Here is a 57,095-nt window from a genome sequence, read left to right as displayed (position 1 = left end):
CAAAAGGAGCACGTGCTGCTGTACCGTCAGCTTCTTGCTGATGCTGCGGAAAGTGGTGATCTGCTGGCGCGCTTGCGTCAACGCGGCCGCGCGTTTACGCCGGAGACGCAGGCGGCATTGCCGGATGATGCGGACACCCTCATCGACGACGCACTGGCTTCCGACGATCCGCGCGCATTGTATGAGCTGTCGATGATCTACTTACCGACAGTGCAGAGGGCGCCTCCCCGCTTTGGTATTGGCAGCACCCCGTACGACCACACGGCGCTGATCCTGCTGGCCTGCGAACGTGGAATGGACTGCGGGATGGAATCGGTTCGCCACGATGAAACGTGCCTCATAGGCTTGATGTGCGGTGAGACGTTTGAAGGCATGGTGCGCAAGCGGGCACAGGGGGATGGTGAAATGGAGCGGGTGAATGAGCGCCTTGAGTGGCTGCGCAGACTGCTTGATGAGATGCATTCGGGGCGCTGATGCGGAGCGCGCGCTGCCGCCGAGCATGGCGCGGCGCTACCGGTGTCCGACCGTCTTCAGTTGGATATCCATGGACAGTGAGGTGGGAGTGTCAGCGCCGGTCAGGGCAGTGAGACGTCGGCGATCGATCTCAAGATTGCAGGAAGCCTGATAGCGGGAAGCGGCGGCGGCTGTGCACGATGACGGGGCTGGGGCCTTCGCTCCAGTCGGAATTGACGTTCCGCTCAGAAATGTGACGCGCTCTGTTGTAGCCCTCCGGGCACGGCGGAGAATGTACTGCCATGCCGGTTCTGCGGCAGGCGGTGCGCGGGGATCTCTCGATCCGCCGGTTTTGCGCGTCATGTTTCCCGGTACGTCAACCCGCATCGCCTGCCACCCTGCGCTTCGGCGCGGGTGGCGCTTCCGTGCTGCGAGAGCCTGCCATGTCACGTCACTATCCGCCCGCCCACCGCCTGCATGCGCTGATCGGCGACGCCGTACTCGACCTGCCTGCGCGTGCCGTCGAAAAACTTGAGGCGCTGCTTGCCGATCACCCGGTGCTGGCGTGTCTGTGCGATCCGGCGGCGCGCGCTGCGTGGCTGCTTGCCGCATCAAACAGGCGTGTGAACCCGACAGTAGAACAGCGCCGGCTGCATGGGCTGTCGGCCATTCTCGAAATACTCCACGCCGAACACCTGAGTCTGTACGACGGCGGCAGTGAGCCGATTCTTGGACAGGAGCTGGTGGAAGGACTGCTGGTGGCGAGTCGCGAGCTGGTCAAGCCGGTCGATGGGCGGGCAGGTGCTTGAAGGCTGCCGCCGGTCGCGGATGGCGTCATGCAGAAACTGACGGCCAGCGGCCGTCACTACCCGATGCAGCCGTGCGGGCTCGTTCGGAGTTACTGCGGGTTGTCGTCAGTGGGCGTACGCGGTGGCAACTGACTCACCGGCGAGCGCTTGTTCGAGATGCGCACGATGAACCAGACGACCAGCGCGATACCGACCGGAATCAAAAGCAGGATCAACAGGATCAGGATGTGCCAGACGCTGAAACTTCCCATGGTGATCGTCCTTGAGGATGAGCGCCCGATGCTAGCATCCGGTGGTGAACGTACTTGATGACGGATCGGATGTGGCAATGCGCAGACGACGTGCGCGAAGAAGCAGCGTGATCGCCTGGTGTGCCGCCTTGGTAATCGTGATTCTGCTGATCATGGGGAGGCAGGAGCGGACAGGCATGGACGTTGTCGGCTCGCCGGAGACAAGTCGGCCGGACAGAACACCAATCCCTGCATCTGTGCCATCTGTGGACCCGGCCGTGCATCAGGTGCCGATGCCGGAAGCCCAGGCACAGGTTCACACGGTCAGCGCCCTGAAGCGCTCAGCGCAAGCCGGTGATGCTGCGGCCATGCGGCAGCTGGCGGGGATCGGTGTGCGCTGCGTGGGAATGGGCTACGCACGGTCGAGGTTCGACAGCACGGTGGATGCGGTGTCGGCGAACCTTGCACGTGGTGATCAGGTCACCGCAGCGCAGTACCGCGCCGCCGCCGGGCGTCTGAAGCTGCAGTGCGACGCGTTGCGGCTCGCCCCGGATCAGATGCAGGCCACCGCGCATCAGTGGCGTAGGCAGGCAGCAGACGCCGGCGACCTTTCTGCACGCATCATCGAGCGGAATGCCACAGGGAGCGGTGAGGCGGTGACCGGGCTACTCGACGAGGCGCTGGCGGGTGGGGACGGTGAAGCCCTGAAGGAGATGGGGGTGCTGTTGTCCAGTCTGCTTGTGAAAGAGATTGATCCCGATGTGGGCATGAAACTGTCCGAGCAGGATGCCTATGCGGTCAGCTTGCTCGCTTGCGAGCGTGGGCTGGAGTGCGGGCCGGAATCTGCCATGGCGGACGAGATGTGTCTTTCCGGGCTGATGTGCAACGGCAGGGGCTACGATGAAGAGGTGCGCGAGAACCTGCGGATGCGTGGCGAGATGCAGCGCACCGAGGCGCGCATGGATATGTTTCGAGGGCTGTGAGAAGAGCGCCGCCGAGCATGGCTCGGCGCTACCGCAGGCGCATGCCTTCGATGCCCGGAATGCTCTCGCGGATGGCATCCAGGAACAGCTGCAGGCGCGCCGGACGATGGCGACCTGCGGGAAACACCAGATGCACCGGCAGCGGTGCGGCTTCCCAGCCGGGCAGTAACTGCTGCAGGCGGCCGCTGCGCAGATCGTCGGCCATCAGCCAAGCCGAGCCGATGCCCACGCCCAGTCCTTCGCGAACGGCCTGATGCAGGACGAACAGGTTGTCGGTCAGCAGGCGGGGCTGGATGGCGATGCGTTCGCTGGTCTTGCCGGTGCCTGCTCCCTGGCAGCGCTGCAGTTGCACGCTCTCGCGATAGAAACTGGTGAGTGATACCCACGGCAGGGCGGCAAGGGCGGCGGGGTGCGTTGGCAGCGGGTCCGGCATCTGCGATGCAGCGCAGACCACGATGCGCGGTACATCGGCCACATGGACGGCCACCACGTCCTGCTGCTCGAGGGGGCCTACGCGGATGGCGCAGTCCATGCCTTCGGCAACGAGATCGGACGGACCATCGTGCAGCCGCCATTCCAGGCTGATCTGCGGGTACCGGCGCAGGAAGGCCAGCATCGGCGGCATCAACTGGGCCTGGCCGAATGCATGCGGGACCATCACCCGCAGGCGTCCGCTGGGCTGCTGGGCCGCGCCACGCAGGTCCTGCTCGATGCCCTCCCAGCTGTCCAGCAATTGGCGCGCGTGCTGCAGGCAACGCTCGCCGTCATGGGTCAGCTGCATGCCATGGGTGGAGCGCTGCAGCAGGCGCAGGCCGAAATGCCGCTCCAGTGCCTGCAGGCGGCGGCTGATGGTCGGCTGGGTGGTGCCGAGTTGGCTGGCCGCTGCGGAAAGGCTGCCGGCATCGACGATGCGCACGAAGGTGCGCAGCAGATCGATGCGGTCGGCATTGAGGGCGGTTACCGGCTTGGTCATGCGTCTGGCGTATGGGGCTGATGCGGCAAAGCCTACTACACGTCGCATCCAGGCAGGAGGAGACTGCGCGGCATTCCCTCCAAGGCATCTTCCCATGTCCATTGCGCATGACATCCCTGCTCCCACCCTGGGCTCCGTTGCACCGGCTGCCTTGCCTGCCATGCTGGTCCCGGTGATGGCCGCCGGCGCCGGTTTCAGCGTGGCGTCGCTGTACTACGCGCAGCCGATGTTGGGCGCGATGGGGGCCTCCCTGGGCGCAGGGGATGCGGCTATCGGCCTGGTGCCCACGGTGACCCAGCTCGGCTACGCCGCAGGTATTGCGTTGCTGGCGCCGCTGGGGGATCGCTTCGAACGGCGGCGGATCATCTTGGTGAAGTCGCTGCTGCTGGGTGCCGCGCTGCTGGCGGCGGGCCTGTCCGGCCACCTGCCGGGTGTGTTGATCGCCAGTCTGCTGGTCGGCTTGATGGCCACAGTGGCGCAGGACGTGGTGCCGGCAGCCGCTACGCTGGCCGCGCCGGAACATCGCGGCGCGCTGGTGGGCAAGGTGATGACCGGCCTGCTGCTGGGCATCCTGCTGTCGCGCGTGGTCAGCGGCGTGGTCGCCGAACAATGGGGCTGGCGGGTGATGTTCCTCGCTGCCGCCGTGTCGGTGGTTCTGATGGGGGTGCTGTTGCGCATCACCCTGCCACGTTTCGCGCCGACCACCACCTTGGGCTACGGCGCGCTGCTGCGATCGATGGGCGCACTGTGGATGCAGCTGCCGCCGCTGCGCCGTGCGGTCTTGGCGCAGGCGCTGCTGGCGATGGGCTTCAGCGCGTTCTGGTCCACCTTGGCGCTGATGCTGCATGCCCGGTTTGGTATCGGCAGTGCGGGGGCAGGGGCGTTCGGTATCGCCGGTGCGGCCGGCGCATTGGCAGCGCCGTTTGCAGGTCGCTTCGCTGATCGCCTGGGTACCCAGCGCGTGGCACGCCTGGCCATTGGCATCGCGTTGATCGGCTTTGCCAGCCTGCTGCTGGACGGCGTGCTGCCCACGTCGCTGCGCCTGGTGCTGCTGGCAGTGAGTGCGGTGATTTTCGACTTCGGCTTCCAGGCAGCGCTGGTTTCGCACCAGACGCTGGTCTACGGCCTGCAGGCGGAAGCGCGCAGCCGCTTGAACGCCCTGTTGTTCACCGGCGTGTTCGTGGGCATGGCGGCGGGTGGTGGCCTGGGCGCGGTGGCCTTGGCGCAGGGCGGATGGCATGCGGTGGTGTTGCTGGCCTGCGGCACCAGCGCGCTGGCATTGTGGGTGCGGCGGTAAGTGGTCTCCGGCTGCTTCAGGTTGCCGTGTGGGGGTGCTTCATCAGCGGGCGAATTCGCCGCGTTGCAGCTGCTCTGCACTGTTGCCGGCGGCATCCTTGAGATCCAGGTTGGCACCGTGGGCAGCCAACTGCTGCAGGATGTCGCGGCGCTGGAACAGGGCCGCATACATGGCGGCGGTCTGGCCGGCATGGTTGCGCTGGTCGGGTGAGCAGGCGGCACGCATCAGGCGCTGGGCGATGCGCAGCTCCCCTTTGAAGATGGCCCCCATCAGCGCGGTGTTGCCGCGTTTGTCCTGGGCGCAGGGATCCGCACCGGCGGCCAGCAGTTGATCCACCGCTTCGGCATGACCGTGGTAGGCGGCGAGGATCAAGGCGGTATAGCCCTTTTCATCGCGGGTCTGCAGGTCGTAGCCGGCGCGGATGAACTCGGCCAGCATCGCTTGCTGTCCGCTGCGTGCGGCATCGAAGTAATAGGTGCGCAGTTGCGCCTGCGCGTCGGCGGCCGACGGTGGGGCCGTGGGTGGAACGGCCCAGGTGGGTGTTGCCAGCAGAAGGGTCAGCAGACCGGTCAGGTAGTAGCGCATTGTGGCTGTCCTTGTGGCCGGGCCCTTTGATGAAAGGGCCCGGCCTTGGCGTTGACGGTCAGTCCTGCAACTCGCTGGCGAGCTGCATCACGCGGTCCAGGTCACCGCCGGCCACGCGGGCTACCCGTGTGCCGTACTCCGGGTCTGCCTTGTACAGGAAGGACAGCATGATGTGCTTGCTTTCATTGTCCGCGCCGGCCAGCGACTGGCCAAAGCTGTGCACCAGGTCCAATTGCTCGCGTCGGCTGTAGGACCGGTACAGATCACCGGCCTGCTTGAAATTCTGCTCACGCGCGATGCCTTTCTGCTGGGTAGTGCCTGACAGCGGCAGGTTGCTGTACAGCGCATGCGCGCTCTGCGGACGCGGCTGCAGCCGGCTGGGCTCGTAGTTCACGCCGCTGTTGCTGTGGCCGGCATTCAGGGCGCCGTCCTGGTTGACGTCGTTGACGGCCACACGGGGCCGATTTACCGGCAACTGCAGGGCATTGGCGCCGATGCGGTACATCTGCGTATCGGCATAGGAAAACACGCGGCCCTGCAGCAGACGATCTTCAGACGGTTCGATGCCGGGCACCAGGTTCGACGGCGCCATGGCCACCTGTTCGGTTTCCTGGAAGACGTTGTCGACGTTCTGGTTCAGCACCATCTGGCCGATCTTCTGTTCCGGCACGTCAGGCCAGATCTTGGTGGCGTCCAGCGGATCGAAATCGAAGGTGGCCAGCTGTTCCGGTGCCAGCACCTGGATGTACAGGTCCCAGCGTGGGTAGTCGCCCCGTTTGATGGCGTCCACCAGGTCACGGGTCATGTGGCTGTAGTCCTTGCCCTGCACGTCCTCTACCTGTGTCGGATCGAGGTTGCGGGTGCCCTGCAGGCTTTTCCAGTTGAACTTGACGTAGTGCACCTCACCGGCGGCATTGACCAGCTTGTACGCATGCACGCCGTTGCCGTCCATGAAGCGGTAGCCCGCCGGTGTGCCCTCGTTGGAATACAACTGGGTCAGCGTGCGGGTGGCTTCAGGCACGTGCGAGAAGAAATCGAAACGACGGGCGTCGTCATCCAGGTTGGTACGCGGATCGGGCTTGAAGGAATGCACCATGTCCGGGAACTTGATGGCGTCGCGGATGAAGAAGGTCGGGAAGTTGTTGCCGACCAGGTCCCAGTTGCCTTCGCGGGTATAGAACTTGGTAGCGAAGCCGCGCGGGTCGCGCAGGGTTTCCGGCGAGTGGTTGCCGTGCACCACCGAGGAAAAACGGACGAACACCGGGGTGGTTTCGCCCGGGGTGAACAGCAGGGCGCGGGTCAATGCGGACACATCGGCACTGGCGGTGAACTCGCCACGCACGCCCGTGCCACGTGCATGCACCACGCGCTCCGGAATGCGCTCACGATCAAAGCGCTGCAGCTTCTGGATCAGCTGCACGTCCTGCAGCAATGCCGGGCCGGTGGCACCGGCGGTCTGGGAGTTCTGGTTGTCGCCCACCGGGGCGCCGTTGTCGCGGGTCAGCGTGGTCTGTGCGAGTAACGGGGCAGCGGGGATGAGCAGGGCAGCTACCAGCAGGCAGGCATGGCGCATAGGGAAAGACTCCGGGAAACGAGTCAGGATCATCCCTGTTGGAATGCGCCGAGGAACAATTGTTTTTTATAATTCAATCAATAGCTTGCTTTGATAATCTGACGCAGGCGTCGCGATTCATGTCGTAAGCGACAGCAGTTGTCAGGCTGAACAATCGGGCTGTCGCTTTTCTGAAAGCGAGGGTGTACAAATGTACACCATGGACCTCAACGACCTCCCTCCCCAACGTGCCGCCGTGCTGGCCTGGTTGCGACAGGCGCTGGCTTCCGGCCAGTCGCCGTCATTGGCCGATATCGCCCATGCCTTCGGTTTTGCCTCGCGCAATGCCGCGCAGAAACACGTGCAGGCGCTGGTCGAGGCCGGGTTGCTGGCGCAGGCGGCGGGTCGCAAGCGTGGCCTGGCCTTGCCCGGCGAGCCGGCCGAGCTGCTTCCGCTGGCGGTGCTGGGGCGGGTGGCCGCGGGCCAACCCATCGGCGCGGATATCGGCCTGGACCAGCAGCTCTGGCTGGACCGGCGGATGTTCTCGCCGCGTCCGGACTACCTGCTGAAAGTGCAGGGCGATTCGATGATCGATGACGGCATCCTGGATGGCGACCTGGTCGGTGTGCACCGCACGCCGAGCGCCCGCGATGGGCAGACAGTGGTCGCGCGCATCGATGGCGAGCTCACCATCAAGCGTCTGCAACAGGATGCAGATGGCGTGCGCCTGCTGCCGCGCAATCCTGCACATGCGCCGATCGTGATCGAAGCCGGGCAGGATTTCGCCGTGGAAGGCGTTTACTGCGGCCTGGTCCGGCAGGGCTGAGATGAACACCGCGCCCGACCTGCAGCAGATGCTGTCCAGCCAGACCCTGTGGCATGCAGGGCGAGGCAGTGCAAAGGAGGGCGTGGAAGGCGAGTCCACCGGGCATGCGGCACTGGATGCGTTGCTGCCGCAGCGCGGCTGGCCACGCCGCGCGCTGACTGAACTGCTGTTGCCGGCCGATGGGGTGGGGGAGCTGCAGTTGCTGCTGCCTACCTTGGCGCGGCTGAGCCAGACCGGCGCGGCGGTGGCGGTGATTGCACCGCCCTACCTGCCCTATGCCCCGGCGTGGCAGGCCGCAGGCGTTTCATTGCAGCACCTGCAGTTGATCGAGGCTTCGCCACGCGATGCCCTGTGGGCATTCGAACAATGCCTGCGCAGCGGTGCCTGCGGCGCGGTGCTGGGCTGGCCGAAGCAGGCCGATGCGCAGGCACTGCGCCGCCTGCAGGTGGCCGCCGATACCGGCCAGTGCCTGGGCTTCGCGCTGCGCGACCGCAAGCACGCAGCCAATCCATCGCCGGCGGCCTTGCGGCTGGAAGCGGTGCGCGAAGGCCACGCCACGCAGTGGCAGGTGCGCAAGTGCCGGGGTGGCCCTGCGCCATCGCAGGCCTTTGCCCTGAGGGCCGGGTGAGGTACGCCGATGCTCTGGGCCTGTATCGTGCTGCCGCAGCTGGCGCTGGATGCCGTCCTTCGCCGTCACCCTGATCCGGACACGCCGCTGGCGTTGATCGGTGGATCGGCGCAGCTACGCACCCTGCACGCGGTCAACGTCGCCGCCGTCCAGGCCGGGCTGCAGGTCGGCATGCGGCTGACCGCCGCGTTGGCGTTGCTGCCGGATTTCCAGATGGTGGAACACGATGCGCAGGCGGATGCGCGCTGGCAGCGCTTCCTCGCCGGCTGGGCGTATCGGCACAGTTCCCTGGTGAGTGCCCAGTGGCCGGGCTGCATCGTGCTGGAAGTGCGCGCCAGCTTCCAGCTGCTGGGGCCGTGGCCGGTATTGCAGGCGCGCCTGCGCGAGGAACTGCAGGCGCTGGGTTTCCAGCACCGCATCGCGATGGCGCCCACCGCACGGGCGGCGATGGTATTGGCTGGTATCCGCGATGGCATGGCCGTGGAAGACATCGCGGCCATGCATGCCCTGCTGGATCGCGTGCCGGTGCGCCGCGCGCGGCTGCCCGATGACCACGGTGCACGGCTGCAGCACATGGGCGTGCCTACGTTGCGCGCCCTGCGTGCGCTGCCCCGCGATGGCCTGCGCCGGCGCTTCGGCCTGCCGCTGCTGGACCATCTGGACCGGCTGTACGGGCAGGCCGATGAAGCCCTGGCCTGGTATGCGCCGCCGGATCATTTCGATTCGCGCGTGGAGCTCGGCTATGAGGTGGAAAACCACATGGCGTTGCTGTTCCCGTTGCGGCGCTTGATCGGCGATCTGTGCACCAGCCTGTCCATCCGCGATGGGGGCGTGCAGCGCTTCGTGCTGCGGCTGGAGCATGAGGAAGGCCATACCGACGTGGAGGTTGGCCTGTTGGCTGCCGAGCGCGATGCGACCTTGTTGTTCGAGCTCACCCGCAACCGGCTGGAACGCGCCAGCATCGACCGGCCGGTGGTCGCGGTGCGCCTGTTGGCGCGTGAACTGCCGACTTTCGTACCGGCCAGCCGTGATCTGTTCGATACCCGCAACCAGCAGCAGTTGCCCTGGCCGCAGCTGCGCGAGCGCCTGCGTGCCCGGTTGGGCGATGCATCGGTCTTCCGCGTGGGCCCGGCCGGTGACCCGCGCCCGGAACGGGCCTGGCAGCGCGTGGAAGGGGATGGCATGGCCATCGCCCAAGCGCCTGCGCGGCCGCCACGTCCGTGTTGGCTGCTGCCCACGCCGGTACCGCTGCGTGATGCGCGTGCGCGCATCGTGTCGGGCCCGGAGCGGCTGGAAAGCGGCTGGTGGGATGGGCAGGAGGCACGCCGCGACTATTACGTGCTGGAGACCTCGCAGGGCCAGCAGGCCTGGGCCTTCGCCTTGCCGGGCCAGCAGGGTGACTGGATGCTGCACGGCTGGTTCGCATGAGCCGCATCGAACAACACGACGATGCGCCGTGCAAACGCATGCCGCGTGCGTGGGAAACCCGCGAGCGCCTGGCCGCGGCCAATGATGACCTGCCGCGCGAACAGGATCTGCCGGCCTATGCCGAGCTGCATTGCCTGTCCGATTTCTCGTTCCTGCGTGGCGCGGCCAGTGCCGAAGCCCTGTTCGTGCGCGCGAAGCAGTGTGGTTATGAAGCACTGGCCATCACCGACGAGTGCTCGCTGGCCGGCATCGTGCGCGGGCTGGAGGCCTCACGCGCCACCGGCGTGGCGTTGATCGTCGGTAGTGAGTTCGTGCTGGCGTGTGGGCTGAAGCTGGTGCTGCTGGTGGAAAATCAACGTGGCTATGTGCACCTGTGCGAGCTGATCACCGCCGGACGGCGTGCGGCAGGGAAGGGCAGTTATCGGTTGGCGCGGCAGGATGTGGAGCGGGTGTTGGGCGGTGCAGCCGATGCCGAACTGGGGCTGTTCGCGCTGTGGGTGCCGGGCGCGCAGCCCGATGCCGAACAGGCACTATGGATGCAGCAGGTGTTCGTGCAGCGCACGTGGTTGGCCGTGCACCTGCACCGCGAACGCGACGATGCAGCGCGGCTTGCGCAGCTGCTGGTGCTTTCCGCGCAGCTCGGGATGGAGGCGCTGGCCTGCGGTGATGTGCACATGGACGTGCGGCGTCGCCGTGTACTGCAGGACACCATGACGGCGATCCGCCACGTGCTGCCGTTGTCCGAGTGCGGTGGCTTCCTGTTCCGCAATGGCGAACATCACCTGCGCACGCGGCGCGCGCTGGGCAACATCCATCCCCCTGCCTTGCTGCATGCGGCCGTGGCGCTGGCACGGCGCTGCCAGTTCCGCCTGGACGAGGTGCGCTACCAGTACCCCGCTGAACTGGTGCCCGCAGGCCATACGCCCAGCAGCTGGCTGCGCGCGCTGACGCTGCGTGGCATGCACGAGCGCTGGCCGGATGGCGTGCCCGCAGCGGTGGCCACGCAGATCGACAGCGAACTGCTGCTGATCGCCGACATGAAGTACGAGGCCTTCTTCCTCACCGTGGAAGACATCGTGCGTTTCGCCCGCTCCCGCGACATCCTGTGCCAGGGGCGCGGCTCGTCGGCGAATTCGGCGGTGTGCTTCGCGCTGGGCATCACCGTGGTGAACCCCGCCGAGAGTCGCCTGCTGATGGCGCGTTTCCTGTCGCGCGAACGCGATGAGCCGCCGGATATCGACGTGGATTTCGAGCACGAGCGGCGCGAGGAAGTGCTGCAGTACGTGTACGGGAAATACGGGCGCGAACGCGCGGCACTTGCTGCGACCGTCATCCGTTACCGGGGCAAGAGTGCGGTGCGCGATGTGGCCAAGGCGTTTGGCCTGCCGCCGGACCAGGTGGCCCTGCTGGCGGAATGCTTCGGCTGGGGCAACGGCGAGACGCCGATGGAGCAGCGGCTGGCCGAGGCCGGTTTCGATGCGGCCAATCCGCTGCTGCAGCAGGTGATGGCGGTGACTGAACAGCTGCGCGACCACCCGCGGCATCTGTCCCAGCATGTGGGTGGATTCGTCATCAGCGACGCGTCGTTGAGCACGGTGGTGCCCGTGGAAAACGCGGCGATGGCCGACCGCACCATCATCCAGTGGGACAAGGACGATCTGGAAACGATGAGGATGCTGAAGGTGGACTGCCTGGCGCTGGGCATGCTGACCTGCATCCGCAAGGCAGTGCAGCTGGTGGCGCAGCACCGGGGCCATCGCATCGACCTGGCCCGCCTGCCGGTGGATGACCCGCCCACGTTCGCGATGATCAAGGCTGCCGATACCGTCGGCGTGTTCCAGATCGAGTCGCGCGCGCAGATGAGCATGCTGCCGCGGCTGAAACCGCGGTGTTTCTACGACCTGGTGATCCAGGTCGCGATCGTGCGCCCCGGGCCTATCCAAGGCGGCATGGTGCATCCCTTCCTGCGCCGTCGGCAGGGCCACGAGGCGGTGACGTACCCGTCCGAAGGCATCGAGGAGATCCTGGGCATGACGCTGGGAATTCCATTGTTCCAGGAACAGGTGATGGAGCTGGTGATCCATGCCGGCTACAAGCCGCATGAGGCGGACCAGCTGCGCCGTTCGATGGCGGCATGGCGCAGCGGGGGCGACATGGATTCCCATCGGGAACGCATCCGCGGCCTGATGGAAAAGAAGAATTACAGCTCGGAATTCATCGACCAGATCTTCGAGCAGATCAAGGGCTTCGGTGCCTACGGATTCCCGCAGAGCCACGCCGCTTCGTTTGCCAAGCTGGTGTACATCAGCTGTTTCCTGAAACGGCACGAGCCGGCCGCGTTCGCCTGTGCCCTGCTCAACGCACAGCCGATGGGCTTCTATTCGGCCAGCCAGATCGTGCAGGACGCCCGCCGTGGCAGTGCCGAGCGGGCGGGCGTGCAGGTGCTGCCGGTGGACGTCTGCATCAGCGACTGGGACAACACCCTGGAGGGCGGTGATGCCTGCACGCAGCCGGCGATACGGCTGGGGTTGCGGCAGCTGACCGGCTGCAGCGAAGCGGCGGCGCAGGCGGTGATGGCGGCCCGTGCACAGGCCCCGTTCGCCGATGTGGCCGACCTGTGCCGCCGCGCGCGGCTGGATGGCAAGGCGCGCCAGGTGCTGGCCGATGGCGGGGCGCTGGCCGCGCTGGCGGGCAACCGCAATGCCGCGCGCTGGGCCGTGGCCGGCATCGAGCGGGCCATGCCGCTGCTGCAGGGCAGCCCGGATGAGCAGGACATCGTGTTGCCGGCCCCGAACGTGGCCGAAGAGATGCTGTCCGATTACCGCAGCAGCGGGCTGACCTTGGGCGAACATCCGCTGGCCTTGCTGCGTACCCGCCTGCAGCAGGAACGCGCGCTGGACTCGCGCCAGTTGCGCGGGCTGGCGCACGGGCGCGGCGTGCATACCATCGGGCTGGTCACCCAGCGGCAGAAGCCGGGCACGGCCAACGGGACGGTGTTCGTCACGCTGGAAGACGAGCACGGCATGGTCAACGTGGTGGTGTGGTCCCACCTGGCCCTACGGCGCCGCAAGGCGTTGCTGGGATCACGGCTGCTGGGCGTGCGCGGACGCTGGGAATGCGTGGACGGTGTCCGCCATCTGATTGCCGGCGACCTGCGCGATTACAGCCATCTGCTGGCAGGGCTGAACGCCCCCTCGCGCGATTTCCGGTAATACCGGCCACTGGCCGTCAACCCGCCAATGACGGCCAGCCGCGGTCACTACTCCCTACACACAGTTGACATGGTTTTAAGGTAGGGTGCGCAATCCGCCGGCCCCAGCCCCCTCAGGCCAGGCCCGGCGGATTGTCCTTGGAGGGATGCATGAGCAAGTCCGCTACAGTGGAAACCACTCCCGGTCCGGTGCTGTTGTCCACCCCGGAAGTACAACAGGCACAGCACCTGCTCGCCCGCCAGCAGATCGCGGTGGCGATGGAGCGTGCACGTCATGCCGCCGACGCCGATATCGCCCAGCGCGAAGGCGTCCTGTCGCGCTGAGGCCGGGACGACCCCCGGGTCGTCGCCCCCACCCGCATGCCTTGCCCCCGTCCGCGCACCACCGCGCGGTGAACGGATCTGCACGCTTGGTTCCGCCTCACCCGGCGCATGAACCCGGCGGGCTGTACGCCGCATGCGTGCGCGACGCATCCTGCGGGAGTATCCTGAATGGGGGGAAACGCTATCTCACCCGGCGCATGAACCCGGCGGGCTGTACGCCGCATGCGTGCGCGACGCATCCTGCGGGAGTATCCTGAATGGGGGGAAACGCTATTGCCCCCCTTTCGCGCTCGACTTACACGCATCGTCCTAGACTGAGGTGCAATTTTTGAATCGACCGGGTGAGCGTTCGTGGGTTCCTGTAAAGAGAGCAAGCATCTGCGGGCCCTGGGCAATGTCGTGCGCGACGCTGACGTGTACGGTGCTGCGCCCTGCGCTGACCGTGCACCTGGACTGCGCGTTGACGCGAGGTAACCTGGATGAGTGAGACCCTTGATAGCGTCAGGCTGGATGCAGGCCTGGCGACGCTGCCGGGTGGTTCGCCCTTGCCGATGCCTGAGCAGGAACTGCATCAGGGCGAGTTGAAGATCCGTCGTCACCGCACATCGCCCCGGCTGATCGGCCTGCGCCGTGCCTACCTGTTCGGTGGCACCGCGCTGATGACCTCAGCGGCCACGATCATGATGTGGCGGGTGCTCTCCCCGAACGGGGTGAGCGTGCTGGAGGCCTGCCTGTTGGTCCTGTTCGTCGGCTTGTTCGGTTGGATCGCGCTGGCGTTCGCCAGTGCCGTCGCCGGGTTCCTGACCGCCGTGTTCGATCGGGGCTACCGGCTCGGCATTGATCCGGACGAGCCGCTGCCTGAGCTGCACACGCGCACCGCGCTGCTGATGCCCACCTACAACGAAGATCCGCGCCGCCTGCTGGCTGGCCTGCAGGCGATCTACGAATCGGTGGAAGCGACCGGCCAGATCGCCAACTTCGATTTCTTCGTGCTCAGTGATACCCGTCGCGAAGACATTTCGCATGCCGAAGAGCAGGTGTTCGCTGAACTGCGGGAGGCGCTGGGCGCGCACGACCACCTGTTCTACCGCCGTCGTGCCGACAACAGCGGACGCAAGGCCGGCAATATCGCCGACTGGGTACGCCGCTTCGGCGGCAACTATCCGCAGATGCTGATCCTGGATGCGGACAGCCTGATGACCGGTGACACCATCGTGCGCCTGGCCGCCGGCATGGAGCACAACCCGGACGTGGGCATCATCCAGACCCTGCCCGTAGTGGTCGGTGGCCGGACCCTGTTTTCGCGGATGCAGCAGTTCGGTGGCCGCGTGTACGGCCCGGTTATCGCGCGTGGCGTGGCGTGGTGGCACGGCGCGGAAAGCAATTACTGGGGCCACAACGCGATCATCCGCACCGTGGCCTTCGCCGAGAACGCCGGCCTGCCCGCCCTGCCGGGTCACGAACCGTTTGGCGGCCACGTTCTCAGCCATGACTTCGTCGAGGCGGCGCTGATGCGTCGCGGTGGCTGGGCGGCGCACATGGTGCCGTATCTGAAAGGCAGCTACGAAGAAGGCCCGCCCACCCTGACCGACATGATGGTGCGCGACCGTCGCTGGTGCCAGGGCAACCTGCAGCACGGCAAGATCGTCGGCAGCCGCGGCCTGCACTGGATCAGCCGCGTGCACATGCTGATCGGCATCGGCCACTATTTCACCGCCCCGATGTGGGGGATGCTGATGCTGATCGGCATCGCCATCCCGTTGTTCCAGGAAGGCATCGATCTCAACGGGGTGCTGCATCTTTCCCCCAGCACCTATTGGCGCACGCAGGACGAGATCCATGTCGTGCGGCTGTTCGCCGCCACCATGGCGGTGCTGTTGATGCCCAAGGTGCTCGGCTACCTGGCCACCTTGTTGGAACCGGGCGATCGCCGTGGCTGCGGTGGCACGGTCCGCATGTTCATCGCGATGCTGCTGGAAACCGTGCTGGCCGCCCTGATGGCGCCGGTGGTGATGTACGTGCAGTCCCGCGGTGTCGCCGAAGTGCTGTCAGGCCGGGATTCCGGCTGGGACGCGCAACAGCGTGACGATGGCGGCGTGGACTGGTTCGCGCTGATCAAGGCCTACGGTGGCCTCAGCCTGTTTGGTGCGTTCATGGGCCTGCTGGCCTGGGCCGTGTCGCCGGCACTGGCCGCGTGGATGGCCCCCGTGGTGATCGGCATGATGCTGTCCATCCCGGTGGTGGCGTTGACGTCCTCCCGTGGGCCGGGCAGCTGGCTGCGCCGGCTGCGGCTGATGGACATCCCCGAAGAGCGCGATCCGCCGCAGGTGCTGGTGCGCGCCGCGCAGCTGCGTCGCGAGGCGATGGAAAAGCCGCGGCTGTACTGAGTCGCGCATAATGCGGCCTCGTATTGAAGGAGCCGCAACATGCTGCAGACGGTGGAACAGGAAACCGGCGCATCACCCCAGTGGTCGATCATCTGGCTGCACGGGCTGGGCGCAGATGGCCATGATTTCGCGCCGATCGTGCCCGAGCTGGTACGTCCGGGCTGGCCCGCGCTGCGCTTTGTGTTCCCGCATGCCCCGGTGCGCCCGATCACCATCAACAACGGCGTGCCGATGCGCGGGTGGTATGACATCGTCGGCATGGATTTCCGCTCGCGGGCGGACATGGACGGCGTACGCGCATCGGTGGTTGAACTCGATGCGCTGATCGATCGGGAGATCGAGCGCGGCGTACCGGCCGAGCACATCTTCCTGGCGGGTTTCTCGCAGGGCGGCGCCGTGATCCTGACCGCGGCCCTGCAGCGTACCGCGCCGCTGGCCGGCTTGATCGCGCTGTCGACGTACCTGCCTGAAGCCGAGACGGCCCGTCGTGCTGACAATGCGGTCCAGGTGCCGGTATTCATGGCCCATGGCACGCAGGACCCGGTTATCCCCCTGCAGATCGCCGAACACAGCGCCGCCGCCGTGCGCGCGATGGGGCTGGAGCTGCAATGGCAGTCTTACGCGATGGCCCACCAGGTCTGCGCGGAAGAACTCACTGCCTTGGGCGACTGGCTGCAAGTACGGCTGCAGGCCGCCTGAGTCATGAACGCGCCCGCCGCCACGCCCTGGATGCCCGAGCTGTGCCGGCTGCCGCGGCTGGCGGCGATGTGTGGGCTGGCGCTGCTGGTGGTGGTGGTGTTGGCGCTGGCACCCGACGGCAGCCGCCACTGGAGCATGGCGCGGCTGGTGTCCGCCAGTGGTTTTGCGCTGTGGCTGGCATTGGCGGTCAGTGGGGCGTTGTGCGTGCTGCGCCGCGTGCTTTCGCGGTTGCCTCCGGTGGCCGGATCGTTAGCCGCCATCGGCCTGACGGCGGTGATTGCCGTGCTCGGCGCGGGCATCATCCATGCGTTGTACGCCGTACTCGGCGACAGCTTTACCCGCGGCATCGGGTTCTGGCGTTTCACCTTGGGCAGTGCGGCCACCACGGCGCTGATCAGCGCCGTGGCGCTGCGCTATTTCTACGTCAGTGATCGCTGGGCGGCGCAGGTGCAGGCCAAGGCCCGCGCCGAGGCCGATGCGTTGCAGGCACGGATCCGCCCGCATTTCCTGTTCAACAGCATGAACCTGATCGCCAGCCTGGTGCGCCGCGACCCGGTGGTCGCCGAGCGTGCTGTGCTTGATCTATCCGACCTGTTCCGCGCTGCCCTGGGTGCCGGCGACGGCGATTCCACGCTGCAGGGCGAGTGCGAGCTGGCCGAACGCTACCTCTCCATCGAAACGCTGCGCCTGGGGGATCGGCTGCAGGTACGCTGGCAGCGTCCGGACGACCTGCCCTGGCAGCATCCTATGCCGCGTCTGGTGCTGCAGCCCCTGGTGGAAAACGCCGTATTGCACGGCATCTCGCGGCTGCCGGAAGGGGGCGCGATTGAACTGGACATTGCCTGCGCGGAGGGGCTGCTGCAGATACTGATCCGCAACCCGGCGCCGGACCCGGATGCGCCGTCGCTGGCACTGACCCAGGGCGCCGGCCATGCCCTGCACAACATCGCCCACCGGCTGGCCTGGCGCTTCGGTGCCGGGGCGCGGATGACGGCGGGTTGGAGCGGGGGCTACTATGAATGCCGCATCACCATACCGGTCCGTTGATTCCGGTCCACCAGAGGGGAGCCACGTGAGGGTAGTGATCGCCGATGACGAGCCGCTGGCGCGTGAGCGCCTGCAGTCGCTGCTGGCCGAGCTTCCCGGTGTTTCGGTGGTGGCCGAGGCGGCCAACGGTGAGCAGGCCCTGCATGCCTGCGCGGAACTACAGCCGGACCTGGTGCTGTTGGATATCGCCATGCCCGGCCTGGACGGGCTGGAGACGGCGCGCCACCTGGCCACCTTCGAGCCACGACCGGCCGTAGTGTTCTGCACGGCCTACGACGCGCATGCGCTGTCCGCCTTCGAGGCCGCGGCAATTGATTACCTGATGAAGCCGGTGCGGCCCGAACGGCTGGCGTCGGCGGTGGAGCGTGCGCGTGTCTTCCTGGCCGGCCGGGGCGAGTCGCAGGGCAACGGCGATGGCCGCGCCCGCACCGTGCTCTGTGCACGGCTGCGCGGCGGCCTGCGGTTGATTCCGGTGGAAGACATCCACTACCTGCAGGCGGAAGAAAAGTACGTCGTGGTGCATCACGCGCGGGGCGAAGACCTGATCGAGGAATCGCTCAAATCGCTGGAGGAAGAGTTCGCCAGCCGCTTCATCCGCATCCACCGCAACTGCCTGGTCGCCCGCCACGAGTTGATCGAGCTGCGCCGCGGCGTAGCCGGCCAGGTGCAGGCGGTGCTGCGGCATGGCAAGCAACCGCTGGAAGTGAGCCGACGCTGCGTGGCGACCCTGCGCCAGGACCTGCGTCACCTGTAAGAACGTCAACGTCAACGTCAAGGTCAAAAGCGAAGGCTGCAGGGCTGCTTGTTGGCAGGGCGGGGTGGCTTCGCGGGGGACGGCAAAATCCGCATCCTGCGTGCCTCGTTTCGCGCCATCCATGGCGCTCAACGCCCCCGCCAACCCACCCCGCCCCGCCTTCGACAGGTCCATGGTGGCTGCGGAACCTGTCGGGGCATGTGGAACGGTAGCGCCGACCCATGGTCGGCGGAATGTTTCCGCCAACCCCCCGCTGCGCTCGCCGACCATGGGTCGGCGCTACCGCTTTTCTTCTTTTTTTCATACGCGGCGGGCGGCCACGGAATCTGTCAGGGGGCCGGGCGGTGGGACGGGGCGGGGGCGTCGAGCGCCATGGATGGCGCGAAACGAGGCACGCAGGACGCAGTTTTTGCCGTCCCCCGCGCCGCCCCACCGCCCGGCCCCAAGCACGTAACCTGCTGTCAGAGCCAGCCGCGAGGGGGTCACACCCGTTCGCCCCATTTCCCGATGCGCGATAATGACGGCATGGAAACCCTTCGCATCGCTACCCGCAAAAGCCCGCTCGCCCTGTGGCAGAGCGAACACGTCGCCGAGCGCCTGCAGGCCGCCCATCCCGGCCTGCACGTCGAACTGATACCCATGAGTACCCGCGGCGATGAAGTGCTGGATCGCTCGCTGGCGGCCATCGGCGGCAAGGGCCTGTTCCTGAAAGAACTGGAGTTGGCCATCCTGCGCGGTGAAGCCGACTGCGCGGTGCACTCGCTGAAGGATGTGCCGATGGAACTCGATGCGCCGTTCGTGCTGCCGGCGATCCTGCCACGGCATGATCCCGCCGATGGCTTCGTCTCCAATCTGTACGCATCGCTGGATGCGCTGCCGCTGGGCGCACGCGTCGGCACGTCGTCGCTGCGCCGCCAGGCCCAGTTGCGCGCATTGCGCCCGGATCTGGAGCTGCTGGACCTGCGCGGCAACGTCAATACGCGGTTGGCCAAGCTCGACAACGGCGGCTACGACGCAATCGTGCTGGCGGTAGCAGGGCTGGAACGGCTGGGGCTGGGGCAGCGCATCATGGCGCGGCTGACGGCACCGCAGTGGTTGCCTGCGCCTGCGCAGGGCGCGGTGGCGGTGGAGTGTGATGGCGGCAAGCCGGCGGTGATGCAGCTGTTCGCAGCGCTGGACGATGCCACCACGCGCAGCTGCGTCGAGGCCGAGCGGGCGATGAACCGCGCGCTGCACGGCAGTTGCCATGTGCCGGTGGCGGCCATTGCCGTGTGGCAGGGCGACGATCTGCATCTGCAGGGGCTGGTCGGCGGTGTGGCCGATGGCCGCGCAGTGCGCGCCGAGGCCGTGGGCCCGGGCGCCGACCCCGAGGCGTTGGGACAGCAGGTAGCGCAGATGCTGCTCGATGGCGGCGCAGGCGAACTGCTAGCGGTGTGATGTGGCGGGTCGCGCGATGTGCCCGGGTCGTGTGATGCCCTCGGGTCGCGCGATGTGCCCGGGTCATGTGATGCCCCGGCCGCGCAATGCGCCGGTAGAGCCGACTTCAGTCGGCTGCTTCTGCCGCGCTGGAAATACCGATCCGCACGCATGCCGCGCTTCGCGCTCGCCGAGCATGGCTCGGCGCTACCGGGAACACCGATCCGCACGCAGGCCGCGCTTCGCGCTCGCCGAGCATGGCTCGGCGCTACCGGGAACACCGGTCCGCACGCAGCCCGCGCTTCGCGCTCGCCGAGCGTGGCTCGGCGCTACCGGGAACACCGATCTGCACGCATGCCGCGCTTCGCGCTCGCCGAGCATGGCTCGGCGCTACCCGAAATCGCAGGCGGGGCTTACTTGAACTTGTAGACCACGTTCATCGTGGTCAGCGTGTCGGTCTTCTGCTTGTCGATGCCGACGTCGCTGTTGTGGCGCGCCTGCCATGCTGCCTTCAGCGCCAAGTGTTCGTTCATGCTGACCGACACGCCGAAATCGTTCTGCGCGAAGGTGTTGTACGAACCCGATTCCACCAGCAGCGTGTTGACCAGGTCGGTATTCGGGGTCAGCGAATACTTGATGTCGAAGAAGCCGCGGCCGATCAGGCCCGTGCGGGTTTCATCGTCTTCGGTGCTGTGGGTGCGACGCACACCGGGGCCGATCTGTGCATCCAGCGAGAAGCGGTCGTTGCCCCACAGACGGGTGCCGTAACCCAGACCGAACGAGCTCTGCCGGTCGTAGGTGGCGAAGTCGTCGCGCTCGTAACGCACCGTCGCGGTGATCTGCCGGTGTTCGCCCAGCTGCAACGCGCTGCCGGCACTGCCGGTATAGCGGTTGGCGGTGGTGTTGCTCACCTTGGTTTCGGTGCCATCGTCACTGGTCTGGATCGACTCGGAGCGCGAACGCAGGCCGAACAGGTCCATGCTGTGCACCCAGTCGTCGTCGGTGTAACGCAGGCGCAGCCGGCCATTGGCGCTTTCGGTGGTGCTGTTGCCACGTGCGGACGCGAAGCCCAGTTCGCCGCCACTGCCGCTCCACGGGGAGGTCATCGCCGCCAGTTCGGCGGGATCCTGGGCGAATGCCGCAGGGGCGACCAGCAACAGGGGAAACAGCAGGTAAACACGCAGGGACATCAGGATTCTCCGGGGGGCGGGCGTGGAACGCAGGGCGTGATGATAACGTCAACCCGCGCGCGTCTCGACCGCAGTCCAACGCGTGCTTCAGTCAGCGTTTCTGCTGTCGCCCATTCAGTGCTTGAACCCACCCGACGTCAGGGCAGGGGCACCTGCAGCGTGGAATCGTCCAGGCGCGAATAGCGCAGCGTGATCCGGTAGGGCTGGTCCTTGTTGAAACCATCGCGCTGCACCTGCCGCGGCAGGCCATCGGCGCCGATCCAGTACTGCAGGGTCTCGCCGCTACCCGTCGGCCCCTCCACCCGGTACAGGCGCGTGGCCGTGCCGTCGATATCGGCCGTACCGCCCGCTTCGACCGTCAGCCCCTGCAGGCCCGCCTCGGAAGGCAGCGGACTGCGCCACTGCTGCAGCAGGCCGTCGGGAACCGGCACCTGTTCGATGCGGCCCTCGGACTGCAGGAAGAAGGTGTTGCCGATGATCGTCTGCACGCCGCCGGGCCCTTCCAGCCGGTAGCGATCCGGGGCGACGAAGTCCATGGTGGTATGCACCACCTGGCCGGCCTGCGCGCCGTGCAGACGCATCTCAGCGTGGAAGCTGCGCAGCGCAGCAAACCGCTGGCTCGCCCGCAGCACGGCCTGTGCCGGGTCCGCATCCACCGCAGGCGCCTGGGCCGGCGCGGCGGGCACGGCGCCCGGGAGCGCAGCATCGGCAGGCGGCGAGCGCTGCTCACAGCCACTGAGCAGCAGCAGGGCGGCTGCCAAGGACGCGATGAGGGGGAGCGGAGCGCGCATACGGGGCCGACCGGGGCGTGGGGGACCGACACGATAGCCGATCATGGCCGCCACAACGGCCGCGACTCGGACATAATCGGAGCCATGGACCGATACGAACGCATCACTGCCCTGCATCGTCTGCTGAAGTCTGCCCGCTACCCGGTGACGGTGGCCACGCTGCAGGACAAGCTTGGCTGTTCCCGCGCGACTGTTTACCGCGACCTGGCGTTCCTGCGCGACGCCTTGATGGCGCCGATCGAAGGTGACGGCGAAGCGGGCTTCCGCTACATGGCCGATGAAAGCGACCGGTTCGAGCTGCCCGGGTTGTGGCTCAGTTCGGAAGAACTGCATGCGCTGCTGGCCTCGCAGCACCTGCTGGCGCGTACCGGCGGCGGCGTCCTGTCGTCGGTGCTGGCCCCGCTGCAGCAGCGGATAGAGGGCCTGCTTGCCGCCCAGGCCGGCGTATCCACGTGGCCGGTGGACCGGGTGCGGGTGATTCCGCACCGGGTACGCAAGTTCGATGAAGGCAGCTTCCGCAGCGTGGCCTCGGCGGTACTGGAACGCAGGCAGCTGGCCTTTGAGTACCGCGCCCGCTCCACGGACCAGCCGACTCGCCGCATCGTATCGCCGCAGCGGCTGACCCACTATCGCGACAACTGGTACCTGGATGCCTGGGACCACGACCGCGAGGCGCTGCGCAGCTTCGCCGTGGACCGCATCAACAAGGCGCGGGTCGTGGATGCACCGGCCACCGATGTCGACGACGACGAGCTGGACGCCCAGCTGGGTGCCAGTTATGGCATCTTTTCCGGCGCGCCGAAGGGCTGGGCGACGATCCTTTTCAGCGCCAAGGCCGCCCGCTGGGTGGCCGACGAGCATTGGCACGCCAACCAGCAGGGCCGTTACCTGGCCGACGGACGCTATGAGCTGAAAGTGCCGTACAGCGTTTCCCGCGAATTGTTGATGGATGTGCTGCACTATGGGTCCGATGCCGAGATCATCGAACCGGTGATGTTGCGCGAACAGGCCAAGAGCCTGTTGGCGCTGGCACTCAGCAACTACGAATGACCCTCCCCCCGAGATACCGCATACGATGAAGAAGACCCTGTTGTTGTCCCTTGTCGCCGCGTTGGCCCTGAGTGCCTGTGGCAAATCCGGCGATGCGTCGCAGAAGCTGGTGGTGGCCGCGACGGCCGTGCCGCACGCGGAAATTCTGGACGTAGTGAAGCCGATGCTGAAAGAGCAGGGCGTGGAGCTGGACGTGCGGGTGTTCAACGACTACGTGCAGCCGAACGACCAGCTGGTGCAGAAGCAGGTGGACGTCAATTACTTCCAGACCGAGCCCTACCTCGATGCCTACAACCGCGACCGCAAGACCGACCTGGTCACCGTGGTCGGCGTGCACATCGAGCCGTTCGGTGCCTATTCGCGCAAGGTGAAGTCGCTGGACGAACTGCGTGATGGTGCCGACGTGGTGATTCCGAACGACCCCAGCAACAACAGCCGTGCGCTGATCCTGCTGCACAACGCCGGCGTTATCCAGTTGAAGGATCCGAAAAACGCGCTGGCGACCCAGCGTGACATCACCGCGAACCCGAAGCACCTCAAGTTCCGCGAGCTCGATTCGGCGATGTTGCCGCGGGTGCTGGACCAGGTGGATCTGGCGTTGATCAACACCAACTACGCGCTGGATGCGGGTCTGAACCCGACCCAGGATGCGTTGGCGATCGAGAGCAAGGATTCGCCCTACGTGAACTTCCTTGTCGCGCGCGCCGACAACAAGGACGACGCCCGCGTGCAGAAGCTGGCAGCGGCGCTGACCAGCCCGCAGGTGAAGGAATTCATCGCGCAGAAGTACAAGGGCGCCGTCCTGCCGGCGTTCTGATCGCACCATCGCCGCTGCGTGCGCCGAGCAGGGCTCGGCGCATGCGCGGCATCCGCCGTTACCAGGCCAGGGTCGCGTTGACGGCCCGCTGCCAACCGGCATACAGCGCTTCACGGCGCTGCGGATCCAGCGTCGGTTCGAAGCGCCGGTCCACCCCCCACAGCGCGGCGATCTGCTCTCTGCTTTCCCAGAATCCGGTGGCAAGGCCTGCCAGGTAGGCCGCACCCAGTGCCGTCGTCTCTGCCACCTGGGGCCGCAGCACGGGCACACCGAGCATGTCGCTCTGGAACTGCGCCATGAAGTCATTGGCGATGGCACCCCCATCGGCGCGCAGCTCCTTCAGCTCGATGCCGGCATCGGCCTGCATCGCAGCCAGTACGTCACGTGTCTGGTAGGCCATCGATTCCACCGCAGCACGGATGAAATGTTCCTTGGTGGTGCCGCGGGTAACGCCGAACATGGCGCCGCGTACGTCGCTTCGCCAGTACGGTGCACCGAGGCCGACGAACGCGGGCACCAGATACACCCCACCCGTGTCTGGCACGCGTTCGGCATACGCTTGGCAATCACCGGACTTGCCGAACATGCGCAGCCCGTCGCGCAGCCACTGCACCACTGATCCGGCGACGAAGATAGACCCTTCGAGCGCGTATTCGACCTGGCCATCGACGTTCCAGGCGATGGTCGTCAGCAGGCCATTGCGCGATGCCACCGCCTTGTTGCCGGTGTGCATCAGCATGAAACAGCCGGTGCCGTAGGTGTTCTTGGCCATGCCCGGTTCGAAGCAGGCCTGGCCGAACAGGGCGGCCTGCTGGTCGCCCGCGATGCCGGCGATGGGGATCTGCCGATCAAAGAAGAACTGCGCACGGCTGTGGCCGTAGATTTCGCTGCTGCCGCGCACCTCCGGCAGCATGGCCCGCGGGATGTCCAGCAGCGCCAGCAGTTCGTCATCCCAGCACAGTGCGTGGATGTCGAACAACAGTGTGCGGGCGGCGTTGGTCATGTCGGTCACGTGCACCGCGCCGCCGGTGAGGTTCCAGATCAGCCAGCTGTCGATGGTGCCGAACAACAGTTCACCGCGTTCGGCACGTGCCTGGGCGCCCTCTACATGGTCCAGGATCCAGCGGATCTTGGTCGCTGAAAAATAGGCATCCACCAGCAGCCCCGTTTTCGCGCGGATCATCGGCTCGTGGCCTTCGGCTTTCAGGCGCTCGCAGATCGCCTCACTCTGGCGCGACTGCCAGACCACCGCATTGTGGATCGGTTGCCCCGTTGCCTTGTCCCATACGACGGTGGTTTCGCGCTGGTTGGTGATGCCGATGCCGGCGATGCGGCGCGGGTCGATCTGCTGGCGATTGAGCAGCTCGGTGATGGTGGTATAGACACTGGTGAGGATCTCGCGCGGATCGTGTTCGACCCATCCCGGCTGCGGGAAAATCTGCGCGAATTCGCGCTGTGCCGAACCGGCGATGCGCCCTTGGCGGTCGAACAGAATGGCACGCGAGCTGGTGGTGCCCTGATCGATGGCGAGGATGAAATCAGCTTCCATGGCAGGCTTCCTGGTCGAGGCGCGGGAATGGGCGAGGGTGTGCTGGTTTCATTGTGCGCTGCTGTCCGTGCCGACGCCGTGCGCGTCGCTGGCGCGCTGGCGCGCGGGCAGGAACGGCAGGATCAGGCACTGGTAAGCCGCCCCACCGACCGCGCCGCCGGCCAGCGGGCCCAGGATCGGGATCCACCAGTAGTGATCTTCGGCAGGCAACGCGGCGGCGCCCCAGCCGTTCAACCACGCGAACACACGCGGGCCGAAATCGCGCGCGGGGTTGATGGCCCAGCCCTCCAGATAGCCCATTGAGGCCCCGATGCAGGCGACCAGCAGGCCGATCATCAGCGCACCGCTGTTGGCGCCCGGAGCGGCCTCGTTGTAACGCTCGGTGATGGCGAAGATGGCGAACACGAGCAGGGCGGTGAGGATGACCTGGTTGCTCAGCGCATGCAGGGGCGTGACGGCCAGTCCGGGTGCGGTGAAGAAGACGCCGGCCGCGCCCCCCTCCGCACGAGTGAGGCCGTGCAGCGCGTTGTAATGGTCGATCACCGGCGCGTACAGCAGGTAGACGATCGCCGCGCCGACCATCGCGCCCAGCACCTGCGCTGCCCAGTACGGCAGCACGCGCGACCAGGGAAAACCGCGGTAGAGGGCCAATGCGAGGGTGACCGCGGGATTGGCGTGGGTGCCGGAAATGGACGCGGTGGTGTAGATCGCCAGGCTCACGGCAAGCCCCCAGGTGATGCACAGCCCCCAGTAGGCGTTCTGATACGGGCTGGGATCGTACAGCAGGTACATCGCGGCGGCCGAACAGCCGATGCTGATGATGATCGCCACCGCAACGGCTTCGGAAATCAGTTCGCCGATCAACGGTTGTCGGGTCATGGTGTGCTCCTTGTCGTCGGGCTGGGGACGTCGAAGCGAGGGGCGGGTGTGGGGTCGCGCGCCACGCGGGCGGCCAGCCACTGCGCCACGTCGTGCTGCTGCACGGCATCCAGCGACAGCCCGAGCAGCGTGCGTCGCCACAGCAGATCGTCCACGTGGCGGACCCACTCATGCAGATACAGGTACTCGACCTCGGCTTCATGCAGATCCGCACCAAAGTGCGTGCCGAGCGCTTCCAGTGATTCCGCGTTGCCGAGGATGCGTGCCGCGCGGCTGCCATAGCTGCGCGCCCAGCGTGCAGCCAAAGGCGCAGGCAGCCACGGCCAGCGGGTGGCCAACCAGTGCCTCACCTGGGCCGGTGTGCCAAGGTCGCCGCCAGGCAGCACGGGCCCCTCTGCGGTCCATGCCGGCGCATTCGAACCGGCTTCGTGCACCAGCAGGTCCACCGCCTCTTCGGCCAAGCGGCGGAACGTGGTCAGCTTGCCGCCCAGCACGTTGAGCAGGGGAGCGCCCTCGACATCCAGGTCCAGGCGATAGTCACGCGTCACTGCACTGGCAGCGGCATGCGCATCATCCAGCAGGGGCCGCACACCGCTGAAACTCCACAGGACATCGTCTGCACCGATCTGCCGCCGGAAGCTGCGGTTGACCGCCGCGCACAGGTAGTCACGCTGCGCCGGGTCTATCCGCACACGCGCCGGATCTTCGTCGAAATCGACGTCGGTGGTGCCGATAAGGCTGAAGCGGTCTTCGAACGGAACGACGAACACGATGCGCCCGTCCGGCTGCTGCAGCAGGTACGCATGGCCATGGTCATGCAGCGCAGGCACCACGATATGGCTGCCCTGCACCAGCCGTAGCGGCGTGCTGCGACTGAGGCTGATGTCCTCGGTGAAGCGCGAGGCCCAAGGGCCGGTGGCATTGACCAGCATGCGGGCCTGCACGCTATGCAGCTGACCGCGCTCGTCGCGAAGATCGACGCACCATCCACTGGGTTCGCGCCAGGCCTGCAGGCAGGTGGTGCGGGTCCAGATGCACGCCCCGCGTTCGTGGGCATCCAGCGCGTTCAGTACGACAAGCCGTGCGTCGGCGACCTGCGCGTCGGCATACAGGAAGCCCCGGGTGACGCTGTCGCGAAGCGGCGCGCCGAGGGCAGTGCCGCGCAGAGGGACGCGCCGCGACCGTGGCAACGTCTCCCCGCGCGGAGCCAGACGGTCATACACCATCAACCCCAGGCGGATCATCCACGCAGGACGCAGGTGCGGCTCGTGGGGCAGCACGAAGGGCAGGGGATGGACCAGATGCGGCGCGAGCCGCATCAGCACCTGGCGTTCGGCCAGCGCCTTGCGGACCATGCCGAATGCGCGGTGTTCGAGGTAACGCAGGCCGCCATGGATCAGCTTCGAGCTGGCACTGGAGGTGTGGGCCGCCAGATCGTGCTGTTCGCACAGCGCCACCTTCAGTCCGCGGCCGGCAGCGTCACGGGCAATGCCCACGCCATTTATGCCACCGCCCACCACCAGCACATCGAACATGATCGGGTGACCTTGCCTGCGCTCCGCCTTGGTGGTGCGAGCCTAACGCACCGGCGGTGGCAGAAACCTCCCATCCGATGGCCAAGGCCTGTACGCGGTGCGCATACGCGTGAGCGTGGCGCATGTGGTCCGGTGCCCTTGACGCGTCATGCCGCAGAAACGACAACGGGCCCCGAAAGGCCCGTTGCGTTGCGACGCTGTCTGGCAGGGAGGCTTAGAAGCGTGCGCCGATGCCGAAGCCGACGGTCCACGGATCCATCTTGGCCTTGCGGCCGCTGTCCACGCCGCTCTCGGTGACCTTCGATCGGGCATTCAGGTAGCGCGCATCAGCGCGGGCGAACCAGGTGGAGTTGATGTTCATGTCGACGCCGACGGTGCCCATCGCACCCTTGGCGGTCTCCAGGCCGACGTGGCCGACAGCACCCGGCACGGCGAGCTTTTCATTGCTGTAGTTCGATTCGAAGTAGCCCACGCCCACGAATGGACGGAACACGTTGTCGGCCTGACCGAAGTGGTACTGGCCGCTCAATGCGATCGGCTGCTGCTGCAGCGTACCGATGCGCGTGCCGGCCGGACCCTTCACGGTGTTGTCGAACTTGTCGGCAGCACCCCACAGTTCAACGGCCCAATTGTCATTGACGTAATAGCTGAGGCTGATGGTCGGCGCCGAGCCGCCATCCGTCTTCTGCGAAACGCCCTTGACGGCGTCATTCTTCGGCTGCAGCAGCGCAATGCCACCGACGACGGCGAAGTGCTTGCCGGACGCGGTTTCATTGGCGGCGACAGCGTCGGTGCCGGCCGGGCGCTCCACCGTGGTCGACGGGCTCTGGGCAAACGCCGCAGGGGCCAGAGCGGCGCTGATCAGCAGGGACAGCGGCAGGGTGGTAATGGATCGCATGGGGTAGCTCCTGAATCTGGAAGTGGGTGAGCCCCCTTCTGCGGGGCGCGGCGAAAACGGTAAGCCGCGCAACATGAATCGATTCCAAGGAGGATTAAATTTTCGTTCCCCGTGCCCCATGCAGGGGTCAAAGCCGTTGCGCTGCAGGGCTTTTGATATATGACGTATATGGCTATGCGTCGTGGGCCACATCTCAGAAACGACAACGGACCCCGAAGGGTCCGTTGCGTTGTGACGCTTTACTACCGGAGGTGCTTAGAAGCGTGCGCCGATGCCGAAGCCGACGGTCCACGGATCCAGCTTGGCGTCCGCGCCGGTGCCCTGACCGCCCACCTTCACTTCCGGACGGGAGTGCATGTAACGCGCATCCGCACGGGCAAACCAAGTGGAATTGATGTTCATGTCAACGCCGACGGTGCCGATGGCGCCCTTGGCGGTTTCCAGCCCGATGTGCTGGGTGACGCCCGGTGCGACCAGGTCTTCATTGCTGAAGTTCGACTCGTAGTAACCCACGCCCACGAACGGACGGAACACGTTGTCCGCCAGGCCGAAGTGGTACTGGCCGCTCAGCGCGATCGGCTGCTGTTCGACCGTGCCCAGGCGTTCGTTGCCGACGCCGCGCACGCGGTGGTTGAACTTGTCGGCTGCGCCCCACAGTTCAACGGCCCAGTTATCGTTGATGTAGTAGCTCAGGCTCAGGGTCGGCGCCGGGCCACCATCGAACTTGCGGATGCCGTCGATCGGGTCATTCTTCGGCTGCAGCAGGGCGACACCGCCGACGACGGCGAAATGCTTGCCCGACGCAGTGTCGGTGCCCGTGGTGTAGCTGCTGTCTGCCGGTGCAGCCGTGGTGGTGTAGTCCTGCGCGAACGCGGCCGGTGCAAAAGCGGCGCTGGTCAGCAGGGACAGGGTCAGGATATTGATCTTACGCATGGGGGTATCTCCTTCGATTACTGTTACAAGGCCCCCGTGGCGGGGTGGGCATCAACGTATTCCTCCGCACATGAATCAATTCCTACGGACGTTAAAAAATAGTTGGATGCGTTCAGCCAAGTCGCGTACAGCCTTGCAAACTCCGTGTTTTCGGCAGTCAAGTCAGTTCATGCAGATGGTGGAAATGTGATTGAAATCGACGTCTGTACCGGCCTGTCCGCGCAGATCGGGGCGGATTGCCGGGTGCTGGTGCTCGGCTCGATGCCCGGTGTAGCGTCCCTGCGCCAGGCGCAGTACTACGCCCATCCACGCAACCGTTTCTGGCCCTTGATGGCGCTGTTGGCGGGTGTCGAGCCCTCCGCGCCCTACCCGCAGAGGCTGCAGCAGCTGCACAAAGCTGGCATCGGCGTGTGGGATGTGATCGGGGAGTGTCGACGCCGGGGCAGCCTGGATGCGGACATCGTGCGCGGCAGTGAAGTGCCCAACGCGCTGGGGCCGGCGGTGGCGGCACTGCGCGATCTGCGGTTGATCGCGTGCAACGGCGCTGCGGCCCATCGCGCGTTCCTGCGCTTCATCGTGCCGGTCGGTGGGAATCCGCAGGTGCCGGTGTTGGCCTTGCCATCGACCAGTCCCGCCAATGCGGGCGCCTCGCTGGGCGCACTGCAGCAGGCCTGGCAGCCCGTGGCCGACGCTCTGCGGTAGCGCGGCTTGGCCCAGGCGAGCATCGAAAACGACGACGTCAGGGCATTGGTCGACTGGCTCGATGCGGACAATACGCCACCGACTGGTGGCGCCGTGCGGCGCGTCGCTGCAACACAACGGCGCAGGCACAACAGCGTGTCCCGGGACAGTGCGGACTGAAAACGCCATCAACGGTTGGCGAGGGGGGCGTGCTGGCCGCACAATAGAGGATTCCCTACACCAGATTGCCGGAGTTATCCCCATGGCCGAAATCAAGGAAGCCCTCGTCCCCGATATCGGTGACTACAGCGATATCCCGGTAATCGAGGTGCTGGTCGCCGTCGGCGACACGGTCAAGAAGGACCAGGGACTGGTCACGCTCGAAAGTGACAAGGCCACGATGGAAGTCCCCTCGTCGGTGGCCGGTGTCGTCAAGGAAATCAAGGTGAAGGTCGGCGACAACCTGTCCGAGGGCAAGGTCGTGGCGCTGATCGAAGTGGCGGAAGGCGATACCGCCCCGGCTGCCAAGGCCGCCCCTGCACAGGCCGCTGCCGCGCCGGCGCCGGCCAAGAGCGCTGCCCCGGCCGCTGCTGAAAGCGCGCAGGCCGCTGCGCCCGCACCCGCTGCCAGCGGTGGTGCCGTTGAAGCGCTGGTGCCGGACATTGGTGATTATTCGGATATCCCGGTCATCGAGATCCTGGTGGCCGTGGGCGATACGGTGAAGAAGGACCAGGGCCTGGTGACGCTGGAAAGCGACAAGGCGACGATGGAAGTCCCGTCGTCGGTCGCCGGTGTGGTCAAGGAAATCAAGGTCAAGGTCGGCGACAACCTGTCGCAGGGCAAGGTCGTGGCGATCATCGAAGCCGAAGGCGCTGCCAGCGCTGCACCGGCTCCGACCCAGGCCAATGCCGCCGCCAACGAAGCCGCCGAAACCGCCACCAAGGTGGAGCCGGTGGCTGTGCAGGCAGAGCCGGACAAGCTGGCCCAGCGGGAAATGGCCAGCGCGCCGTCTGCCGGTGCGCCGACCAGCCCGCCGGTGCAGTTCAATGCCGACAGTGTGCTGCCGGCCAAGGTGCCTTATGCCACCCCGGCGGTACGCGTGTTCGCCCGTGAACTGGGTGTGGACCTGCTGCAGATCAGCGGCACCGAGAAGGGTGGGCGCATCACCAAGGGCGACGTGCAGAAGTTCGTCAAGGCCGCGTTGACCGGCGGTACTGCTGCCGGCGCCACTGCACCGGCCGCCGCCGGTGGTGGGCTGAACCTGCTGCCCTGGCCGAAGGTCGACTTCAGCAAGTTCGGCGAGGTTGAAGTCCAGCCGCTGTCGCGCATCAAGAAGATCTCCGGCGCGAACCTGGCCCGCAACTGGGCGATGATCCCGCATGTCACCCAGTTCGAGCAGGCCGACATCACCGATCTGGAAGCTCTGCGCGTGGCCCTGAACAAGGAAAACGAGAAGGCCGGCATCAAGCTGACCATGCTCGCCTTCCTGGTCAAGGCCAGTGCTGCGGCGCTGAAGAAATTCCCGGAGTTCAACGCCTCGCTGGATGCCAGCGGCGAGAACCTGACCCTGAAGAAGTACTTCAACATCGGTTTCGCCGCTGACACCCCGAACGGCCTGGTCGTGCCGGTGGTGCGTGACGTCGACAAGAAGGGTGTGGTGCAGATCGCGCAGGAATCCGGCGAACTGGCCAAGAAGGCCCGCGACGGCAAGCTCGGCCCGGCCGACATGAGCGGTGGCTGCTTCTCGATCAGCTCGCTGGGCGGCATCGGTGGCACGGCGTTCACCCCGATCGTCAACGCGCCGGAAGTGGCCATCCTGGGCGTGTCCAAGTCGTCGATCCAGCCGGTCTGGAACGGCAAGGAGTTCGCGCCCAAGCTGATGCTGCCGCTGTCGCTGAGCTACGACCACCGCGTCATCGATGGCGCACTGGCCGCACGCTTCACCACGTACCTGTCGCAGGTGCTGGCCGACATGCGCCGCGTGCTGCTCTGATCGAGCCCGCAAGCCCCCTCCGTGTGGCCGCCGCGATGCGCGCGGCCGCGTGACGAACTGCAGCAGACGCCCGCCGGCCTTCCCGCGCGGGCATGAAGGAAACCACCATGGCCACGATTGAAGTCAAGGTTCCCGACATCGGCGATTACAGCGATGTGCCGGTGATCGAAATACTGGTCGCCGTTGGCGACACGGTGAAGAAAGACCAGGGCCTGCTTACCCTGGAGTCGGACAAGGCGACGCTGGAAGTGCCGTCCTCGGCCGCTGGCGTAGTCAAGGACATCAAGGTCAAGCTGGGCGACACGCTGTCTGAAGGCGCGATCGTGGTCGTGCTGGACGCCGAAGGCGAGGGCGCAGCCCCCGCTGCACCGGCCAAGGCCGCCGCACCCGCCGCCGTCGCCGCACCGAACAGCAAGCCGCCGGTGACGCCGTCGCATCGTGCGCCGGCCGAGCCGACTGCACCGAAGCCGGCCCTGTCCTCGGGCAAGGCCGCCGACATCGAATGCGCCATGGTCGTGCTGGGCTCCGGCCCCGGCGGCTACACGGCCGCCTTCCGCGCGGCCGATGTCGGCCTGGATACGGTGCTGGTCGAGCGCTACACCAGCCTGGGCGGTGTCTGCCTCAACGTGGGCTGCATTCCGTCGAAGGCGCTGCTGCACGCGGCTGCGGTGATCGATGAAGTCGCCCACGCCGGTGATTTCGGTGTCGAGTTCGGCGCCCCGAAGATCACCCTCGACAAGCTGCGCCAGTACAAGGAAAAGGTCGTCGGCCAGCTGACCAAGGGCCTGGCCGGCATGGCCAAGCAGCGCAAGGTGCGCACCGTGCAGGGCGTGGGCCGCTTCGTGTCGGCCAACGAGCTGCTGATCACTGCCGAAGACGGCAGCACGCAGTTGCTGCGTTTCCAGCAGTGCATCATCGCGGCCGGCTCGCAGGCAGTGAAGCTGCCGAACTTCCCGTGGGACGACCCGCGCGTGATGGACTCCACCGACGCGCTGGAACTGGCCGAGGTGCCGGGCTCGCTGCTGGTCGTGGGCGGCGGCATCATCGGCCTGGAAATGGCCACGGTGTATGCCGCACTGGGCAGCAAGGTCACCGTGGTCGAGTTCATGGACCAGCTGATGCCGGGTGCCGACAAGGATCTGGTGAAGCCGCTGGCCGACCGCTTGAAGAAGCAGGGTGTCGAGGTCCATCTGAAGACCAAGGCGTCTGGCGTCAGCGCCGACAAGACCGGCATCACCGTGACCTTCGATGCGGCCGCAGAGGGTGAGACGCCCGCGCTGCAGAAGGGCACCTTCGACCGCGTACTGGTGGCCGTGGGTCGTTCGCCGAATGGCGGCAAGATCGATGCCGACAAGGCCGGTGTGCAGGTGTCTGACCGGGGCTTCATTCCGGTGGACCGGCAGATGCGCACCAATGTGCCGCACATCTTCGCCATCGGCGACATCGTCGGCAACCCGATGCTGGCGCACAAGGCCACGCACGAAGGCAAGCTGGCGGCGGAAGTGGCTGCCGGCCACAAGAAGGAATGGGTCGCGCGGGTGATTCCGTCGGTGGCTTACACCAATCCGGAAATCGCGTGGGTGGGTGTGACCGAGACCGAAGCCAAGGCCAAGGGCCTGAAGGTCGGCGTAGCGAAATTCCCGTGGGCCGCCAGCGGGCGGGCCATCGGCATCGGCCGCACCGAGGGCTTCACCAAGCTGATCTTCGACGAAGAGACCCATCGGATCATCGGCGGCGCCATCGTCGGCGTGCATGCGGGCGACCTGCTGGCGGAAATCGGCCTGGCCATCGAGATGGGTGCGGAAGCCGAGGACATCGGCCACACCATCCATGCGCATCCGACGCTCAGCGAATCGGTCGCGATGGCATCGGAAATCTACGACGGCACGATCACCGATCTGTACATGCCGAAGAAGAAGTAACGTTCGTTGCTGCGCGAACGGCAATGAAGAAGGCCCCGGCACTGCCGGGGCCTTTTCGTTCAACGGTCTCCGCAGCCCCGGCAGGCGGAAAGCAGAAAGCCCCGCACAAGGCGGGGCGTCCTGGTGATTCAATGCGTTCCGGCAAGGCCGGCGCGCTGGATCAGAACGAAAGGCTGACGCCCGCGACCGGACCCTTGAACTCCTGCTTCAGGCCGATCACGCCGTCGCTGCCGCGCTGATCGACGTCCAGCTTGAACCAGTCATAGCCAGCGAAGATGCCGAACGTATCGGTCAGGCGGTACTCGACGATCGCGTTGGCGCGGCTCAGGTCGCCCTTGTAGTCGTCGAAGTTGCCCCAGCTGGTGTTGAGGTACTGGCCCTGCAGATTGATCATCCAACGATCCGCCGGATTGAAGGTCATGCGCGCGCCGACCACCGGAGCCACGCCGTTTTCCTTTTCATCCAGGAAGCGGCCGTTGTAGACGGTGCCCAGGTCCGCGAAGCCCTTGGCGCTGATCTGTGCCCACTCGGCACCGATCTGCAGGCCCAGGTCGAAGCGGTCGGTGTCGACGACGGAGTAGTCATACACCAGGGTGGCGACCTGATACTTCAGTTCGGCCTTGACGAAGCTGCCTTCCGGCACGTTGATGTCGCCGAACGCGATGCCGTCGTTCAGGGTCTCGCGACGGTCTTTGTCCCACTTGAAGTAGTCGAAGATCAGGCGCTGGCGGTCGCTGAAGCGGAACACGCCATCCACGCGCGGCTCCCATTCCTTGCCGCCCATGCCGAAATCTTCGTTCAGATTCACGTCCTGGCCGGCAATGGTGGTGCTGCCGCGGATCGTGTTATCGGTATCGATATTCATCGCACCCAGGCGCAGCGTGAAGCGGTCGTCGCCTTCAGCAGCGTGCGCGGTAGATGCGAAGCCGGCGCAGACGGCGACCAGCGAGAGAGCAAGCAGGGTGGGAGCGGAGCGCATCGGCGAAATCCTTGCAGTGGTTCAACGAAAGTTGCGCCACTATCGCTATCGCCGCGTCCACCATTCGTGAAGGTATGGTGGAGAACGCGTCAGAAAAGGCTTAATGCACAGCGCGCCAAGGGGCGCCGGCAGGCACCGATGAAGAGAAAAAAAGTCCCGCCAGGCAGTGGCGGGACTCGGTTACCGACCTGCAAACTGCGCCGACGAGGATGAGAGAGGGCAGGTCGAGGGGTTGGACCCCGGTCCGCGACCAAAGTTCAATGCTGCACTGCGACATGGCCACGACCCCCGCTGGGCCTGATTGTCCCGCCCCCGGATGGAAAAATCCCGGCCATCCCGTAACTTGCACCGATCCGGTATGAACACGCAGCGGTTGTCTCGCAAATTGTCCCATTGCTATAATTTGGCGGCTCGACGAGGCACCACGCTGCTGCCTCACGCCTTTCCACTCCAATGTGCGGGACGTCTCTGTGCTGAATTCCGTTGATCCGGGTCGGCGACTGATGCTGCGCGCCGCGGTCTATCCGCTGGCGGCAGTGATTGTCCTGGCCCTTGGCTTCCTGCTGGTGAGTCCGAAGCATGCGCTGGGCGCACTGCTGTCCGGGCTTGCGGTTTCAGCCGGTGGCTGGGTGGCGGCACGGATGGCGCTGGGGGGCGGTGTACAGGCGGCAGGCTCGGCAATGGCACGGCTGATCATCGCGGTGGTGGCCAAGTGGGCGGTGGTGTTTGGTGTGCTGATCGTTGGATTTCTGGTATTCAGGCTGCCCGCGTTGGCACTCCTGGCCGGTATCGCGGTTGGCTTGATGTTTCAGGTCCTGGCTCTGGCCAGGCGTTGATCGAATTTCTAAATAACTAAGGTTCCGGACACATGGCAGGCGAGGCGTTGACACCCACCTCCTACATCCAGCATCACCTGCACAACCTCACCGTTGGGCATGGCAGCCCGTGGGCGCTGCACCTGGATACCATCGCCACGTCGGTCCTGATGGGTCTGGTGATGGTTTTCGCTTTCTGGATGGCGACCCGCAATGCCACGGCCGGCGTGCCGGGCAAGTGGCAGGCCTTCGTGGAAATCTGCCTGGAGTTCGTTGACCGGCAGGCCAAGGACACCTACCACGGCACCAGCAAGCTGGTGACGCCGATCGCGATCACGATCTTCTTCTGGATCCTGTTGATGAATCTCATCAAGATGATCCCGGCCGATTTCATCGCCATGCCGCTGGAAGCCCTCGGTGTGCCGTACTGGAAGCCGGTCCCGACCGCTGACGTCAATGCCACCCTTGGCATGTCGATCAGCGTGTTCTTCCTGATGCTGTTCTTCGCACTGCGTTCCAAGGGCATTGGTGGATTCACCAAGGAGTTCCTGACCGCGCCGTTCGGCAAGTGGATGCTGCCGTTCAACCTGATCCTGAACATCGTCGAGTGGCTGAGCAAGCCGATTTCGCTGGCGATGCGACTGTTCGGCAACATGTTCGGCGGGGAAATCGTCTTCCTGCTGATCTGGGTGCTGGGCGGTGCAGGTATCGCCGGCATGTTCGCAGGCGCCTTCGCCGGCTTCGGCTGGATGCTGTTCCACCTGTTGGTGATTCCGCTGCAGGCTTTCATCTTCATGATGCTGTCCATCGTGTACCTGAGCCTGTCCGAAGACAGTCACTGAGTTTCGCTGCACCCTTCATCCGTTAGTTTCCATATCCCTTAGCAATCACGTTCCCGGAGAAAACCATGTACTTCGCCGTCCTGACCAATCTCGCCCAGGTCCAGAGCTCCACCGTCCTCGCCGTCGGCATCATGATCGGCCTGGCCGCGCTGGGCGCAGGCCTGGGTCTGGCCATCATGTCCGGTAAGTTCCTGGAATCGGCCGCGCGCCAGCCGGAACTGATCCCGGTGCTGCAGGTCCGTATGTTCATCACCGCCGGCCTGATCGACGCCGCGTTCATCATCTCGGTCGCCGTGGGCCTGCTGTTCGCCTTCGCCAACCCGCTGGTCGGCGAGTTCGTCTCGCGCCTGCCGGCAGTGGCTGGCTGATCCAGCCTCTGTGAAACGACCGGGCACCGCTGGTGCCTGGTATCGGATGAAGGTTCGGGGGTGCCGCCCACCGGGCGGCACTTCCACCCCGTCACCACCGACTGAGCGAATAAAATGGAAATCGGTTTTACACTCATCGCCCAGGCCCTGGCCTTTGCAGCCCTGATCTGGATCATCGCGACCAAGATCTGGCCGCCGCTGATGAATGCGATCGAAGAGCGCCAGCAGAAGATCGCTGAAGGTCTCGCCGCTGCCGATCGCAGCCAGAAAGATCTCGCCCAGGCCCAGGACAAGGTCAACGAAGCCCTGAAGGATGCACGCGGCAAGGCCAATGAAATCATTGACCAGGCCCACGCGCGCGCCAACCAGATCGTTGAAGCCGCCAAGAATGAAGCGATCGCCGAAGCCAACCGCCAGAAAGAACTGGCCCAGGCTGAAATCGACCTCGCCGCCAACCGTGCCCGCGAGGAGCTGCGCAAGCAGGTGTCCGCGCTGGCCGTAAGCGGTGCGGAGAAGCTGCTCAAGCGCGAAATCGATGCCAACGCCCACAAGGCGCTGCTCGACGAGCTGGCTTCGGAGATCTGATATGAGCCAGGCCCTCACGCTTGCCCGCCCTTACGCCCGCGCCGCCTTTGCGACCGCGCGTGACGAAGGCGCGTTCGCGCCGTGGACGGATGCGCTTGCGTTCTCCGCCCATGTCGCCGCCGACCCTCGCGTGTCGGCCCTGCTCGCCAACCCGGAGCTGGGCCGCGACGACGCCGTCGCGCTGCTCGCCCCGGACCAGCGCAGCGAGACCTTCTCGCGGTTCCTGTCCATCCTCGCCGATGCCCGCCGCTTGCCGCTGCTGCCGGAAATCGCCGGCATGTACGACCAGCTGCGCGCCGAAGCCGAACACGTGGTGAAGGCCACGGTGACCTCGGCCAACGAACTGTCGCCCGGTGAACTGGAGGCGATCAAGGCTGCGCTGCGCAAACGCTTCGGCCGCGAAGTGGATGTGTCCACCGCGGTGGATGCGTCGCTGATCGGCGGCGCCGTGATCGACGCCGGTGACGTGGTCATCGACGGTTCGCTGAAGGGCAAGCTTGCCCGTCTGCAGACCGCACTCGCTAACTGAATTCAATTAAACGTCCGGCGTTACCGCCGGCACTAGGACTCGACGATGGCAACCACGCTCAATCCCTCCGAAATCAGCGAACTGATCAAGAACCGCATCGAGAAGGTCAAGCTGGCCGCGGAATCGCGCAACGAAGGCACCGTGACCAGCGTGTCCGACGGCATCGTGCGCATCTTCGGCCTGGCCGACGTGATGCAGGGCGAAATGATCGAACTGCCCAACAACACCTTCGCCCTCGCCCTGAACCTGGAGCGCGACTCGGTCGGCGCCGTGGTGCTGGGTGATTACCAGAACCTTCGCGAAGGCGACGTGGCCAAGACCACCGGCCGCATCCTCGAAGTGCCGGTTGGTCCGGAGCTGCTCGGCCGCGTGGTGAACGCGCTGGGCGAGCCGATCGACGGCAAGGGCCCGCTGGGCACCGAACTGACCGCTCCGGTGGAGCGTGTGGCCCCGGGCGTGATCTGGCGCAAGTCGGTCGATCAGCCGGTGCAGACCGGTTACAAGTCGGTCGACTCCATGATCCCGATCGGCCGTGGCCAGCGCGAGCTGGTCATCGGTGACCGCCAGACCGGCAAGACCGCCCTGGCCATCGATGCGGTGATCAACCAGAAAGACACCGGCATCAAGTGCGTGTACGTCGCGATCGGCCAGAAGGCATCGACCGTGGCCAACATCGTGCGCAAGCTGGAAGAGAACGGCGCGCTGGCCCACACCGTGGTCGTCGCCGCCACCGCCTCTGAATCGGCTGCGATGCAGTACATCAGCGCCTACGCGGGCTGCACCATGGGCGAGTACTTCATGGATCGCGGCGAAGACGCCCTGATCGTGTACGACGATCTGTCCAAGCAGGCTGTCGCCTACCGCCAGATCTCGCTGCTGCTGAAGCGTCCGCCGGGCCGCGAAGCCTACCCGGGCGACGTGTTCTACCTGCATTCCCGCCTGCTCGAGCGCGCCGCCCGCGTGTCTGAAGAGTATGTGGAAAAGTTCACCAACGGCGCCGTGACCGGCAAGACCGGTTCGCTGACCGCACTGCCGATCATCGAAACGCAGGCCGGCGACGTATCTGCGTTCGTGCCGACCAACGTGATCTCGATCACCGACGGTCAGATCTTCCTGGAAACCGATCTGTTCAACGCCGGTATCCGTCCGGCCGTCAACGCCGGTATCTCGGTGTCGCGCGTGGGTGGTTCGGCCCAGACCAAGATCATCAAGAAGCTGTCAGGCGGCATCCGTATCTCGCTGGCCCAGTACCGTGAACTGGCTGCGTTCGCGCAGTTCGCCTCGGACCTGGACGAAGCCACGCGCAAGCAGCTGGAGCGCGGTCAGCGCGTCACCGAGCTGATGAAGCAGAAGCAGTACGCGCCGATGTCGATCGCCAACCAGGCGCTGTCGATCTACGCCGTCAACGAGGGTTACCTCGACGACGTGCCGGTCAACAAGCTGCTGGCGTTCGAAGAAGGCCTGCACGCCCATTTCGCCAACACCCAGGGCGAGCTGATCGGCAAGGTCAACGCCACCGGCGGTTGGGACAAGGACATCGAAGAGGCCTTCAAGAAGGGCATCACCGAGTTCAAGACCACCGGCAGCTGGTAACAGCGCACGTGGAGCGGGGACAGTCCCCGCTCTACCGTTGAACATACGGGAATAAGAGATGGCAAGCGGACGCGAAATCAAAACCAAGATCAAGAGCGTGCAGAACACCCGCAAGGTGACGCGCGCGCTCGAGATGGTCTCGGCCTCCAAGATCCGCAAGGCGCAGGAGCGGATGAAGACCTCGCGTCCGTACGCGCAGGCGATGAAGCAGGTGATCGGTCACCTGGCCCAGGCCAGCACCGACTACCAGCACCCGTTCCTGGCCGAGCGCGAGCAGGTCAAGCGCGTGGGCTACATCGTGATCTCGTCTGATCGCGGGCTGGCGGGTGGCCTGAACAACAACCTGTTCCGCAAGACGCTGGGCGAAGCCCGTGCGTGGCAGGAAAAGGGCGCTGAAGTCGACATGGTGACCATCGGCCAGAAGGCATCCACCTTCTTCCGCCGGATCAAGGTCAACATGGTCGGCAGCGTGACCCATCTGGGTGACGTGCCGCGGCTGGAATCGCTGATCGGCGTGATCAAGGTGATGCTTGATGCATTCACCGAGGGCAAGGTCGACCGCGTGTACCTGGTGTACAACCGCTTCGTCAACACCATGACCCAGACCGCCAGCTTCGACCAGCTTCTGCCGTTGCCGGCGGCTGAGAAGCAGGTCGCTCACCACGACTGGGACTACCTGTACGAACCCGATGCCGCGACCGTGCTGGAGCACGTGATGACGCGTTACATCGAGTCGCTGGTGTACCAGGCCGTGCTGGAGAACGTCGCTTCCGAGCATGCGGCACGCATGGTGGCGATGAAGGCGGCCAGCGACAACGCGAACAAGCTGATCGGAACCCTGCAGTTGGTCTACAACAAGGCCCGCCAGGCAGCGATCACCCAGGAAATCTCCGAAATCGTCGGCGGCGCAGCAGCAGTCTGACGCGCACGTCCAAAGCACACATTTAGAGGATGCAGCAATGAGTCAGGGCAAGATCGTTCAGATCATCGGCGCGGTCGTCGACGTCGAGTTCCCCCGTGAGTCGGTGCCGAAGGTGTATCACGCACTGAAGGTCGACAACACCGAAATCACCCTCGAAGTCCAGCAGCAGCTGGGCGACGGTGTGGTCCGCTGCATCGCCCTCGGTTCCACCGATGGCCTGAAGCGCAACCTGGTCGCCACCAACACCAACCGCGGCATCTCCGTGCCGGTCGGCGCGGGCACGCTGGGCCGCATCATGGACGTGCTGGGTCGCCCGATCGACGAAGCCGGTCCGGTCACCGCCAGCGACACGTGGGAAATCCACCGTGCCGCGCCGTCGTACGAAGACCAGTCCCCGGCCACCGAGCTGCTGGAAACCGGCATCAAGGTGATCGACCTGATGTGCCCGTTCGCCAAGGGCGGCAAGGTCGGCCTGTTCGGCGGCGCCGGCGTCGGCAAGACCGTCAACATGATGGAACTGATCAACAACATCGCCAAGGCGCACAGCGGTCTGTCCGTGTTCGCCGGCGTGGGTGAGCGTACCCGTGAGGGCAACGACTTCTACCACGAGATGAAGGACTCCAACGTCCTGGACAAGGTCGCGATGGTGTACGGCCAGATGAACGAGCCGCCGGGCAACCGTCTGCGCGTTGCGCTGACCGGCCTGACCATGGCCGAGTACTTCCGCGACGAGAAGGACGCGTCGGGCAAGGGCAAGGACGTGCTGCTGTTCGTCGACAACATCTACCGCTACACGCTGGCCGGTACCGAAGTGTCGGCACTGCTGGGCCGCATGCCGTCGGCCGTGGGCTACCAGCCCACCCTGGCCGAGGAGATGGGCGTCCTGCAGGAGCGCATCACCTCCACCAAGAACGGCTCGATCACCTCGATCCAGGCGGTCTACGTGCCGGCCGATGACTTGACCGATCCGTCGCCGGCGACCACCTTCGCCCATCTGGATTCGACCGTGACCCTGTCGCGTTCGATCGCCTCGCTGGGTATCTACCCGGCCGTGGATCCGCTGGATTCGACCAGCCGCCAGATGGATCCGCTGGTCATCGGCCACGAGCATTACGACACCGCCCAGCGCGTCCAGCAGACCTTGCAGAAGTACAAGGAACTGAAGGACATCATCGCGATCCTGGGCATGGACGAACTGTCCGAAGAAGACAAGCAGGCCGTGACCCGCGCCCGCAAGATCGAGCGCTTCTTCAGCCAGCCGTTCCACGTGGCCGAAGTGTTCACCGGCTCGCCGGGCAAGTACGTGTCGCTGAAGGACACCATCCGTGGCTTCAAGGCCATCGTCGATGGCGAGTTCGACCACCTGCCGGAGCAGGCGTTCTACATGGTCGGCAGCATCGAAGAAGCGGTCGAGAAGGCCAAGAAGATGGCCGAGAAGGCCTGATCCGGGACGGGCGGGAGCGATCCTGCCCGACCTGACACCGGCGCCGGGCACCCGCCCGCGCCGTGGCTCCTCCCCGGTGGCATCGTGCCGCCGCGAACAGTGAAGAGATTTGCATGAGCACGATCCGTTGCGACATCGTCAGCGCCGAGCAGGAAATCTTCCGGGGTGAAGCGACCCTGGTCGTGGCCACCGGTGAGCTGGGCGAGCTGGGCATCGCGCCCAAGCACGCACCGCTGATCACCCGCCTGAAGCCGGGCAAGGTCGTGGTCACCCAGGCCAATGGCGAGCAGCTGGACTTCTTCATCACCGGCGGCATCCTGGAAGTACAGCCGCAGGTGGTAACCGTGCTGGCCGATACGGCCATCCGCGCGCAGGACATCGATGAAGCCGCCGTACGCAAGGCCAAGGAAGAAGCCGAGCGCATGCTGGCCAATCGCGGCGAAGGCATGGAGATCGCCGAAGCCCAGCAGAAGCTGGCCGAAGTGACCGCCCAGCTGCAGGCGCTTGAACGCCTGCGCAAGAACTTGAAGCACTGACCGCTGCCGGGCGGCGGCGACCCGATTGGGCGCCGCGCTTGCACGCGACCGCTTCACCTGCGCCGGCCCTGTGCCGGCGTTTGTATTTTCCGTGCGTCGTCCATGATGCCGGCGCGAACTGTGCGCCGGTTCCTCGTGCTGGACACCCACGGGGTCCACCCTGTGTGCTTCTTCTTCCGGAAGGTGCGCCATGCCTGTTCTCCATTGCTGCCGGGCAGTGCTGCTCGCGACGTTGCTGCCTGCTGCCGCGCAGGCGACTCCGATGGATCGCTTCGTTGCCGTCGCCGCCGAGCGCAATGCCATCGCGCATGAGGTGGCCGCGTTCAAGTACCCCGCCGCGCGGCCGGTGGAAGATCCCATCCGCGAAGCACAGGTGCTGCAGGACAAGCGTGTCCAGGCGACCCAGCTGGGCCTGGACGCGGAGGCCGTCGTGCACTTCTACCGCCAGCTGATCGAGGCCAACAAGCTGATCCAGCATGTCGCGTTCCATCGCTATGCGGCAGGCGAGGTGCCACCGCCCGCGCCTTCGCTGGAGGCGTTGCGTCGCCTCATCGACGCGGCAGACGAAAAGCTGCTGGCGCTATGGCCCGACATCGCCCCGGAGCGCGGCCAGCCGGGCTGCACGAAGACGGTTGCCGAGGCGGTGGATCGCAGCATGCAGGAGCCCCTCGGGCATGTCGCGTTGGTGCGGGCTATGATTGATCTTTGTCGCCCCGAAACGGGCGGCGCGCGCTGACAAAGCAAGGAAAGCACGGGTGCAGCAGATGATCAGCACGACGGCGGCGACGAGCCGCTGGACCCGACTACGGCAGACGCTGGGATTCGCATGGAGCGCCCTTTGGCTGATTCTCTGCCTGCCCTGGCTGCTTGGCGTATGGACGATTCCCTTCGATGCGGTCCAGCAGTTCTTTCCGGCAGTGAGCTTCACCGCGCAGCAGCTGCTGCAGCTCGAGCTACCCTGGTGGAATCCCTACCTGCACGGTGGATACCCGCAGTTGGCCGATCCGCAGATGATGACCCTGCAGCCGACCGTGGTGCTGCCGATGCTGCTGGCACCGACGTCCTTGCACTGGTTCACGGTGGTGATCCTGCTGCATGTGCTGGTGGCGGGGATGGGGGCGTTGAAACTGGCGGCGCATCACGGCATGCAGCGCTTGCCGCAGCTGATGTTCGCTCTGGTCTTCCTGTTCGGAGGGGTCGCGGCGGCGCGCCTGCAGCACACCCCGATGATCGTCAGTTACTGCATGCTGCCCTGGCTGTGGCTGGCGCTGGACCAGCTGCGCCGCCATCTGCAGTGGCGGCATGCCGTGCTGGCCGGCGTGGTCGGCGGGCTGTGCGCGCTGCAGCTGACCCAGGTCACGTATCTGATCGTGCTCGCGTGCGCGCTTTATTCGGTGGGCGCGCTCGTCGTCGCTGATCGCCAGCGCGTGCGCCTGTTCCTTCAGTTGGCCGTGGTGGGGGCAGTGGCTGCGCTGATCAGCGCACCGCAGTGGCTGTCGACATTCGCGTGGCTGGCGCAGACCAATCGCGATGGCGTGACGCTCGACACCGCGCTGCCCGGGGCCATCCAGTGGCAGTCCCTTGCCACCCTGCTTTCAGGCAACATCTTCTCGCAGGGCCGTGGTGACAGCTGGGCATTCGGCGATATCACGACCGACTATCTCTACGTGGGTGCCGTCCCGCTGGCGGTCTGGCTGGCGTGGGGCGGCGAGGTCATTCGTCGCACGCCCACGCAGGCGCGCATCGCGTTGGCGGTCTTCGTTTTTGCGGTCCTGTTCGCCTTGGGGGGCGCGACGCCGGTGTTCCCGCTGCTGTTCGAGTGGCTGCCCGGGCTGGACCTGTTCCGTCGACCGTCCGATGCGCTGTTCCTCGCGGTGCCCGCAGCGGCATGGTTGGGTGCGTCCGCCTTGCAGGTTGCACTCGCCCATCACGGGCTGCGACCGCATTGGCCATCGGTGCTGGTGACGGGTCTGCTGGCGGTGGCCAGCGGCTGGCTGATCGTCAGCACTGGCCGGTTACCAGGGTTTGCCTGGATGGCGCTGAGTGCGGTGCTGGGGACGCTGGCCGTCCACCAGCTGCGTCGGCATCGTGCGCCCGCACGCTGGGTGCTCGGGCTGGTTCTGCTCGATCTGCTGGTGTTCAACGTCAGCACCTCATTCAACGCACGCAGTGCGACCCGTCCCGTGCTCACCGCCAGCCGCGCTGGTGCGGCGCAGAGTGCGTACCAGCTGTTGTCCGCGCAGCGCACCGCCTCCGGGCCGCAGCGTGCCCTGGTCTTCGGCATCGGTCCGTTGACGAACGGTGCGGCCGTGCACGCGCTGCCGTTGGCCAATGGCTATAACCCGCTGCTGGATGCGCGCTACCTGCGGATGGTCGGCATGCCCGGCGATCCGTTGGAGAACGTGCAGGACAAACCGGACACCCCGTGGACCGCGGACTTCAACGCGCCCCTGTATGACCTGCTGGGTGTGCGGTGGGTGCTCGCGCCGGGTGCCTTCCCCGGCTCGCGCGCCCACGATGATCAACTGCAGTATCTGCGTCGTGACAGCGTGTTGCCGCGCCTGCTCAACCCGCGCCAGGTGCGCTGGCATGAAGAGGACCTGCCGCCCGCGGCGGCCTTCAACGAGACCGACTTCGGTGCCGCGCTGTGGTTGCCGCAAGGCACGCAGCGGGGCCTCTGCCCGGAGGCCGGAGGCGGTGCGCTGCAGGTGCTGGAACAGCACCATGCGGCGAGCACGATGACGGTGCGGGTGCACGCTGACGCGCCCGCGTGGCTGGTGGTTAACGATGTGATCGCCCCGGGCTGGAGGGCGGAGATCAACGGGGAGGCGACAGACGTGCTGCGCGCCAACGGGTTGTTCCGTGCCGTCTGCGTACCCGCGGGCACGCACGAGGTGACACTACGATTCAGCCCCTTGCAGCTGTGGCGCGAGGGCCTGGCGGCGCGCCTGGGCCGGTAGCAGTCCCGTCTCGGCGTACCGGGCGGGTCTGCGCGTGGGCCTCGCCTTGGTAGCGCCGAGCCATGCTCGGCGAGCGCACCGCGCGGAGCCGGAAGCACGCTTGCTTCAGCGAAACACCAGCCAACGCATCAACAGGAACGACAGCGCCGCCAGCAGGCCTTCCACCAGCGGCTTGGCCAACCAGGCGTACTGCAGTCCCAATGCGTCGTGGGCGGCGGCGACCAGCACGGTGCTCACTGCAGTGACCGCCGCCCACAGGCCGATGAAGCGCACGAAGCGCCGCCACCCCAGCCGCTGCCTGCCCTGATCGGCGAACGTGTAACGCCCGTTGAGCCAGAAGCCCAGCAGCATGCCGCTGGCGCGACCGATGACATTGCCCGGCACCACCGGCATGCCCATTGCGGTCACCGCCACGAACACACACCAGTCCAGCAGAAGCTGGACCAGGCCGACGATGAGGTAGGAACCACCTTGGCGGAGCAGGGACATGGACACGGGATGCAGGGCGCGTGACGCATGTTAACGGGCTGCGTTCTAGAATGTCGGCACACCATTGCGGACACCGTTATTCCATGAGCCAAGCCCTGCACGTGATCATCCTGGCCGCCGGCGCGGGCAAGCGCATGAGGTCGGTATTGCCGAAGGTGCTGCAGCCGGTCGCGGGCCAGCCCATGCTGGCGCACGTGATCGCGACGGCACGCCAACTGCAGCCCGCTGCGATCCACATCGTCCACGGTCATGGCGGGGACGCCGTGCGTGCGCGGTTCGCCGACCAGCCCGACCTGTTGTGGGCGGAGCAGGCGCAGCAGCTCGGGACCGGCCATGCGGTCGCGCAGGCCATGCCGGACGTGCCTGACGCCGCGCAGGTGCTGGTGCTGTACGGCGACGTGCCGCTGATCCGTGCGCAGACCCTGCGCGACCTGCTGGCGCAGCCAGGCAGGCTGGCCGTGCTGGCAGCGGAGATGGAGAATCCCACCGGCTACGGTCGCATCGTGCGCGACGCGGAGGGCAAGGTCGGCTCCATCGTGGAGCAGAAAGATGCGAGCGAGGAGCAGCGCAGGATCCGTACGATCAACACCGGCATCATCACCGCCGAATCCACCGCCTTGCGGCGCTGGCTTTCACAGTTGTCCAACGCCAATGCGCAGGGTGAGTACTACCTCACCGACGTGTTCGCGTTCGCTGCCAATGAATACACCGCGGCCGACATGTCCCTGGTGGCTGATCCGCAGGATGCCGAAGGCGCCAATGATCCGTGGCAGCTGTCCCAGCTTGAGCGCGCCTGGCAGCAGCGTGCGGTGCGTGCGCTGTGCGAGCAGGGTGCCCGCGTGTTGGACCCGGCAAGGCTGGACATCCGCGGCGATGTGACCGTCGGCCGTGATGTGCAGATCGACGTCAACGTGATCCTCGAAGGACGCGTCGAGCTGGCCGATGGCGTGGTCATCGGACCGTTCACGCGGTTGAAGAACGTGAAGCTGGGCCCGGGTACCGAGGTACGCGCGCACTGTGACATCGAAGGCGTGGTGACCGAGGGCGCGGCGCAGATCGGACCCTTCGCACGGCTGCGTCCGGGCACCGTGCTGGCCGACGGGGCACACGTGGGGAACTTCGTGGAAACCAAGAACGTCCGCATGGGCGTAGGCAGCAAGGCCAACCATCTGACCTATCTGGGCGATGCGGTGATCGGCAGCAAGGTGAACATCGGCGCGGGCACCATCACGTGCAACTACGATGGGGTGAACAAGTCACAGACGACGATCGGTGACAACGCCTTCATCGGATCCAACAGCTCATTGGTGGCGCCCGTGCTCGTCGGCGAGGGCGCGACCATTGCCGCGGGATCGGTGATCACGCGAACCGCGCCGGACGGCCAGTTGACCGTCGCGCGCGTGCGCCAGCAGGTGGTTGAAGGCTGGCAGCGCCCGCAGAAAAAGTAGGCAGGTAGAGCCGACTTCAGTCGGCTGCAAGGCATCCCCGGTAGAGCCGACTTCAGTCGGCTGCAGGCGCACGGCAGCCGACTGAAGTCGGCTCTACCAAGCGTGAAGTCCCACGGTTCACGCCCCACGTCGATGGCCCACGGCCCACGGCCCACGTCCACGTCAAACGTCCAACGTCCACGTCCCACGTCCCACGCTCCCCCACGCCCGCAATCGCTTGCCGTCAGTTCACCGGCAACAGCAGCGACACGCACAGGCCGCCGTCCGTGCGGTTCTGCAGCGCGATACGCCCACCGTGCGCTTCGATGATCTCCCGCGTGAGCGCCAGGCCCAGCCCGGTACCGTTGCGCTTGGTCGAATAGAAGGGCATCAATGCGTTCTGCAGGACGGCCTCGTTCATGCCCTTGCCGCGGTCCAGCACGTCCAGCCGCATCCACTGCGGCAGGCGGGTCAGCTGCACACGCACGTCGTCGTTGGGGGGATCAGACTCGGCACACGCCTCGTGCGCGTTCTTCACCAGGTTCAACAACGCCTGCCCCAGCTGGGCGATGTCCACGCGGCTGTGCAGGTCGTCGGGAATTTCATCCATCTGGAAGGGGATCTGCTGCTGCAGGCTGGCCAGGAACGGTGCCCAGTGCACTGTCTGCAGCTGCGGGTGTGGCAGCTTGGCAAAGCGCGCATAGCCCCGGATGAAGCCTTCCAGGTGACGCGCCCGATCTTCGATGGTCGAGAAGATCTCCGGCAGGCGGTCGAAGCGTTCGCGCCTGACCAGTTCACCGCCGGAGTGCGCCAGCGAGGCAATGGGAGCCAATGAATTGTTGAGCTCATGGCTTATCACCCGGATCACTTTCTTCCAGGTCTGTACTTCCTGCCGCCGCAGTTCAGCGGTCAGCAGGCGGATCAGCAGCAGGTCGTGTGGTCGCCCATTGAGGTGGAATGCGCGCCGCGACAGATGGTAGATCTGCTCGTCATCTTCGTCATCACTCTCTTCCTCGCGCACGGCGAACAGGCTGTCGCCGCCGCGCGAGATGGCGTCGCGCAGCGCCAGCGGCATCTGCTCCAACAGTTCCAGCAGACGTTGGCCTTCCAGCTTGTACCCGCCGTGCAGCAGCTTGCGTGCGGCCAGGTTGGAGAACACAACACGCTGCACGCCGTCACCGCCTGCGGCAAGCAACAGCATCGCCACCGGCGTGTTCTGCACCATGGTGTCGAGCAGCAGTTCGCGCTGCACGAGTGACTGCCGCTGCTCGCGCAGTACATCCCCGAGCTCGCGGTGCGCCTGCACCAGATGGCCCAGCTCATCCTGTGCCGGCCAGTGCACGCTGAAATTGAACTCGCCGTCCTTGTAGCTGCTGACCACGCCGGACAACGCGCGCATCACCGAACGTACCGGCGCGATGGCGCGGCTGAGGCTGATCCACATCAACGACAGCAGGACGATGCCGGAGAGCAGCGCGACGGCCCAGCCGTGGTCCATCCAGTAGGCCAGCAGCCACGGCAGCGCCGCCGCCAGGGCGAGCACAGGCAGCAGGCGCAGGAACAGGCGAACGGTGAGGGAGCGCGGCTTCATTCGCGGGGGATGTCGTAGCGATCCATCCGACGGTACAACGCTTGTCGGCTCAGCCCGAGCTCCGCCGCGGCCTGCGCGATGATGCCGTGGTTGCTGGCAAGCGCGCTTTCGATGCGCTTGCGATCCGGGTCAAGCGCCGCGCTGTTGCTACGCACGTTGGCCGGTGCGCGTGGCAGGTTGAGGTCGGCCACCTCGATGCGCGGACCGGTCGCCAGCAGCTCGGCACGCTGGATCACGTTGCGCAGCTCGCGCACGTTGCCCGGCCATGCATGGCGCTGCAGGGCGCTGAGGGCTGCAGGTGACAGCGGCTTGCCATCGGTCAGGAAGTGCTCGGCAAGCGGTGCGATGTCGCCGGTCCGCTCCGCCAGCGGCGGCAACGCCAGCTCGACCGTATTGAGGCGGTAGTACAGATCTTCGCGGAAGGTGCCGTCGCGGATCATCGCGGCAAGATCCGCATTTGTCGCACTGACCACGCGCACCTTGACCTGCCGTTCGCGGTTGGAACCCAACCGCTCGAAGCGGCCGGTTTCCAGCACGCGCAGCAGCTTCATCTGGCCGCCCAATGGCAGGTTGCCGATCTCATCGAGGAACAACGTACCGCCATCGGCGGCTTCGAACTTGCCTTCGCGCGCCTTGTTGGCACCGGTGTACGCGCCGGCGTCGGCGCCGAACAGCTCTGCTTCGATCAGATCGGCGGGCAGTGCGCCGCAGTTGACGGTGACGAAGGGGCCCTTGGCCACCGGCGAATTGGCCTGGATGATCTGCGCGATCTTCTCCTTGCCTGCGCCATTGGGACCGGTGATCAGTACCGGCAACGTCGAGCGCGCCACCTGGCAGGCCAGCGCGATGACGCGCTCGCTGGCGGCATCGGCGAACACGGCGTCGCACAGCTGGTAGCGGGCCTGCAGATCGGTGCGCTGGCGTTGCTCACGCTGGCGGCGCTGGTCCAGCTCGCGGCGTGCCTCGGACAGCTCCAGCAGGTTGTTCACCGTGGTCAGCAGTTTGCGGTCATCCCAGGGCTTGGCCAGGTAGTCGGCTGCCCCTGCCTTCACCAGATCCACCGCGCTGCCCAGATGGGTCCACGCGGTCAACAGGATCACCGGCAGGTCAGGGTGCGCCTGACGGATGCGCGCGAACAGGGCTTCGCCTTCTTCGCCCGATGTCGTGTCCTCGGTGAAGTTCATGTCCTGGATGACCAGGTCCACCGGATGTTCGCGCAGCAGCGCCAGCCCCTGTTCGGGCGAGGTGGCCTGGAGGGTATCGATGTCATGCAGGGAAAACAGCACGTCCAGCGCGGTAGCCACGCTGGTGTTGTCGTCGATGATCAGGATCGCAGGCATTGAGCAGCTTCTGGTAGCGCCGAGCCGTGCTCGGCGGAACGTAGGCGCCGGCCGGGGCGCGGCGCTACGGACATCATGGCAGCAGGATATACAAGCCGCGCCAGCCGTGCCTCAGCTGCCGCGGGTGGCCACCGCCGGCGGTACCGCAGCGGCCCGCCGCGCCGGCCCGAACACCGCGATCTGTCCCAGCAGCCAAAGCAGCACGGCGCCGATGGGCAGGTAGATCAGCGGCATGCGGGGCAGCTCATAGGTATTCATCAAGGCCAGGTTGATGGCATACGCCGCCAGCATGCCGAGCACGATGCCGACCGTGGCCAGCAGGAAGTTCTCGGTCTGGAAGTAGCGCAGGATCTGCCCGCGGGTCGCTCCCAGCGCACGGCGGATGCCGATCTGCTTGCTGCGCTGCTGCACCCAGAAGCTGGCCAGGCCGACGATGCCCAATGCGGTCACCACCAGCAGGGCAACGCAGACGGTGATCAACAAGCCGACCATGGCGCGATCGTTCTTGAAGAAGTCGTTGCGCTGGTCCTCATAGGTCAGTTTCTCGCGGACCAGGCGGTTGGGATCATTGCGTTCCAACGCGGCCAGCGCGCCTTTCAGCACCTCATCGCGACGCTCCGGGGCGGACCGCAGCAGGTAGACGCCTTCGGTGAAGTCGGTCCGCAGCGGCATGATGAGCGACATCGTCGTGTTGTCGCCCCAGCCGGTGGGTGTGGCCAGATTCTGCACGATGCCGACCACGTTGAGTGGCTGGTCGCCGGAATAGAACGTCTTGCCCAATGCCGTCTGTCCCGGCGACAGGCCGTCAGCGGCCGTCTGGGTGATGATCACCGGAACCGCCTTGCCCGCGCCTTCGCCGCTCTGCGCTTTCTCGCGGTCCACGTACTCACTGGGCAGGAAGTCGCGTCCGGCGACCAGGTTCAGTCCGAGCGTCGACAGGGCTCCTTCGTTGAAGCTGTACATGGCAGCGTGGATCGTGGGGCGCTCCTGTTCCGGCGTACGCGAGATACCGCTGTTGGACGAGCTGTTGCGGAACGGCAACTGGTTGGCGCGCGATACCTGGGTGACCCCGGGGACGGCGCGCAGGGCGGCGATGTCCTCGCGCGTGCGGGCCATGGCATCGGTCTGTTTGCCGATGCCACTGACCCGCACCACGATCAGCTCTTTTTCGGCCACGCCGCTGGGTTGGCTGATCTTCTCGATGCGCTGGCTGACCAGGAACAACGCGTTGCAGACGATGGCGCAGGTCAGGGCGACTTCGAGCACGATCAGCGAGGCGGCCGTCTTGTGTCGGCGCAGGGTGCTGAGGATGGGGCGGATGTCCATGCAGGTTCCTTGGTCTCGTGCTTACTGCGATTTGAGCTGGATGGCGGGGGTGACCTGCATGGCGCGCCACGCCGGCAACAGGCCGGCGGCGAGGCTGGCGAACAGGGTCAGGCCGAGTGCAAGCAGCAGCATGGTGCCGTCCAGATGAGCGAGCTTTGCGTACTCCACGGGTTGCTGGCGCACGGCATACAGCCCGGCCAACGCAAGCAGGATGCCGAGCAGGCCACCGGCCACGCCCACCGCGCCCGCCTCCACCACGCACTGCAGGAAGATCTGCCCGCGGCTGGCGCCAAGCGCGCGGCGCACGCCGATTTCACCGCTACGGCGCAGGAACTTGGCCAGCAGCAGGCCGACCGTGTTGATCAGGCACACCACCAGGAAGCCCAGCGCCAGCCACAGCTGCAGCCGTACGTCACTGGGAACGGCCTTCTTGAAATCCAGCCATTCCATCACCGAGGACAGCTTGACGTTGGCCGGGCGCTGGAAGCGGCCGGCGGCGCGCTGCTGGTCCGAATAGTTCAACAGATACTGCCGGTAGTCATCGACCTTGGCCGGATCCAGTTCCACCCAATACTGCAGCCACGTACACGGTGCATTGAGGTCCGAGCTGCTGCCGCTGGGCGACCCTTCGCCGAAGCAGCTCATGTTGCCGCTGCTGCCCAGTTTCAACTCGACGGACGTGGAGAACGGCAGCAGCACGTCTTCTTCGTTGCCGTAGGCGCCGGTGGACAGATCGAAGAACCGCGGCTCGGGCTGCCATTCTTTCAGTACGCCGACCACGCGCATCGAATGCCCGCTGACGTTCACTTCGCGGCCCACGCTGTTGGCCCCGTTGAACAGCTTGTCGTTGAGCGCCTTGGACAGAACCGCGACGCGGCTGCGGCCTTCATCGTCGGTGGCCGTCCACCCATTGCCATACTGGAAGGGCACATCGAACATCGGGAAGAAATCGGCCGAGGTGTAACGCGAGTCCAGCGAGAACGGCTTCAGCGTACTGCTCTGCGGCACGATGGTCGCGCCGCCGGCGGTCATCACCGCCTGATGGATCCCTTTCTTGTCGCGCAACAGCGCTTCGGCATCGAACCGGGTCATCTGCTCTTCGGGCTCTTCACCGGGCACGAAGCCGGCACGCGGACGTGGGTCGACCTGCACGTAGAACAGGCGGTCGCTCTTGCCGGGAATGGGGTCGCCGGACAGCACATGGAATACGGTGAGGGTGGTCATCGAGGCGCCGATGCCGAGCGCGATGGCGACCACCATCAGGGCGGTCAACACCTTGTTGCGTCGGAAGCTGCGCAGGGCCAGCCGGGTGTAGTAGGCGAACATGGCAGACCTCACTCGTTGACCGCGGCCACGCGCCGGGCGGTGGCCAGGACCGGTTCGCGCAGCAGGTCGGTGACCTGGCCGTCGACGATATGCACGTTGCGCTGCGCGCGCGCAGCCAGCTCTGGATCATGGGTGACCATGACGATGGTGGTGCCGGCGGCGTTGATTTCCTCCAGCAGTTCCATCACCCCACGGGCCATCTGGCTGTCCAGGTTGCCGGTGGGTTCGTCAGCCAGCAGCAGGCGCGGGCTGCCCGCCAGGGCGCGGGCAATGGCGGCGCGTTGCTGCTGGCCACCGGACAATTCGTTGGGATAGTGCTTCATGCGCGAACCCAGGCCGACCTGGCCGAGTGCTTTCTCGATGCGCTCGCGGCGCTCGGTCGAGGACATGCCGCGGTAACGCAGTGGCACGTCCACGTTGTCGAACAGGTTGAGGTCGGGGATCAGGTTGAACCCCTGGAAGATGAAGCCGATCTTCTGGTTGCGCAGGCGGCTGCGTGCATCATCACCCAGCTGGCTGACGTCCTGGCCGTCCAGCAGATAGGTGCCGCTGGTGAAGGTCTCCAGCAGGCCGGCGATGTTGAGGAAGGTCGTCTTGCCTGACCCCGACGGACCGGTGACGGCGACGAACTCCCCCTCGTTGACCTTCAGATCCAGCGAACGCAGGGCATGGGTTTCCACCTGTTCGGTACGGAACACTTTGGCGACAGCGCGCATCTCAAGCATGGTTCTCTCCAGGATTCGTAGGGGATGGATCAGTTGATGGAAACGCGCTCGGCGTCCTTGAACAGGTCGCTGCCGGCGACCACGATGCGATCACCCGGCTGCACGCCGGACAGGATCTCCACTTCGCCCAGGCTGCTCACGCCCAGTTCCACGGGGCGGCGCACGGCGGTGCTGCCCTCCATCACGTAGGCGTGTCCGCTGCTTTGCTCGACGAAGGGGCCGCGCTCTACTTTCAGTACGTTTTTGCGGGTGTCCAGCAGAACCCGCACCGACATCCGCTGGCTCTGGCGCAGGCCGGCCGGTTGCTTGTCGGCAAAACGCACGCGCGCGTTGACCTCACCGCTGACCACTTCGGGCGAGACGGCGGATATTTCGCCGGGGAAGGGTTCGCCGCTGCCGCTGGTCAACTGGGCGGGCATGCCGATCGCCAGGTCGCGTGCGAAGCTCTCCGGCACCTTGATCTCGATCTCGAAGTTGGACAGATCGACCACGCCCAGCACCGGTGCGTTGGCGATCAGGTTGGTGTGCTGCACGGCCTGCACTTGGCCGACCTGGCCATCGAAGGGCGCCCGCAGGGTCAGCGCATCCACCTGCCGTTTCACTTCCGATACCACCGCACGCTGGCGGTCGGCCAGCAGGCGCTTGTTGCGTGCGTCCAGGTCCGCGCCCTGGCCCTGCAGGCTGGCATCGGTCTGCGCGTTGAGCAGGCTGATATCGGCCTTCTTCAGGCTGTCCTGCGCGCGGGCCAGGTCGATCTGTGGCACCGCGCCGCCATCGAAGCCGCGCTGGTAGCGCTGCAGGTCGCGCTCTGCAGCCACCTTTTCGATACCCGCCTGGTCGGTGTCCTTGCGGGACTTGGCACGGGTCAGCGTGGCATCGAGTGCGGCACGGCTGGACTCCGCTTCCAGGCCCGCCAGGGTGGCCTCTTCCTGGGCAAGCTTGCTGCGCAGTTCGGGGCTGTCGATCACAGCCAGCTCCTGGCCCTGCTTGACCACGTCGCCGGCCACCACTTTCAGGTTCACCGTACCGGCGGAGATGGCGTACAGGATCGGGCTGTTGGCCGCGATCACCCGACCTTCGGCGGCGATGTCGCGCACCAGGTCGCCCCGCTGTACTTCCGCCACGCGCACGCGGCTGCTGTCGAAGGAACGACTGGCGTTGAGCCATCCGTGCACCGCGAAACCGATCCCGGCCAGCACCAGGACGGCGGCCAGTGCCGGCCAGCGGTAGCGGCGCACCAGCGCGGCGCGGCCGCTTGTCGCACGGGTGGAAACAATCTGGTCCTGGGCGGAAGTGTCGCGGATCATCGAAGGGCCTGGGTGGTCGGTCTGCCTTCAGGGAAGCAGAGAGCGTGCCAACTGTTCAGTCCTTTTGGATCAGGGAGTTACGCTTCGTGCCGCGGTGTCCGCCTGTCCGCGGACACCGGGCCGGACACTTTCGTTAAGCGGACACACAGAGGCGCAGGGAGAGCCACGCTAGAATGCGGAGCTCAACACCAAAGGATGTGCGTCTATGTGCGGGATCGTGGGTGCGATTGCGGGTCGCGATGTGGTGCCTGTCCTCATCGAAGGACTGAAGCGACTGGAATACCGCGGCTACGATTCATCCGGCATCGCGGTGCTGCAGCAGGGTGAGCAGCCGGATATCCGCCGCGTGCGCCGGACCGGTCGCGTTTCGGAGATGGCCACCGCTGCCGATGCAGAGGGCTTCAGCAGCGTGCTGGGCATCGGCCATACCCGTTGGGCCACCCACGGCGGCGTGACCGAAGCCAATGCGCATCCGCATATCAGCGAGGGCGTGGCGCTGGTGCACAACGGCATCATCGAAAACCACGAAGAGCAGCGTGAAAAGCTGCGTGCGCTCGGCTATGTATTCGAGTCGCAGACCGATACCGAAGTCATCGCCCACCTGATGCACCACCACCTGAAGGGCGGCGACAGCCTGCTGTCCGCGCTGCAGCGCACGGTGAAGGAACTGACCGGTGCCTATGCGCTGGCGGTGATGAGCCGTGCCGAGCCCGATCACTTTGTCTGCGCACGCATGGGCTGCCCCCTGCTGGTCGGCATCGGCGACGGCGAGAACTTCGTTGCCTCGGACGTGTCGGCGATCATCTCGTCCACGCGGCGGGTGATCTTCCTGGAAGAGGGCGACACCGCCGACGTACGGCGCGACGGCGTGCAGGTGTATGGCCACGACGATGCCCCCGTGCAGCGCGATGTCCACCTGTCTGACGTGTCGCTGGCCTCGCTGGAACTCGGCCCGTACCGTCACTTCATGCAGAAGGAAATCCACGAGCAACCGCGCGCGCTGGGTGACACCATCGAAGCGGCGATCGACGCCGGTGGCTTCCCGGTGGAACTGTTCGGAAAGAACGCTCAGGCGGTGCTGTCGGGCATCACCGGCGTACAGATCCTGGCATGTGGCACCAGCTATTACGCCGGCCTGACCGCGCGCTACTGGATCGAATCCATCTCCGGACTGCCGTGCAGCGTGGAGATTGCCAGCGAGTACCGCTACCGCGCGGCGTATGCCAATCCCAAGCACCTGATCGTGACGATTTCGCAGTCCGGCGAAACGCTGGATACGATGGAAGCGTTGAAATACGCCAAGTCGCTTGGCCACCTGCATACGCTGTCGATCTGCAATGTCCCGGAAAGCGCGATCCCGCGCGCCAGCGAACTGGTCTGTTACACCCGTGCCGGTGCGGAAATCGGCGTGGCGTCGACCAAAGCGTTTACGACCCAGCTGGCGGCGCTGTTCCAGCTGACCGTGGTGCTGGGCAAGCTGCAGGGTCGCGTGGATGCGGCACAGGAATCGGAGTATCTCGAGCAGCTGCGCTTCCTGCCCGGCAGCGTGCAGCATGCGCTGAACATGGAGCCGCAGATCGCTGCATGGGCCGAACGCTTCGCGCGCAAGAGCAGTGCGTTGTTCCTGGGCCGTGGGTTGCATTACCCGATCGCGCTGGAAGGCGCGCTCAAGCTGAAGGAAATCACGTACATCCACGCCGAGGCCTACCCGGCCGGCGAGCTCAAGCACGGTCCGTTGGCGCTGGTGGACGAAGACATGCCGGTGGTGGTGATCGCACCCAACGACAGCCTGCTGGAGAAGGTCAAATCCAACATGCAGGAAGTGCGCGCGCGCGGCGGTGAGCTGTTCGTGTTTGCCGACCAGGACAGCAATTTCGTCGAATCCGAAGGCGTGCACGTGATCCGCACGCCGCGCCATGCCGGCGTGCTCAGCCCGATCGTGCACACGATCCCGGTGCAGCTGCTCGCGTACCACACCGCCCTGGCCCGCGGCACCGACGTGGACAAGCCGCGCAACCTGGCCAAGAGCGTGACCGTCGAATAAAAAAGGGGACGGAGGGGATTAAGTCGTTTTCGGCCTCTAGGCCGAAAACGACTTAATCCCCTCCGTCCCCTTTTTGTCGTTCGCTTACTGGGCCGAGGCGCGGCCTG

52 protein-coding genes (2 of these 52 only partly in view) are annotated in these 57,095 nt (G+C 65.9%); 32 read left to right on the top strand and 20 right to left on the bottom strand.

The window, feature by feature from the left end:
• Positions 1–474, top strand: partial view of a hypothetical protein gene (locus IFT58_RS06500; protein WP_192094237.1) — the 3' portion only. Its footprint begins 447 nt before the window's first position; only the last 474 of its 921 coding nucleotides appear in the window; its start codon lies off the left edge, out of view; it ends in the stop codon at positions 472–474.
• A gap of 281 nt (positions 475–755) precedes the next feature.
• Positions 756–1,262 (top strand): hypothetical protein, encoded by a 507-nt coding sequence (locus IFT58_RS06495; protein ID WP_192094236.1) that lies wholly within the window; start codon positions 756–758, stop codon positions 1,260–1,262.
• 89 nt (positions 1,263–1,351) lie between these two features.
• On the opposite strand, the gene IFT58_RS06490 is transcribed toward IFT58_RS06495, so the two are convergent.
• On the bottom strand, positions 1,352–1,513 hold the full coding sequence (locus IFT58_RS06490; protein ID WP_192094235.1) for a hypothetical protein: 162 nt from the start codon (positions 1,511–1,513) through the stop codon (positions 1,352–1,354).
• A gap of 44 nt (positions 1,514–1,557) precedes the next feature.
• Here IFT58_RS06490 and IFT58_RS06485 point away from each other — a divergent pair, with 44 nt between their 5' ends.
• On the top strand, positions 1,558–2,475 hold the full coding sequence (locus IFT58_RS06485; RefSeq protein WP_192094234.1) for a hypothetical protein: 918 nt from the start codon (positions 1,558–1,560) through the stop codon (positions 2,473–2,475).
• Between the two features lie 28 nt (positions 2,476–2,503).
• Here the strand turns inward: IFT58_RS06485 and IFT58_RS06480 are convergent, their stop codons facing one another.
• Positions 2,504–3,448, bottom strand: coding sequence for a LysR family transcriptional regulator (locus tag IFT58_RS06480; protein ID WP_192094233.1), 945 nt, complete (start codon positions 3,446–3,448; stop codon positions 2,504–2,506).
• Positions 3,449–3,542: 94 nt separating this feature from the next.
• Here IFT58_RS06480 and IFT58_RS06475 point away from each other — a divergent pair, with 94 nt between their 5' ends.
• Positions 3,543–4,745, top strand: coding sequence for an MFS transporter (locus IFT58_RS06475; RefSeq protein ID WP_249405611.1), 1,203 nt, complete (start codon positions 3,543–3,545; stop codon positions 4,743–4,745).
• 42 nt (positions 4,746–4,787) lie between these two features.
• Here IFT58_RS06475 and IFT58_RS06470 read toward each other — a convergent pair whose 3' ends face one another.
• The gene (locus IFT58_RS06470) at positions 4,788–5,330 is read right to left on the bottom strand and encodes an ankyrin repeat domain-containing protein (RefSeq protein WP_192094232.1); all 543 of its coding nucleotides are present in this window, start codon (positions 5,328–5,330) and stop codon (positions 4,788–4,790) included.
• Positions 5,331–5,388: 58 nt separating this feature from the next.
• Positions 5,389–6,903, bottom strand: a complete 1,515-nt coding sequence (locus tag IFT58_RS06465) for a catalase (protein WP_192094231.1) — start codon at positions 6,901–6,903, stop codon at positions 5,389–5,391.
• A gap of 190 nt (positions 6,904–7,093) precedes the next feature.
• Here IFT58_RS06465 and lexA point away from each other — a divergent pair, with 190 nt between their 5' ends.
• The 10 genes from lexA to hemC all read left to right on the top strand — a co-directional run bounded on the left by lexA (position 7,094) and on the right by hemC (position 19,623).
• Entirely contained in the window at positions 7,094–7,708 is a 615-nt protein-coding gene (lexA, locus tag IFT58_RS06460) for a transcriptional repressor LexA (RefSeq protein WP_188325090.1), read from the top strand.
• Between the two features lies 1 nt (position 7,709).
• Positions 7,710–8,336, top strand: a complete 627-nt coding sequence (gene imuA / locus IFT58_RS06455) for a translesion DNA synthesis-associated protein ImuA (RefSeq protein WP_188325089.1) — start codon at positions 7,710–7,712, stop codon at positions 8,334–8,336.
• A gap of 9 nt (positions 8,337–8,345) precedes the next feature.
• A complete protein-coding gene (locus IFT58_RS06450; protein WP_192094230.1) occupies positions 8,346–9,764 on the top strand; it encodes a DNA polymerase Y family protein in 1,419 nt (472 codons plus the stop codon).
• Positions 9,761–12,976, top strand: a complete 3,216-nt coding sequence (locus IFT58_RS06445) for an error-prone DNA polymerase (protein ID WP_192094229.1) — start codon at positions 9,761–9,763, stop codon at positions 12,974–12,976. Before IFT58_RS06450 ends, IFT58_RS06445 begins: the two co-directional genes overlap by 4 nt.
• Positions 12,977–13,125: 149 nt before the next feature.
• Positions 13,126–13,299, top strand: a complete 174-nt coding sequence (locus IFT58_RS06440) for a hypothetical protein (protein ID WP_192094228.1) — start codon at positions 13,126–13,128, stop codon at positions 13,297–13,299.
• Positions 13,300–13,778: 479 nt separating this feature from the next.
• On the top strand, positions 13,779–15,686 hold the full coding sequence (gene mdoH, locus IFT58_RS06435; protein WP_192094227.1) for a glucans biosynthesis glucosyltransferase MdoH: 1,908 nt from the start codon (positions 13,779–13,781) through the stop codon (positions 15,684–15,686).
• A gap of 39 nt (positions 15,687–15,725) precedes the next feature.
• Positions 15,726–16,385, top strand: a complete 660-nt coding sequence (locus tag IFT58_RS06430) for an alpha/beta hydrolase (protein ID WP_192080788.1) — start codon at positions 15,726–15,728, stop codon at positions 16,383–16,385.
• A 3-nt stretch (positions 16,386–16,388) separates the two neighbouring features.
• On the top strand, positions 16,389–17,432 hold the full coding sequence (locus tag IFT58_RS06425; protein ID WP_249405610.1) for a sensor histidine kinase: 1,044 nt from the start codon (positions 16,389–16,391) through the stop codon (positions 17,430–17,432).
• On the top strand, positions 17,401–18,186 hold the full coding sequence (locus IFT58_RS06420) for a LytTR family DNA-binding domain-containing protein (RefSeq protein WP_192080789.1): 786 nt from the start codon (positions 17,401–17,403) through the stop codon (positions 18,184–18,186). Before IFT58_RS06425 ends, IFT58_RS06420 begins: the two co-directional genes overlap by 32 nt.
• Positions 18,187–18,711: 525 nt before the next feature.
• A complete protein-coding gene (gene hemC, locus IFT58_RS06415) occupies positions 18,712–19,623 on the top strand; it encodes a hydroxymethylbilane synthase (RefSeq protein ID WP_192080790.1) in 912 nt (303 codons plus the stop codon).
• A gap of 392 nt (positions 19,624–20,015) precedes the next feature.
• On the opposite strand, the gene IFT58_RS06410 is transcribed toward hemC, so the two are convergent.
• Together IFT58_RS06410 and IFT58_RS06405 are read right to left on the bottom strand one after the other, a co-directional pair.
• The gene (locus IFT58_RS06410) at positions 20,016–20,792 is read right to left on the bottom strand and encodes a DUF481 domain-containing protein (protein ID WP_188325081.1); all 777 of its coding nucleotides are present in this window, start codon (positions 20,790–20,792) and stop codon (positions 20,016–20,018) included.
• Between the two features lie 137 nt (positions 20,793–20,929).
• Positions 20,930–21,553, bottom strand: coding sequence for a hypothetical protein (locus IFT58_RS06405; RefSeq protein ID WP_249405608.1), 624 nt, complete (start codon positions 21,551–21,553; stop codon positions 20,930–20,932).
• 114 nt (positions 21,554–21,667) lie between these two features.
• Between IFT58_RS06405 and IFT58_RS06400 the strand changes: the two genes are divergently transcribed.
• Together IFT58_RS06400 and IFT58_RS06395 are read left to right on the top strand one after the other, a co-directional pair.
• On the top strand, positions 21,668–22,633 hold the full coding sequence (locus IFT58_RS06400; RefSeq protein WP_188325079.1) for a YafY family protein: 966 nt from the start codon (positions 21,668–21,670) through the stop codon (positions 22,631–22,633).
• Between the two features lie 25 nt (positions 22,634–22,658).
• A complete protein-coding gene (locus IFT58_RS06395; protein WP_192080792.1) occupies positions 22,659–23,450 on the top strand; it encodes a MetQ/NlpA family ABC transporter substrate-binding protein in 792 nt (263 codons plus the stop codon).
• A gap of 58 nt (positions 23,451–23,508) precedes the next feature.
• Here IFT58_RS06395 and glpK read toward each other — a convergent pair whose 3' ends face one another.
• From glpK to IFT58_RS06370, 5 genes are all read right to left on the bottom strand, one after another.
• Positions 23,509–24,999 carry a glycerol kinase GlpK gene (glpK, locus tag IFT58_RS06390; protein WP_192094225.1) on the bottom strand — a complete coding sequence of 497 codons (1,491 nt, stop codon included), beginning with the start codon at positions 24,997–24,999 and terminating at the stop codon, positions 23,509–23,511.
• A gap of 48 nt (positions 25,000–25,047) precedes the next feature.
• Positions 25,048–25,878: an MIP/aquaporin family protein gene (locus tag IFT58_RS06385; RefSeq protein WP_192094224.1), complete on the bottom strand. Its 831-nt coding sequence runs from the start codon at positions 25,876–25,878 to the stop codon at positions 25,048–25,050.
• Positions 25,875–27,413, bottom strand: a complete 1,539-nt coding sequence (gene glpD / locus IFT58_RS06380; protein ID WP_192094223.1) for a glycerol-3-phosphate dehydrogenase — start codon at positions 27,411–27,413, stop codon at positions 25,875–25,877. Before glpD ends, IFT58_RS06385 begins: the two co-directional genes overlap by 4 nt.
• Before the next feature lie 214 nt (positions 27,414–27,627).
• Entirely contained in the window at positions 27,628–28,311 is a 684-nt protein-coding gene (locus IFT58_RS06375) for an OmpW family outer membrane protein (protein WP_192094222.1), read from the bottom strand.
• Between the two features lie 255 nt (positions 28,312–28,566).
• Positions 28,567–29,244 (bottom strand): OmpW family outer membrane protein, encoded by a 678-nt coding sequence (locus IFT58_RS06370; protein ID WP_192080797.1) that lies wholly within the window; start codon positions 29,242–29,244, stop codon positions 28,567–28,569.
• Positions 29,245–29,430: 186 nt separating this feature from the next.
• Between IFT58_RS06370 and IFT58_RS06365 the strand changes: the two genes are divergently transcribed.
• The 3 genes from IFT58_RS06365 (at position 29,431) to lpdA (ending at position 33,840) form a co-directional block, all read left to right on the top strand.
• The gene (locus tag IFT58_RS06365; protein WP_192094221.1) at positions 29,431–29,946 is read left to right on the top strand and encodes a DNA-deoxyinosine glycosylase; all 516 of its coding nucleotides are present in this window, start codon (positions 29,431–29,433) and stop codon (positions 29,944–29,946) included.
• A gap of 241 nt (positions 29,947–30,187) precedes the next feature.
• Positions 30,188–31,918, top strand: a complete 1,731-nt coding sequence (aceF, locus tag IFT58_RS06360) for a dihydrolipoyllysine-residue acetyltransferase (RefSeq protein WP_192094220.1) — start codon at positions 30,188–30,190, stop codon at positions 31,916–31,918.
• 107 nt (positions 31,919–32,025) lie between these two features.
• Positions 32,026–33,840 carry a dihydrolipoyl dehydrogenase gene (gene lpdA, locus IFT58_RS06355; RefSeq protein ID WP_192094219.1) on the top strand — a complete coding sequence of 605 codons (1,815 nt, stop codon included), beginning with the start codon at positions 32,026–32,028 and terminating at the stop codon, positions 33,838–33,840.
• Positions 33,841–34,000: 160 nt separating this feature from the next.
• On the opposite strand, the gene IFT58_RS06350 is transcribed toward lpdA, so the two are convergent.
• The gene (locus tag IFT58_RS06350; protein WP_192094218.1) at positions 34,001–34,819 is read right to left on the bottom strand and encodes a hypothetical protein; all 819 of its coding nucleotides are present in this window, start codon (positions 34,817–34,819) and stop codon (positions 34,001–34,003) included.
• A 470-nt stretch (positions 34,820–35,289) separates the two neighbouring features.
• Here IFT58_RS06350 and IFT58_RS06345 point away from each other — a divergent pair, with 470 nt between their 5' ends.
• The 11 genes from IFT58_RS06345 (at position 35,290) to IFT58_RS06295 (ending at position 45,413) form a co-directional block, all read left to right on the top strand.
• Positions 35,290–35,655 (top strand): hypothetical protein, encoded by a 366-nt coding sequence (locus IFT58_RS06345; RefSeq protein WP_188325069.1) that lies wholly within the window; start codon positions 35,290–35,292, stop codon positions 35,653–35,655.
• Positions 35,656–35,687: 32 nt separating this feature from the next.
• The gene (gene atpB / locus IFT58_RS06340) at positions 35,688–36,476 is read left to right on the top strand and encodes a F0F1 ATP synthase subunit A (protein WP_188325068.1); all 789 of its coding nucleotides are present in this window, start codon (positions 35,688–35,690) and stop codon (positions 36,474–36,476) included.
• Positions 36,477–36,541: 65 nt separating this feature from the next.
• The gene (gene atpE / locus IFT58_RS06335) at positions 36,542–36,844 is read left to right on the top strand and encodes a F0F1 ATP synthase subunit C (RefSeq protein ID WP_188325067.1); all 303 of its coding nucleotides are present in this window, start codon (positions 36,542–36,544) and stop codon (positions 36,842–36,844) included.
• Positions 36,845–36,958: 114 nt separating this feature from the next.
• Complete coding sequence (locus IFT58_RS06330) at positions 36,959–37,429, top strand: F0F1 ATP synthase subunit B (protein ID WP_188325066.1); 471 nt, start codon at positions 36,959–36,961, stop codon at positions 37,427–37,429.
• A gap of 1 nt (position 37,430) precedes the next feature.
• On the top strand, positions 37,431–37,958 hold the full coding sequence (locus IFT58_RS06325) for a F0F1 ATP synthase subunit delta (protein WP_192094217.1): 528 nt from the start codon (positions 37,431–37,433) through the stop codon (positions 37,956–37,958).
• 45 nt (positions 37,959–38,003) lie between these two features.
• Positions 38,004–39,551, top strand: a complete 1,548-nt coding sequence (gene atpA / locus IFT58_RS06320; RefSeq protein ID WP_188325064.1) for a F0F1 ATP synthase subunit alpha — start codon at positions 38,004–38,006, stop codon at positions 39,549–39,551.
• Between the two features lie 58 nt (positions 39,552–39,609).
• The gene (gene atpG, locus IFT58_RS06315) at positions 39,610–40,473 is read left to right on the top strand and encodes a F0F1 ATP synthase subunit gamma (RefSeq protein WP_188325063.1); all 864 of its coding nucleotides are present in this window, start codon (positions 39,610–39,612) and stop codon (positions 40,471–40,473) included.
• 37 nt (positions 40,474–40,510) lie between these two features.
• Positions 40,511–41,917: a F0F1 ATP synthase subunit beta gene (atpD, locus tag IFT58_RS06310; RefSeq protein WP_188325062.1), complete on the top strand. Its 1,407-nt coding sequence runs from the start codon at positions 40,511–40,513 to the stop codon at positions 41,915–41,917.
• Between the two features lie 113 nt (positions 41,918–42,030).
• Positions 42,031–42,453 (top strand): F0F1 ATP synthase subunit epsilon, encoded by a 423-nt coding sequence (locus IFT58_RS06305; protein ID WP_188325061.1) that lies wholly within the window; start codon positions 42,031–42,033, stop codon positions 42,451–42,453.
• Positions 42,454–42,715: 262 nt separating this feature from the next.
• Positions 42,716–43,189, top strand: coding sequence for a gamma subclass chorismate mutase AroQ (gene aroQ / locus IFT58_RS06300; RefSeq protein ID WP_192094216.1), 474 nt, complete (start codon positions 42,716–42,718; stop codon positions 43,187–43,189).
• Between the two features lie 28 nt (positions 43,190–43,217).
• Positions 43,218–45,413 (top strand): YfhO family protein, encoded by a 2,196-nt coding sequence (locus IFT58_RS06295; protein ID WP_249405629.1) that lies wholly within the window; start codon positions 43,218–43,220, stop codon positions 45,411–45,413.
• 105 nt (positions 45,414–45,518) lie between these two features.
• On the opposite strand, the gene IFT58_RS06290 is transcribed toward IFT58_RS06295, so the two are convergent.
• On the bottom strand, positions 45,519–45,902 hold the full coding sequence (locus IFT58_RS06290) for a GtrA family protein (RefSeq protein WP_192094214.1): 384 nt from the start codon (positions 45,900–45,902) through the stop codon (positions 45,519–45,521).
• An 83-nt stretch (positions 45,903–45,985) separates the two neighbouring features.
• Here IFT58_RS06290 and glmU point away from each other — a divergent pair, with 83 nt between their 5' ends.
• Positions 45,986–47,350 carry a bifunctional UDP-N-acetylglucosamine diphosphorylase/glucosamine-1-phosphate N-acetyltransferase GlmU gene (gene glmU, locus IFT58_RS06285; protein ID WP_192080804.1) on the top strand — a complete coding sequence of 455 codons (1,365 nt, stop codon included), beginning with the start codon at positions 45,986–45,988 and terminating at the stop codon, positions 47,348–47,350.
• A gap of 223 nt (positions 47,351–47,573) precedes the next feature.
• On the opposite strand, the gene IFT58_RS06280 is transcribed toward glmU, so the two are convergent.
• From IFT58_RS06280 to IFT58_RS06255, 6 genes are all read right to left on the bottom strand, one after another.
• On the bottom strand, positions 47,574–48,920 hold the full coding sequence (locus IFT58_RS06280; protein ID WP_192094213.1) for an ATP-binding protein: 1,347 nt from the start codon (positions 48,918–48,920) through the stop codon (positions 47,574–47,576).
• Positions 48,917–50,260 carry a sigma-54 dependent transcriptional regulator gene (locus IFT58_RS06275; RefSeq protein ID WP_192080806.1) on the bottom strand — a complete coding sequence of 448 codons (1,344 nt, stop codon included), beginning with the start codon at positions 50,258–50,260 and terminating at the stop codon, positions 48,917–48,919. The genes IFT58_RS06280 and IFT58_RS06275 overlap by 4 nt, the downstream gene beginning before the upstream one ends.
• A 111-nt stretch (positions 50,261–50,371) precedes the next feature.
• Complete coding sequence (locus IFT58_RS06270) at positions 50,372–51,586, bottom strand: FtsX-like permease family protein (RefSeq protein ID WP_192094212.1); 1,215 nt, start codon at positions 51,584–51,586, stop codon at positions 50,372–50,374.
• Between the two features lie 21 nt (positions 51,587–51,607).
• Positions 51,608–52,912: an ABC transporter permease gene (locus IFT58_RS06265; RefSeq protein ID WP_192094211.1), complete on the bottom strand. Its 1,305-nt coding sequence runs from the start codon at positions 52,910–52,912 to the stop codon at positions 51,608–51,610.
• Between the two features lie 8 nt (positions 52,913–52,920).
• Complete coding sequence (locus IFT58_RS06260; RefSeq protein ID WP_192094210.1) at positions 52,921–53,637, bottom strand: ABC transporter ATP-binding protein; 717 nt, start codon at positions 53,635–53,637, stop codon at positions 52,921–52,923.
• Positions 53,638–53,666: 29 nt separating this feature from the next.
• Positions 53,667–54,944, bottom strand: a complete 1,278-nt coding sequence (locus IFT58_RS06255; RefSeq protein ID WP_192094209.1) for an efflux RND transporter periplasmic adaptor subunit — start codon at positions 54,942–54,944, stop codon at positions 53,667–53,669.
• Between the two features lie 205 nt (positions 54,945–55,149).
• Between IFT58_RS06255 and glmS the strand changes: the two genes are divergently transcribed.
• A complete protein-coding gene (gene glmS, locus IFT58_RS06250; RefSeq protein ID WP_192080810.1) occupies positions 55,150–56,988 on the top strand; it encodes a glutamine--fructose-6-phosphate transaminase (isomerizing) in 1,839 nt (612 codons plus the stop codon).
• A gap of 84 nt (positions 56,989–57,072) precedes the next feature.
• Here the strand turns inward: glmS and IFT58_RS06245 are convergent, their stop codons facing one another.
• Positions 57,073–57,095, bottom strand: the final stretch of a protein-coding gene (locus IFT58_RS06245; RefSeq protein WP_192080811.1) for an NADH:flavin oxidoreductase/NADH oxidase. The gene runs 1,099 nt beyond the window's last position; 23 of the gene's 1,122 nt are visible here — the last part of the coding sequence; its start codon lies beyond the right edge, outside the window; the stop codon is at positions 57,073–57,075.

It is taken from the genome of Stenotrophomonas sp. CFBP 13718 (assembly GCF_014842145.1).
Classification (GTDB): domain Bacteria; phylum Pseudomonadota; class Gammaproteobacteria; order Xanthomonadales; family Xanthomonadaceae; genus Stenotrophomonas.
Note: the sequence above shows the minus strand (reverse complement) of the source record. Positions and strands in the feature narration are given on the sequence as shown.

Coding starts and splice junctions, on each gene's coding strand:
- IFT58_RS06495 (WP_192094236.1), top strand. CDS start 756: ATGCCGGTTCTGCGGCAGGCGGTGCGCGGGGATCTCTCGATCCGCCGG.
- IFT58_RS06490 (WP_192094235.1), bottom strand. CDS start 1,513: ATGGGAAGTTTCAGCGTCTGGCACATCCTGATCCTGTTGATCCTGCTT.
- IFT58_RS06480 (WP_192094233.1), bottom strand. CDS start 3,448: ATGACCAAGCCGGTAACCGCCCTCAATGCCGACCGCATCGATCTGCTG.
- IFT58_RS06475 (WP_249405611.1), top strand. CDS start 3,543: ATGTCCATTGCGCATGACATCCCTGCTCCCACCCTGGGCTCCGTTGCA.
- IFT58_RS06470 (WP_192094232.1), bottom strand. CDS start 5,330: ATGCGCTACTACCTGACCGGTCTGCTGACCCTTCTGCTGGCAACACCC.
- IFT58_RS06465 (WP_192094231.1), bottom strand. CDS start 6,903: ATGCGCCATGCCTGCCTGCTGGTAGCTGCCCTGCTCATCCCCGCTGCC.
- lexA (WP_188325090.1), top strand. CDS start 7,094: ATGTACACCATGGACCTCAACGACCTCCCTCCCCAACGTGCCGCCGTG.
- imuA (WP_188325089.1), top strand. CDS start 7,710: ATGAACACCGCGCCCGACCTGCAGCAGATGCTGTCCAGCCAGACCCTG.
- IFT58_RS06450 (WP_192094230.1), top strand. CDS start 8,346: ATGCTCTGGGCCTGTATCGTGCTGCCGCAGCTGGCGCTGGATGCCGTC.
- IFT58_RS06445 (WP_192094229.1), top strand. CDS start 9,761: ATGAGCCGCATCGAACAACACGACGATGCGCCGTGCAAACGCATGCCG.
- IFT58_RS06440 (WP_192094228.1), top strand. CDS start 13,126: ATGAGCAAGTCCGCTACAGTGGAAACCACTCCCGGTCCGGTGCTGTTG.
- mdoH (WP_192094227.1), top strand. CDS start 13,779: ATGAGTGAGACCCTTGATAGCGTCAGGCTGGATGCAGGCCTGGCGACG.
- IFT58_RS06430 (WP_192080788.1), top strand. CDS start 15,726: ATGCTGCAGACGGTGGAACAGGAAACCGGCGCATCACCCCAGTGGTCG.
- IFT58_RS06425 (WP_249405610.1), top strand. CDS start 16,389: ATGAACGCGCCCGCCGCCACGCCCTGGATGCCCGAGCTGTGCCGGCTG.
- IFT58_RS06420 (WP_192080789.1), top strand. CDS start 17,401: ATGAATGCCGCATCACCATACCGGTCCGTTGATTCCGGTCCACCAGAG.
- hemC (WP_192080790.1), top strand. CDS start 18,712: ATGGAAACCCTTCGCATCGCTACCCGCAAAAGCCCGCTCGCCCTGTGG.
- IFT58_RS06410 (WP_188325081.1), bottom strand. CDS start 20,792: ATGTCCCTGCGTGTTTACCTGCTGTTTCCCCTGTTGCTGGTCGCCCCT.
- IFT58_RS06400 (WP_188325079.1), top strand. CDS start 21,668: ATGGACCGATACGAACGCATCACTGCCCTGCATCGTCTGCTGAAGTCT.
- IFT58_RS06395 (WP_192080792.1), top strand. CDS start 22,659: ATGAAGAAGACCCTGTTGTTGTCCCTTGTCGCCGCGTTGGCCCTGAGT.
- glpK (WP_192094225.1), bottom strand. CDS start 24,999: ATGGAAGCTGATTTCATCCTCGCCATCGATCAGGGCACCACCAGCTCG.
- IFT58_RS06385 (WP_192094224.1), bottom strand. CDS start 25,878: ATGACCCGACAACCGTTGATCGGCGAACTGATTTCCGAAGCCGTTGCG.
- glpD (WP_192094223.1), bottom strand. CDS start 27,413: ATGTTCGATGTGCTGGTGGTGGGCGGTGGCATAAATGGCGTGGGCATT.
- IFT58_RS06375 (WP_192094222.1), bottom strand. CDS start 28,311: ATGCGATCCATTACCACCCTGCCGCTGTCCCTGCTGATCAGCGCCGCT.
- IFT58_RS06370 (WP_192080797.1), bottom strand. CDS start 29,244: ATGCGTAAGATCAATATCCTGACCCTGTCCCTGCTGACCAGCGCCGCT.
- aceF (WP_192094220.1), top strand. CDS start 30,188: ATGGCCGAAATCAAGGAAGCCCTCGTCCCCGATATCGGTGACTACAGC.
- lpdA (WP_192094219.1), top strand. CDS start 32,026: ATGGCCACGATTGAAGTCAAGGTTCCCGACATCGGCGATTACAGCGAT.
- IFT58_RS06350 (WP_192094218.1), bottom strand. CDS start 34,819: ATGCGCTCCGCTCCCACCCTGCTTGCTCTCTCGCTGGTCGCCGTCTGC.
- atpB (WP_188325068.1), top strand. CDS start 35,688: ATGGCAGGCGAGGCGTTGACACCCACCTCCTACATCCAGCATCACCTG.
- atpE (WP_188325067.1), top strand. CDS start 36,542: ATGTACTTCGCCGTCCTGACCAATCTCGCCCAGGTCCAGAGCTCCACC.
- IFT58_RS06330 (WP_188325066.1), top strand. CDS start 36,959: ATGGAAATCGGTTTTACACTCATCGCCCAGGCCCTGGCCTTTGCAGCC.
- IFT58_RS06325 (WP_192094217.1), top strand. CDS start 37,431: ATGAGCCAGGCCCTCACGCTTGCCCGCCCTTACGCCCGCGCCGCCTTT.
- atpA (WP_188325064.1), top strand. CDS start 38,004: ATGGCAACCACGCTCAATCCCTCCGAAATCAGCGAACTGATCAAGAAC.
- atpG (WP_188325063.1), top strand. CDS start 39,610: ATGGCAAGCGGACGCGAAATCAAAACCAAGATCAAGAGCGTGCAGAAC.
- atpD (WP_188325062.1), top strand. CDS start 40,511: ATGAGTCAGGGCAAGATCGTTCAGATCATCGGCGCGGTCGTCGACGTC.
- IFT58_RS06305 (WP_188325061.1), top strand. CDS start 42,031: ATGAGCACGATCCGTTGCGACATCGTCAGCGCCGAGCAGGAAATCTTC.
- aroQ (WP_192094216.1), top strand. CDS start 42,716: ATGGATCGCTTCGTTGCCGTCGCCGCCGAGCGCAATGCCATCGCGCAT.
- IFT58_RS06295 (WP_249405629.1), top strand. CDS start 43,218: ATGATCAGCACGACGGCGGCGACGAGCCGCTGGACCCGACTACGGCAG.
- IFT58_RS06290 (WP_192094214.1), bottom strand. CDS start 45,902: ATGTCCCTGCTCCGCCAAGGTGGTTCCTACCTCATCGTCGGCCTGGTC.
- glmU (WP_192080804.1), top strand. CDS start 45,986: ATGAGCCAAGCCCTGCACGTGATCATCCTGGCCGCCGGCGCGGGCAAG.
- IFT58_RS06280 (WP_192094213.1), bottom strand. CDS start 48,920: ATGAAGCCGCGCTCCCTCACCGTTCGCCTGTTCCTGCGCCTGCTGCCT.
- IFT58_RS06275 (WP_192080806.1), bottom strand. CDS start 50,260: ATGCCTGCGATCCTGATCATCGACGACAACACCAGCGTGGCTACCGCG.
- IFT58_RS06270 (WP_192094212.1), bottom strand. CDS start 51,586: ATGGACATCCGCCCCATCCTCAGCACCCTGCGCCGACACAAGACGGCC.
- IFT58_RS06265 (WP_192094211.1), bottom strand. CDS start 52,912: ATGTTCGCCTACTACACCCGGCTGGCCCTGCGCAGCTTCCGACGCAAC.
- IFT58_RS06260 (WP_192094210.1), bottom strand. CDS start 53,637: ATGCTTGAGATGCGCGCTGTCGCCAAAGTGTTCCGTACCGAACAGGTG.
- IFT58_RS06255 (WP_192094209.1), bottom strand. CDS start 54,944: ATGATCCGCGACACTTCCGCCCAGGACCAGATTGTTTCCACCCGTGCG.
- glmS (WP_192080810.1), top strand. CDS start 55,150: ATGTGCGGGATCGTGGGTGCGATTGCGGGTCGCGATGTGGTGCCTGTC.